At 54.3% G+C, this 57,671-nt stretch carries 48 protein-coding genes (1 of these 48 only partly in view); 23 read left to right on the top strand and 25 right to left on the bottom strand.

The window, feature by feature from the left end; all coding sequences use genetic code 11:
- Both CCY01nite_RS25690 and CCY01nite_RS25695 read right to left on the bottom strand, forming a co-directional pair.
- Positions 1-101, bottom strand: partial view of an agmatine deiminase family protein gene (locus tag CCY01nite_RS25690; RefSeq protein WP_146867435.1) — the beginning only. Its footprint begins 946 nt before the window's first position; 101 of the gene's 1,047 nt are visible here — the first part of the coding sequence; it begins with the start codon at positions 99-101; its stop codon lies off the left edge, out of view.
- The gene (locus CCY01nite_RS25695) at positions 98-976 is read right to left on the bottom strand and encodes a carbon-nitrogen hydrolase (RefSeq protein ID WP_146867436.1); all 879 of its coding nucleotides are present in this window, start codon (positions 974-976) and stop codon (positions 98-100) included. Before CCY01nite_RS25695 ends, CCY01nite_RS25690 begins: the two co-directional genes overlap by 4 nt.
- A 127-nt stretch (positions 977-1,103) precedes the next feature.
- On the opposite strand from CCY01nite_RS25695, the gene CCY01nite_RS25700 reads away from it, so the two are divergent.
- The 4 genes from CCY01nite_RS25700 (at position 1,104) to CCY01nite_RS25715 (ending at position 5,308) form a co-directional block, all read left to right on the top strand.
- Positions 1,104-2,615, top strand: a complete 1,512-nt coding sequence (locus CCY01nite_RS25700; RefSeq protein WP_246130054.1) for a sensor histidine kinase — start codon at positions 1,104-1,106, stop codon at positions 2,613-2,615.
- A gap of 131 nt (positions 2,616-2,746) precedes the next feature.
- The gene (locus tag CCY01nite_RS25705; protein WP_186831271.1) at positions 2,747-3,955 is read left to right on the top strand and encodes a DUF4407 domain-containing protein; all 1,209 of its coding nucleotides are present in this window, start codon (positions 2,747-2,749) and stop codon (positions 3,953-3,955) included.
- A 9-nt stretch (positions 3,956-3,964) separates the two neighbouring features.
- A complete protein-coding gene (locus CCY01nite_RS25710; RefSeq protein WP_246130055.1) occupies positions 3,965-4,672 on the top strand; it encodes a LytR/AlgR family response regulator transcription factor in 708 nt (235 codons plus the stop codon).
- A gap of 159 nt (positions 4,673-4,831) precedes the next feature.
- On the top strand, positions 4,832-5,308 hold the full coding sequence (locus tag CCY01nite_RS25715; protein WP_146867438.1) for a DUF4920 domain-containing protein: 477 nt from the start codon (positions 4,832-4,834) through the stop codon (positions 5,306-5,308).
- A 214-nt stretch (positions 5,309-5,522) separates the two neighbouring features.
- Here CCY01nite_RS25715 and CCY01nite_RS25720 read toward each other — a convergent pair whose 3' ends face one another.
- Positions 5,523-5,906, bottom strand: a complete 384-nt coding sequence (locus CCY01nite_RS25720) for a VOC family protein (RefSeq protein ID WP_146867439.1) — start codon at positions 5,904-5,906, stop codon at positions 5,523-5,525.
- Positions 5,907-6,031: 125 nt separating this feature from the next.
- Here CCY01nite_RS25720 and recQ point away from each other — a divergent pair, with 125 nt between their 5' ends.
- From recQ to CCY01nite_RS25735, 3 genes are all read left to right on the top strand, one after another.
- Positions 6,032-8,188, top strand: a complete 2,157-nt coding sequence (gene recQ / locus CCY01nite_RS25725; protein ID WP_146867440.1) for a DNA helicase RecQ — start codon at positions 6,032-6,034, stop codon at positions 8,186-8,188.
- 162 nt (positions 8,189-8,350) lie between these two features.
- Positions 8,351-9,379 (top strand): sugar phosphate isomerase/epimerase family protein, encoded by a 1,029-nt coding sequence (locus CCY01nite_RS25730; protein ID WP_146867441.1) that lies wholly within the window; start codon positions 8,351-8,353, stop codon positions 9,377-9,379.
- An 11-nt stretch (positions 9,380-9,390) separates the two neighbouring features.
- Positions 9,391-9,726 carry a hypothetical protein gene (locus tag CCY01nite_RS25735; RefSeq protein WP_146867442.1) on the top strand — a complete coding sequence of 112 codons (336 nt, stop codon included), beginning with the start codon at positions 9,391-9,393 and terminating at the stop codon, positions 9,724-9,726.
- 57 nt (positions 9,727-9,783) lie between these two features.
- On the opposite strand, the gene CCY01nite_RS25740 is transcribed toward CCY01nite_RS25735, so the two are convergent.
- Entirely contained in the window at positions 9,784-10,569 is a 786-nt protein-coding gene (locus CCY01nite_RS25740) for a FecR family protein (protein WP_186831272.1), read from the bottom strand.
- A gap of 201 nt (positions 10,570-10,770) precedes the next feature.
- Between CCY01nite_RS25740 and CCY01nite_RS25745 the strand changes: the two genes are divergently transcribed.
- The 3 genes from CCY01nite_RS25745 to CCY01nite_RS25755 all read left to right on the top strand — a co-directional run bounded on the left by CCY01nite_RS25745 (position 10,771) and on the right by CCY01nite_RS25755 (position 13,418).
- Positions 10,771-11,949: a proline dehydrogenase family protein gene (locus CCY01nite_RS25745; RefSeq protein ID WP_146867444.1), complete on the top strand. Its 1,179-nt coding sequence runs from the start codon at positions 10,771-10,773 to the stop codon at positions 11,947-11,949.
- A 186-nt stretch (positions 11,950-12,135) separates the two neighbouring features.
- Complete coding sequence (locus tag CCY01nite_RS25750; RefSeq protein WP_146867445.1) at positions 12,136-12,930, top strand: thymidylate synthase; 795 nt, start codon at positions 12,136-12,138, stop codon at positions 12,928-12,930.
- Complete coding sequence (locus tag CCY01nite_RS25755; protein ID WP_146867446.1) at positions 12,927-13,418, top strand: dihydrofolate reductase; 492 nt, start codon at positions 12,927-12,929, stop codon at positions 13,416-13,418. Before CCY01nite_RS25750 ends, CCY01nite_RS25755 begins: the two co-directional genes overlap by 4 nt.
- A 26-nt stretch (positions 13,419-13,444) precedes the next feature.
- Here CCY01nite_RS25755 and dnaG read toward each other — a convergent pair whose 3' ends face one another.
- The 8 genes from dnaG to CCY01nite_RS25795 form a co-directional block, all read right to left on the bottom strand.
- On the bottom strand, positions 13,445-15,421 hold the full coding sequence (gene dnaG / locus CCY01nite_RS25760) for a DNA primase (protein ID WP_146867447.1): 1,977 nt from the start codon (positions 15,419-15,421) through the stop codon (positions 13,445-13,447).
- Between the two features lie 165 nt (positions 15,422-15,586).
- Positions 15,587-16,651 (bottom strand): TlpA disulfide reductase family protein, encoded by a 1,065-nt coding sequence (locus CCY01nite_RS25765; RefSeq protein WP_146867448.1) that lies wholly within the window; start codon positions 16,649-16,651, stop codon positions 15,587-15,589.
- Positions 16,652-16,673: 22 nt separating this feature from the next.
- Positions 16,674-18,227, bottom strand: coding sequence for a PKD-like family lipoprotein (locus CCY01nite_RS25770; protein WP_146867449.1), 1,554 nt, complete (start codon positions 18,225-18,227; stop codon positions 16,674-16,676).
- A 34-nt stretch (positions 18,228-18,261) separates the two neighbouring features.
- On the bottom strand, positions 18,262-19,113 hold the full coding sequence (locus tag CCY01nite_RS25775; protein ID WP_146867450.1) for a DUF4843 domain-containing protein: 852 nt from the start codon (positions 19,111-19,113) through the stop codon (positions 18,262-18,264).
- Between the two features lie 24 nt (positions 19,114-19,137).
- The gene (locus CCY01nite_RS25780; RefSeq protein ID WP_146867451.1) at positions 19,138-20,604 is read right to left on the bottom strand and encodes a RagB/SusD family nutrient uptake outer membrane protein; all 1,467 of its coding nucleotides are present in this window, start codon (positions 20,602-20,604) and stop codon (positions 19,138-19,140) included.
- A gap of 55 nt (positions 20,605-20,659) precedes the next feature.
- Positions 20,660-23,986, bottom strand: a complete 3,327-nt coding sequence (locus tag CCY01nite_RS25785) for a SusC/RagA family TonB-linked outer membrane protein (RefSeq protein WP_146867452.1) — start codon at positions 23,984-23,986, stop codon at positions 20,660-20,662.
- A 238-nt stretch (positions 23,987-24,224) separates the two neighbouring features.
- The gene (locus CCY01nite_RS25790; protein WP_146867453.1) at positions 24,225-25,412 is read right to left on the bottom strand and encodes a FecR family protein; all 1,188 of its coding nucleotides are present in this window, start codon (positions 25,410-25,412) and stop codon (positions 24,225-24,227) included.
- A gap of 83 nt (positions 25,413-25,495) precedes the next feature.
- On the bottom strand, positions 25,496-26,083 hold the full coding sequence (locus CCY01nite_RS25795) for an RNA polymerase sigma factor (RefSeq protein ID WP_146867454.1): 588 nt from the start codon (positions 26,081-26,083) through the stop codon (positions 25,496-25,498).
- A gap of 139 nt (positions 26,084-26,222) precedes the next feature.
- On the opposite strand from CCY01nite_RS25795, the gene CCY01nite_RS25800 reads away from it, so the two are divergent.
- A complete protein-coding gene (locus tag CCY01nite_RS25800) occupies positions 26,223-27,395 on the top strand; it encodes an acetyl-CoA C-acyltransferase (protein ID WP_146867455.1) in 1,173 nt (390 codons plus the stop codon).
- 90 nt (positions 27,396-27,485) lie between these two features.
- Positions 27,486-28,469, top strand: coding sequence for a pyruvate dehydrogenase complex E1 component subunit beta (locus CCY01nite_RS25805; RefSeq protein WP_146867456.1), 984 nt, complete (start codon positions 27,486-27,488; stop codon positions 28,467-28,469).
- 164 nt (positions 28,470-28,633) lie between these two features.
- Here CCY01nite_RS25805 and CCY01nite_RS25810 read toward each other — a convergent pair whose 3' ends face one another.
- The 3 genes from CCY01nite_RS25810 to CCY01nite_RS25820 are packed head-to-tail and all read right to left on the bottom strand — an operon-like array spanning position 28,634 to position 31,886.
- Entirely contained in the window at positions 28,634-30,169 is a 1,536-nt protein-coding gene (locus CCY01nite_RS25810; protein WP_146867457.1) for a sulfatase family protein, read from the bottom strand.
- Positions 30,170-30,200: 31 nt separating this feature from the next.
- A complete protein-coding gene (cysM, locus tag CCY01nite_RS25815; protein ID WP_146867458.1) occupies positions 30,201-31,082 on the bottom strand; it encodes a cysteine synthase CysM in 882 nt (293 codons plus the stop codon).
- A 3-nt stretch (positions 31,083-31,085) separates the two neighbouring features.
- Positions 31,086-31,886: a serine O-acetyltransferase gene (locus CCY01nite_RS25820; protein ID WP_146867459.1), complete on the bottom strand. Its 801-nt coding sequence runs from the start codon at positions 31,884-31,886 to the stop codon at positions 31,086-31,088.
- A gap of 195 nt (positions 31,887-32,081) precedes the next feature.
- On the opposite strand from CCY01nite_RS25820, the gene CCY01nite_RS25825 reads away from it, so the two are divergent.
- The 3 genes from CCY01nite_RS25825 to CCY01nite_RS25835 are packed head-to-tail and all read left to right on the top strand — an operon-like array spanning position 32,082 to position 34,103.
- Complete coding sequence (locus CCY01nite_RS25825; protein ID WP_146867460.1) at positions 32,082-33,266, top strand: sigma-54-dependent transcriptional regulator; 1,185 nt, start codon at positions 32,082-32,084, stop codon at positions 33,264-33,266.
- 14 nt (positions 33,267-33,280) lie between these two features.
- The gene (locus CCY01nite_RS25830) at positions 33,281-33,457 is read left to right on the top strand and encodes a helix-turn-helix domain-containing protein (protein ID WP_146867461.1); all 177 of its coding nucleotides are present in this window, start codon (positions 33,281-33,283) and stop codon (positions 33,455-33,457) included.
- Positions 33,450-34,103, top strand: a complete 654-nt coding sequence (locus CCY01nite_RS25835) for an alpha/beta hydrolase (protein ID WP_186831273.1) — start codon at positions 33,450-33,452, stop codon at positions 34,101-34,103. Before CCY01nite_RS25830 ends, CCY01nite_RS25835 begins: the two co-directional genes overlap by 8 nt.
- On the opposite strand, the gene CCY01nite_RS25840 is transcribed toward CCY01nite_RS25835, so the two are convergent.
- Complete coding sequence (locus CCY01nite_RS25840; RefSeq protein ID WP_186831274.1) at positions 34,098-35,006, bottom strand: MerR family transcriptional regulator; 909 nt, start codon at positions 35,004-35,006, stop codon at positions 34,098-34,100. The genes CCY01nite_RS25835 and CCY01nite_RS25840 overlap by 6 nt on opposite strands.
- Positions 35,007-35,159: 153 nt before the next feature.
- Between CCY01nite_RS25840 and lepB the strand changes: the two genes are divergently transcribed.
- The 3 genes from lepB (at position 35,160) to CCY01nite_RS25855 (ending at position 38,174) form a co-directional block, all read left to right on the top strand.
- Complete coding sequence (gene lepB / locus CCY01nite_RS25845; RefSeq protein WP_146867464.1) at positions 35,160-36,335, top strand: signal peptidase I; 1,176 nt, start codon at positions 35,160-35,162, stop codon at positions 36,333-36,335.
- 31 nt (positions 36,336-36,366) lie between these two features.
- The gene (locus CCY01nite_RS25850; protein ID WP_146867465.1) at positions 36,367-36,852 is read left to right on the top strand and encodes a cytidine deaminase; all 486 of its coding nucleotides are present in this window, start codon (positions 36,367-36,369) and stop codon (positions 36,850-36,852) included.
- A gap of 353 nt (positions 36,853-37,205) precedes the next feature.
- Complete coding sequence (locus CCY01nite_RS25855) at positions 37,206-38,174, top strand: tetratricopeptide repeat protein (RefSeq protein WP_146867466.1); 969 nt, start codon at positions 37,206-37,208, stop codon at positions 38,172-38,174.
- Here CCY01nite_RS25855 and CCY01nite_RS25860 read toward each other — a convergent pair whose 3' ends face one another.
- Together CCY01nite_RS25860 and CCY01nite_RS25865 are read right to left on the bottom strand one after the other, a co-directional pair.
- The gene (locus CCY01nite_RS25860) at positions 38,175-40,106 is read right to left on the bottom strand and encodes an arginine--tRNA ligase (RefSeq protein WP_146867467.1); all 1,932 of its coding nucleotides are present in this window, start codon (positions 40,104-40,106) and stop codon (positions 38,175-38,177) included.
- Between the two features lie 150 nt (positions 40,107-40,256).
- A complete protein-coding gene (locus CCY01nite_RS25865) occupies positions 40,257-41,621 on the bottom strand; it encodes an OmpA family protein (RefSeq protein WP_146867468.1) in 1,365 nt (454 codons plus the stop codon).
- Between the two features lie 259 nt (positions 41,622-41,880).
- Between CCY01nite_RS25865 and dnaK the strand changes: the two genes are divergently transcribed.
- Entirely contained in the window at positions 41,881-43,743 is a 1,863-nt protein-coding gene (gene dnaK, locus CCY01nite_RS25870) for a molecular chaperone DnaK (RefSeq protein ID WP_443092687.1), read from the top strand.
- Positions 43,744-43,846: 103 nt separating this feature from the next.
- On the opposite strand, the gene CCY01nite_RS25875 is transcribed toward dnaK, so the two are convergent.
- Positions 43,847-45,130: an amidohydrolase gene (locus CCY01nite_RS25875; protein ID WP_146867470.1), complete on the bottom strand. Its 1,284-nt coding sequence runs from the start codon at positions 45,128-45,130 to the stop codon at positions 43,847-43,849.
- A gap of 115 nt (positions 45,131-45,245) precedes the next feature.
- On the opposite strand from CCY01nite_RS25875, the gene CCY01nite_RS25880 reads away from it, so the two are divergent.
- Both CCY01nite_RS25880 and CCY01nite_RS25885 read left to right on the top strand, forming a co-directional pair.
- Positions 45,246-47,447, top strand: coding sequence for a 4-alpha-glucanotransferase (locus CCY01nite_RS25880; RefSeq protein WP_146867471.1), 2,202 nt, complete (start codon positions 45,246-45,248; stop codon positions 47,445-47,447).
- A gap of 105 nt (positions 47,448-47,552) precedes the next feature.
- Positions 47,553-48,572: a dipeptide epimerase gene (locus CCY01nite_RS25885; protein ID WP_146867472.1), complete on the top strand. Its 1,020-nt coding sequence runs from the start codon at positions 47,553-47,555 to the stop codon at positions 48,570-48,572.
- Positions 48,573-48,578: 6 nt separating this feature from the next.
- Here CCY01nite_RS25885 and CCY01nite_RS25890 read toward each other — a convergent pair whose 3' ends face one another.
- The 3 genes from CCY01nite_RS25890 to CCY01nite_RS25900 form a co-directional block, all read right to left on the bottom strand.
- Positions 48,579-49,043, bottom strand: a complete 465-nt coding sequence (locus CCY01nite_RS25890; protein WP_146867473.1) for a hypothetical protein — start codon at positions 49,041-49,043, stop codon at positions 48,579-48,581.
- A gap of 191 nt (positions 49,044-49,234) precedes the next feature.
- Positions 49,235-49,507, bottom strand: a complete 273-nt coding sequence (locus CCY01nite_RS25895) for a hypothetical protein (RefSeq protein ID WP_186831275.1) — start codon at positions 49,505-49,507, stop codon at positions 49,235-49,237.
- The gene (locus CCY01nite_RS25900) at positions 49,494-51,056 is read right to left on the bottom strand and encodes a C25 family cysteine peptidase (protein WP_146867475.1); all 1,563 of its coding nucleotides are present in this window, start codon (positions 51,054-51,056) and stop codon (positions 49,494-49,496) included. Before CCY01nite_RS25900 ends, CCY01nite_RS25895 begins: the two co-directional genes overlap by 14 nt.
- A 109-nt stretch (positions 51,057-51,165) precedes the next feature.
- Here CCY01nite_RS25900 and CCY01nite_RS25905 point away from each other — a divergent pair, with 109 nt between their 5' ends.
- Positions 51,166-52,455 carry a DUF6807 domain-containing protein gene (locus tag CCY01nite_RS25905; protein WP_186831276.1) on the top strand — a complete coding sequence of 430 codons (1,290 nt, stop codon included), beginning with the start codon at positions 51,166-51,168 and terminating at the stop codon, positions 52,453-52,455.
- 43 nt (positions 52,456-52,498) lie between these two features.
- On the opposite strand, the gene CCY01nite_RS25910 is transcribed toward CCY01nite_RS25905, so the two are convergent.
- Positions 52,499-53,854, bottom strand: a complete 1,356-nt coding sequence (locus CCY01nite_RS25910; RefSeq protein ID WP_146867477.1) for an NAD-dependent succinate-semialdehyde dehydrogenase — start codon at positions 53,852-53,854, stop codon at positions 52,499-52,501.
- Positions 53,855-53,933: 79 nt separating this feature from the next.
- Here CCY01nite_RS25910 and CCY01nite_RS25915 point away from each other — a divergent pair, with 79 nt between their 5' ends.
- Positions 53,934-55,097, top strand: coding sequence for an MFS transporter (locus CCY01nite_RS25915; RefSeq protein ID WP_146867478.1), 1,164 nt, complete (start codon positions 53,934-53,936; stop codon positions 55,095-55,097).
- A gap of 55 nt (positions 55,098-55,152) precedes the next feature.
- Here the strand turns inward: CCY01nite_RS25915 and pyk are convergent, their stop codons facing one another.
- Together pyk and pfkA are read right to left on the bottom strand one after the other, a co-directional pair.
- Positions 55,153-56,640: a pyruvate kinase gene (gene pyk / locus CCY01nite_RS25920; protein ID WP_146867479.1), complete on the bottom strand. Its 1,488-nt coding sequence runs from the start codon at positions 56,638-56,640 to the stop codon at positions 55,153-55,155.
- Positions 56,641-56,650: 10 nt separating this feature from the next.
- Positions 56,651-57,631, bottom strand: a complete 981-nt coding sequence (pfkA, locus tag CCY01nite_RS25925) for a 6-phosphofructokinase (RefSeq protein WP_146867480.1) — start codon at positions 57,629-57,631, stop codon at positions 56,651-56,653.
- Positions 57,632-57,671: the final 40 nt, after the last annotated feature.

Here is a 57,671-nt window from a genome sequence, read left to right on the forward strand (position 1 = left end):
CAGCTGGCTTCTTTATGCGGCCAGCTCAGCCAGGTAGCTTCATGCGGATGAAATTCTGCGGGAAAATAATACCCCAGTTGCTGCGGTGTGGGATGCATCATGCTTCGTCGTCGATATATCTTTTGGTAATAGGTTGGTAGGAATCGATGCGCCTGTCGCGAAGGAAAGGCCAGTGCGTGCGGTAGCGGTCGGTTTTGGAAAGGTCCAGTTCCAGCACTACCACTTCTTCTGCATCATGCGGACTTTGATAGAGAACGGTGCCGAAGGGATTGGCGATGAAAGAGCCGCCCCAGAATTTCATCAGTCCGTCCTGCTCAAAACCCGTGCGGTTCACGCTCACCACGTGCACGCCGTTGGCTACGGCGTGGCTGCGCTGCATGGTCTGCCACGCATTATATTGTTCGGTGTTGGTGGCTTCATCCTGGCTGGTAGCCCATCCGATGGCGGTGGGGTAGAAGAGTATCTCCGCCCCCATGAGCGCCGTGATGCGCGCCGCTTCGGGGTACCACTGGTCCCAGCAGATCAGCACGCCGATGGTGGCGAATTTTGTTTTGAAGACTTTATAGCCCAGGTCGCCGGGCGTGAAGTAGAATTTCTCGTAGTAGGCCGGATCGTCCGGGATATGCATCTTGCGGTATTTGCCGAGGTAGGAGCCGTCAGCATCCAGCACAGCGGTGGTATTGTGGTACAGCCCTTCCGCTCTTTTCTCGAACAGGGAAGCGATGATCACCACGCCAAGCTCCGCCGCCACTTTGCCCAGGGCCTCGGTAGAAGGGCCGGGGATAGGTTCCGCCAGTTTGAAATTTTCATAATCCTCCACATCACAGAAATAAAGGGAGGTGAACAGCTCCTGCAGACAGATCACCTGCGCGCCTTTGGCCGCGGCCTCTCTTACCTTGCTGATGGCTTTCGCCAGGTTCTCCGCCTTGTTGGCCGAGCAGCTCATTTGTACGAATCCTGTTTTTACTTTTGCCATGAAATGCCCATTGTTAAACGGCTACAAAGGTATAAAAAACGCTATTCATCCCATCATCTTCTGTATTCATCCCATTTCGGGACCGCCTGCCGCGATGTTTGCTATTATTGCATTAAATATTCTCTGCATGGAAAGAATCAGGAAAATAGAATTCTGGATCGTAACGGGTATCTACCTGTTGTTTGTGTTCGCGTTGTTCTTCCCCTCCCTGTACCACGGCACATTTGCCATGCGTGTTGGTTACTGGCGCGCTTTTGACCGGAACGGGATGGAGTATGACCCGTTTGTCCATTATATGCTGCCGCGGCTGACGGTGGCTACTTTCGGATATGTGACCTTTTTGCTGATCAACCACTGGATCGTGCCGGTGTTCCTGGAGAAGAAACAGTTCTGGGCCGGTGTGCCGCTGGCGATCGCCACGTTTGTATTGTTCTTTCTGATGACGATGGTGGCGACCAGTTATTATTATGGTTTCATGCTCGGGTACCGGGATGTGTCTGATTTTCACGGGTATTGCGCCACGAGGGCGCTTGGTGCCACCATGCTCGGCGCGATATTGTACGGATTTTACTATGCCGTTAAATATATCTACTTCCGTTTTTTGCACGACAAGCTGGTGGAGAAGAAGGTCTGGAAGAAACTGCCGGCGGAAACGCCGGTGCTGGTGGGCGTATGGGTATGCGTGATGATTCTGCTGGAGCCGATATTTAACATGAGTAATGCGGAATGGTACCTGATCTTCTGGTCGGGCCCCACGTTCATTCCGGCCAATATATTATTACAGCTGTACGTGTACCCAAAGTTTATGTCCGACCGCAGAAAATGGCCGCTGACCATGCGGCTGCTGCTGGTCATCATGGGCACGGCGTTCGTGGCCGCTTTCTTTTTCGGCCTGGGCGAACGGCGCTCGCATATGATCATTTCAGCTTTTTTCTTGTATTGCCTGGGTGTAATGCTGGGCGTTATACCACTGGCCTGGTGGCTTTTTAAAATGCGGTTGTCCCGCAAGGATGAGGTGTTGAGCCTGGAGAAGGCGTTGGGTCGTTCTTCCGCCAATCTGGACTTTCTACGCTCCCAGATCAACCCTCATTTTCTTTTCAACGCCCTGAACACGCTGTACGGCACCGCCTTGCAGGAGAATGCGCCCCGCACCAGCGAAGGCGTGCAGCGCCTGGGCGACATGATGCGCTTCATGCTGCACGAGAATCACCTGGAAAAGATAGAGCTGAGCAAGGAGATCGCTTACCTGCAAAACTATGTTTCCCTGCAGCGGCTGCGTACGCAGGCTTCGGAGGATATCAAGATAGAAGTGAATGTAGAGGAGGATGATTGCGATCATACGATTGCGCCGATGCTGCTGATCCCGTTTGTGGAGAATGCTTTCAAGCATGGCATCAGCCTGCGGAAGCGCTCCTGGATAGTGGTATCGCTGTCCTGCGACAGAACGCATATTTATTTTGATGCTTATAACAGCGTACATCCAAAACCTGAAAATGATCCGGAGAAAGCCAGCCTGGGCATCGGCCTGAACAATGTGAAAAGAAGGCTCGCGCTGCTGTATCCGCGCAAGCACGAGCTGAGCATCCGGCAAACAGCGACGGAGTTTTTTGTGCACCTGACGATAGATACGACCAGATAAAGGCACGTGGATAACGGATACCAAAGATAAGCGACTTGTATGCTGCTGATGTCCTGATCGCCACCGTACAGCGAACCGGCCTGCCGTAGACACTGATGCCTGAAGTAAAACGAACCGACATATTCGACCTTATGAATGATAACAGACCAAAGCAAATCGATCAGGCGCCTACACCGCCCGCCGCACCCGACGGATTCTCGAAGTTCCTGTGGTGGCTCGCTACCGCGGATGCGGACATATTAAAAGATTGCCCGACAGACCGGGAGCGCTACCGCATTATCGGTATAGCCGTGCTCGTTACCTGGCTCTTCGCCACCCTGGCCTGGGGGTATTTTTTCTCTACAGTTGTGGAAGACGACCTGGTGATAGCGGGGCTGGCGCTGTTCTTCGGCTTCGCCATCCTCTCCATCGACCGCAGTCTTATTGCCGCGATGAGCCGCAACGGCGGCAAACCGCAGTTCCTGCCCGTAGCTTTTCGTTTAGTACTGGCCGTTACCATCGGCCTGTTCATTTCCCAACCGGTTGTGCTCATGCTCTTTAAAAAGGACATTGACGCGCAAATGGTGCTGGACCGGCAAAGCAAGCTCGATCATTTCCGGAAGGAACAGGCGGCGCTGAATGCATCCCGCACCCTGCCGCTTCAGAACGGCATCACCGCCATCAACGGCCAGCTGGCGGGGAAAGAAGAGCAGGTAAAAGATTATAAGGACAGCTACATCCGCGAAACAGACGGTACCGGCGGCTCCGGTAAGATCGGCGAATCATCCATCGCCAAAGTGAAAAAGAATGAATACCTGAAATCCGAAGAAGAGCTGCGCAAGCTGAAACGGGAGCTGGATGTGCAACGCCTGGAAAAAGAAGCGCAGCTGGCCGTCATCCGCACGGAAGACAGCCTGAAGGAACAAGCCTACGTTTCCACGCTCACAAATGGGTTCCTGTCACAGATAGAAGCCCTGCACACGCTCACGGATGAACATCCGCCTTTAAAACAACGCTACCGCCTCATCGTTTTTATCATCACCCTGATTGAGATCATGCCGCTGCTGACGAAGCTGCTGATGCCCAAAGGAGAGTATGATGAAAAGCTCGCGGCCATGACGGCCGGCAATGTGCAGGCCACGCAGCTTGGGCTCGAAAAAGGGCAGGAGCTGAATGCGCATTATTACGATGCGGCCACGGTGGCGGACAAAGAGGTGATGGACCATCTTTTCCGGCTGACCGAAACGCAGCGCCGCCGGGAAGCGGAGCAGGTGGTGAAAGACTGGGAGGCCGCGGGCGGAAAACGTTTCCGGCAGTTATGGAACGATGCCAAACGTTTGCTGTTACTGCATAAAGTGTAAATTTACGGTATGATGAAAATGACCGCCATAGCCATCGATGATGAGCCTGTTGCTTTGTCCGTCATACAGGCCCATGCAGCCAAAGTACCGTTCCTGGAGCTGCGCGGCATTTTTACGAATGCCTTTGATGCCATGGAGCTGCTGCGCAGCGAGAAAATAGATCTCCTGTTCCTGGACATCAAAATGCCGGACATCTCGGGGCTGGACTTCCTCACCAGCCTCCACGAGCCGCCCATGACCGTGTTCACCACCGCCTATTCCGAACATGCCGTGAAAAGCTTTGAGCTGGATGCGATCGATTATCTCCTGAAACCTTTTTCGCTGGCCCGTTTCCTGAAAGCCTGCAACAAAGCCCACAACCTTTTGCAGCTCAGGCAGGAGAAAGCTGCGGGCAGCAGCAACGCAACGCCAGATTATATCTTCGTCAAAAGCGGTTACGAGCAGCACAAGGTGAAGCTGGAAGAAGTGCTGTACCTGGAAAGCGCGGGCAATTACGTGAATTTTATGCTGGAAGACAGAAAAGTGCTCTCCCGGCTCTCCATGCAGGAAGCGCTGGCATTGCTGCCGGATGCCCGCTTCACCCGCGTGCACCGTTCCTACATCGTTGCCAATGATAAAGTAGACCGCATAGACCGGACCTGCCTGTATATCCGCCAGGCCATCATCCCTGTAGGCGCCGCGTTCGGAGAAGCCGTTACCCGCATCGGGGGAAAATAACAGGTGCCGCAAAGATGCAGCACCCGCTTCCTGTATGTGTATTCGGTTACACTATGTATCACAAAAGTATATTAAAATAAACAACAAATTAAAAATATATTAATGTGTTTAGCGTAATTCCCTGAATGGCCTATCTTTACATCCATCTAAACCAGACGTATGAAGAAGATATATTCCCTGTTGCTGGCCGGTTTATGTGTGGCAACGGCAGCTACGGCGCAAACTGCGATCGCCCCCGCCAAACCCGGCGTAACCTACGGCAAAGCCATCACGCCGGAGGAAGCCATCCCCATGAACGAACTCCATCAGAAACTGACAAACACCACGGCATATACCGGCAAGATCGAAGGAAAAGTAGTGGAAGTCTGCAAGAAGAAAGGCTGCTTCATGAAGCTGGAAAGGGCTTCCGGCGAGCCGGTGATGGTGAAGTTCACAGACTATGCGTTCTTTATGCCGCAGGACATTGTAGGTAAAACAGTGGTGGTGGAAGGTAATGCGAAAGTAAATGAAACCTCCGTGGAGCGTCTGCGCCACTATGCGGAAGACGCCGGCAAAAGCAAGGAAGAAATTGCGAAGATCACCGCTCCGAAAAAGGATATCGTGATCGTGGCGGATGGTGTGGTAGTAGTACGGTAACAGCTGTAGATATAAAAAAAAGATAACACTAATTGGTTATTTTGCCCTATATTTAGGACATCTTAGCGATGCCTGCAGCAACGCCTATCTCCCTGGATACACGCCTATCAAATTATTCCGATATAAACGCATTGTCCTCGAAAACCCTCAGGAGTAGCAGGAAAGTGAGTTAAAAAGGATAATATCCGCAGCGTGTTACGCTGCGGTTTTTTTATCAGGCAGATATCTGTTCTCCAAACTGAAGAAGATACCCGTTGTTATCGTAGATGCCGAATTCGCGCATCCCGTAATCAAAATTCTGGATCGGAAAACATACTTCCGCCTTGTCCTTTACTTTTTCCCACAGCTCGTCGATGCCGTCCATATGAATATAGATGGCGCCGGTGAATACAGGTTCATCAAACGGACCGGGGCTGTTGAAAGGAAATTTCGATTGTGGATGTACCAGTTGCATGTTCACGCTGTCTTTATTGATGGATGCGAACTTCCAGTCCTCGTCCATTGTTTTGCAGGTAAAGTCCAGCACGGACACATAAAAATCTACGGTTTCCTGTAATGAAGGTGTTGTTAACGTGGGGATGGGTGCCAGCAGTTTCATACGCAATCATGTTGGGTTCGGTGAATAACAGTTGTATTTAGACTCTCGTATCTAAATATACCGAAATAATTTTCTTCCTCAAGGTTGTTCCCGTATTAAATTTTCTCCTTCCCTTATATTTGCGCATGGACAAGTCATTGTTAACTCTTTTAAAACATCATTTCGGATACACGCAATTCCGGCATAACCAGCAGGCGATCATTGAAAACGTGCTGCAGGGAAAGGATACCATGGTTTTAATGCCCACCGGCGGCGGTAAATCCATTTGCTACCAGCTGCCCGCCCTGGTATTTGAAGGGGTAACGGTGGTGGTGTCGCCGCTTATTGCGCTGATGAAAGACCAGGTGGACGCGCTTCGCCAGAACGGCATTCCCGCCGCCTACCTGAATTCCACTTTATCCATGGCTGAGCAGCAGTCCGTTTTGCAAATGCTCCGCAACGGGGAGCTGAAGCTGCTCTATATGGCGCCGGAGAGGCTGATCGGCGAGGGGAATTTCATGCCTTTCCTGTCGGCACTCAACGTTTCGCTGTTCGCGATCGATGAAGCGCACTGTATCAGCCACTGGGGGCACGACTTCCGCCAGGAATACCTGTCACTCGGGCAGCTGAAGGACAAATTTCCGCATACCCCCGTCATCGCGCTCACCGCCACAGCGGACGGCGTCACGAAGCAGGACATCATCGAAAAGCTGCGGCTGCGCGATTATACGGTCTACGAAAACTCGTTCAACCGTCCCAATATCTATTACGGCATCCGCCCCAAGCGGAACCACTACGATCAGCTGATCTCCTACCTAGAAGAACACCGGGAAGACAGTGGCATTATCTATTGCCTTTCCCGCGCATCCACGGAATCCCTCGCGGAAGACCTGAAGGCGGAAGGTTTTTCCGCGGAAGCGTACCATGCGGGGCTGGAACGGAACATCCGCGAAGAGCGGCAGGAAAAGTTCCTGCGCGACGAAGTGCGGGTGATGGTGGCGACCATCGCTTTCGGCATGGGCATCAACAAAAGCAATGTGCGGTTTGTGGTGCATGTGGACCTGCCCAAGAACATCGAAGGATATTACCAGGAAACCGGCCGTGCCGGCCGGGACGGCCTTCCAAGTGAAGCCATCCTGTTTTACAGCGTGGGCGACGTGTTCAAGATGAAACGTTTCGCCAGCGTGGAAGGCAATGAAGCGCAAAGCGCCATCATGCTGAAAAAGCTGGAGCAGATGGCGGGCCTCTGCGAGGCGCCGCAATGCCGCCGCCAGTACCTCCTGCAATATTTCGGGGAAACGTCGCCGGACCATTGCGGCAACTGCGACGTGTGCCTGGGCAAATACGAGCGCAGCGACGGCACCATTGTGGCGCAGAAGCTGCTGAGCGCGGTATACCGCGTGGAAGAACGCTTCGGGCTGAATTACGTGGTAGACCTGCTGCGGGGCAGCAGCACCGTGCGGGAATCCCACAAGCAACTGAAAACGTTCGGCGTGGGAAAAGACATCAGCAAGGAGCAATGGAAACAATACGGCCGCGAGCTGATCCAGCTGGGCTACCTGAAGCAGTCTGACGGCGAATACCCCGTGCTGCGGCTGACGGATACCAGCTGGGGCGTACTGAAAGGGGAAGAGACGGTAATGCTCACCGCGCCGTCGAAAGAGCAGCCGGCAGCAGCGCCCACGAAACAGTCGGTGGAGATCGCGCATCCCGCGCTGTTCCAGGAGCTGAAGCAGCTTCGCCGCCAGCTGGCGGACCGGGAAAATGTGCCGCCGTACATCGTGTTCTCCGACGCCACCCTGGTGGAGCTGGTAGCTTACCTGCCGCTGACCACCAGCGACCTGTCCCGCATCTCCGGTTTCGGGGATGTGAAGCTCGCCAAATACGGCGATGCGTTCCTGGACGCGGTGCAATCTTACTGCATCCGCCAGCGCATCGGCACGCAGATGCACCTGAAAAGCCCGCGGCAGAAGCCGCGCCGCGCCAAGTCCGAAGCTGGCGGCAGCCAGCGGCAGAGCCTGCAGCTTTTCCTGAACGGGCATGCCGTGGAAGAGATCGCCGCGCAGCGCAACCTTGCCGTAAGCACGGTGGAAAGCCACCTCACGGAGTTCGTGCGGAAAGGGGAGCTGGACGTGCGCGACCTGGTGCCGGACGAAAACAAGTTCCGCAACATCCTCCGCGCCGTGGAAGAGGGCGGCGCCTACGCCACCGGCGCCGTGAAAGAAAAGCTCGGGGACCAGTATACCTACGGGGAAGTGCGCGCGGTGATGAACTATTACTTCTGGCTGCAGGAGCAATCGTAATACCACTTCGTGAAAAAAAAGCGCCGCCTCCGACGCGGCAGTCTTTTTTATTTTCATCTTGTTTCTTTTTTTCCTTAATTTGTTATGTACTTTCCACGTTATTTAAATTAAATCGTGTACGCATTTCTGTTAGAATTCATTACCCAATTCAAATTTTAAACAATGTCATCATCCACGAACCGCAGGAACTTTTTACGCCAGATCGGCCTCTTTACCGCCGGCGTAAGCCTGGGCCCTGCTTTCTTAACAGCCTGTAACAACGCAGGCACCACTTCCGGCGCAGATTCTGCCAACGCAGATTCAACAGGCATTGCCGATGTGCCGAAGGAATTGTTCTTCAAGATCTCGCTCGCGGAATGGTCTTTTCACGCCGCATTGTTCGCGGGGAAAATGACCAACCTGGACTTCCCGGCCAAAGCAAAGAACGATTTCGGCATTACAGGCGTGGAATACGTGAACCAGTTCTTTATGGACAAGGCGAAAGACAAAGCATATCTTGCCGACCTGAAGAAACGTGCGGACGACCTCGGCGTTACCAATGTACTCATCATGTGCGACGGCGAAGGCGAACTCGGCGACCTGGACCCGAAGCTGCGCACCAAAGCGGTAGAGAACCACTACAAATGGGTGGAAGCCGCGCAGTTCCTGGGCTGCCACTCTATCCGCGTGAACGCGGCCGGTCACGGCAAGGCGGAAGAAGTGGCGAAAGCCGCGGCGGACGGCCTAGGCAGGCTGACGGACTTTGCGAAGGACTTCAACATCGGCGTGATCGTAGAGAACCACGGCGGATTTTCCTCCAATGGCGAATGGCTGAGCGGTGTGATGAAAAGCGTGAACAAACCGGGCTGCGGCACGCTGCCGGACTTCGGGAACTTCTGCATCAACCGCAGCAAGCCGGAGAACGACACCCCCGAAGCATGGGCCAAGACCACCTGCCTGGAGGAATACGACCGGTACAAAGGCGTGGAGCTGCTGATGCCTTTTGCCAAAGGCGTAAGCGCCAAAACGCATAACTTTGACGAGCAGGGCAACGAAACCGAAACGGACTACCTGAAGATGATGCAGATCGTGAAGAATGCCGGCTACAAAGGATATGTAGGCATCGAGTACGAAGGCTCCAAATTGTCTGAAGACGAAGGCGTACGCAAAACGCTGGAACTGCTTAAAAGAGTAGGCGCGCAAATCAGCTAACACAACATCATATGGAAAACACTCCCGATGGAATGACCACACTGTCCGGCGTGCTGGACGTGCTGAAACAAAGAGGCTACGACCATGAATTCCGGCTGACCGAAGATGGCAAGCTGCAATATCTGGGCGACGACCGCATCTTTGAACCGAAAGATTTCAGGATCATCCGCACCTACCGCTTTGAAGGTGAATCCAATCCTTCAGATGCCGCCGTGCTGTATCTCCTGGAAAACCAGGACGGTTTTATCGGTCATATCATCAACGCATATGGCGCGTACGATGATTATGAGGGAGATGTTTTCGAGGAGTTCATAAGACAGCTGCCCGTTGAAGAACGGGACATCTGACAACAAAAAAAGCCGGCTACGCTCTACGCAGCCGGCTTTTTTAATCAGTTATAAGGATCAGAACCGGATCACTACCTTATCCCGCTTGATGCGGTAGGAAAACCCCACGCTGTCTCCCAGCACCGCCAGCAAGCCCTGCAGGGAACCGTTACGGAACTCGCCGGAGATACCTTCCGGCAGTTTGCCGCTGCTGCCGCGGAACTCCATTTCCACCCCGAACCAGTCTTCTATCTGCCGGAAGGCAGCCTGCACCGGGGTATTGTGGAACACCAGCTTTCCGTCCAGGCAATCCTGCTGCTCCGCCAGCGTAAAGGTTTCTTTTTCCATCAGGTCGATGTCTTTATTGGCCAGGATCATTTCGCCGGAGGCGAGATGTTCGGTGGCGTTATCCGTGGAGGAGTAATAGGATTTGGAAACGTCGGCTTTGCCGCTGAGCACATACAGGGTGGCGCCGGACTGGCATTCCAGGGAGCGGATGCGGAACATGCTGCCGGAAGTATGTGTCTTTAATTTGTCAGTTTTTACCACGAACTCGCGGGGCTCCTGCCTATGTACATTAAAGAACGCTTCCCCGTCCAGGATCACCTCCCGGCTGCTGTGCGGGAAGCCCGTGGGGATGTAAAGGGTGGAGCGGGAGTTCAGTAAGGCCAGCGTGCTGTCCGGCAGCGTTACCAGCTTGCGTTCGCCATAGGCGCACTGGTAGGTGGTGTAACGATGGCCGGAAGCCAGGATGGACGAGCGGGTATGGTGACGCCCGGCCACGTAATAAGAAATGCCGGAAGCGATCAGTATCAGCACAATGATCGTCAGCGCCACCGGTTGCCAGTTGCGTCGTTTTTTCATATACAGTGGAAAGCGCCGGCGGCGGCTGAATTGCGGTTGTCTTGCACTCATTGTTTGGAGTAAAGAGATTTGTGTAACACTGTCTGGCGATAAATATAATAAAAATTATTCCGCAATGCATGCTAATTGCATGTCAGAAAACTATCATGAGTGAACAGGCATTTTTGTTAAACCAGTTCCGTCCCCTTAACTTTGCCGGGCATGAAACAGCAGTTATCATTGTCGTTCGAGGATACAGCTATCGCTTTCGAGCACAAGTCCACCAAAGCATTAAAAAAAGCCAATTTTCTTTTCAGCAATATCGGTAAGCCCTGGCTGGTGAAGCTCGGCGCTTTTGTTACGCCGCTCGCCTTTAAACTGCATCTGCCCATCAAAGGACTGATCCGGTCTACCATTTTTGACCAGTTCTGCGGCGGGGAAACGCTGGAGGAAGCGGTGCATGCCGCGGAAGAGCTTGGCAAATTCGGGGTGGGCGTGGCGCTGGACTATGGCGTGGAAGCGGTGGAAGGGGAGGAGAATTACGACAATGCTGTACCGGAGTTTCTGCGCGCCATCCGCTTTGCAAGCGGCAAGCGGCACATTCCTTTCATCGCCGTTAAAGTAACCGGCTTTGCGCGCTTTGGCCTGCTGGAAAAGATCCATGCGGGAGAAACGCTGGAACAGGAAGCGCAAAAAGAATTTGAAAGGGTAAAGGAACGCATCCGCACCATTTGTTCCGCCGCCGCGGAGGGAAAAGTGGGCGTGCTGATAGATGCGGAGGAATCCTGGGTGCAGCAGCCGGTGGACGATCTGGCTGATGAAATGATGGCGCTGTTTAATAAAGAAGAAGTGATCGTGTACAATACGTTCCAGCTATACCGCCACGACCGGCTGGCATACCTGCAAACGTCCTTCCGGAAAGCACAGCAAAAGGGCTACCTGTTAGGGGCAAAGCTGGTACGGGGCGCTTATATGGAAAAGGAGCGGAAACGCGCCGAAGAAGAATCCTATCCTTCCCCCATCCAACCCAATAAAGAGGCTACAGACAAGGATTACGACGAAGCGATCCGCTTCTGCATGGAGCGGCTGGACCACCTGGCGGTTTTCATCGGCACCCACAACGAGGACAGCTGCATGCTGGCGGCGGAGCTGCTGCATGAAAAGGGACTGCCGCACGATCATCCCCGTGTGAGCTTCTCACAGCTCTACGGCATGAGCGATAACATCACGTTCAACCTGGCGCATGCCGGTTACCGTGTTTCCAAATATTTACCTTATGGTCCCGTGAAAGACGTGATGCCTTACCTGATCCGCCGCGCGCAGGAGAATACTTCCATTGCCGGCCAGATGGGGCGGGAGCTGGGCCTGATCCGTGAAGAAATGAAGCGGAGGAAAGCCTGACCTGTAACTTTTTCCCGAAAACGCCGTTTTACGGGAGAAGAATACAAGTCATTATATCCGGAACCATGTTAATCATTTGCAATGTCAAAAAGCCGTCTCAGGTATTGAGGCGGCTTTTTTCACCCGATATCCACATTCCTCCTTCCCCTCCGCGCTTTCCGCTTTTATTTGTTAATTTGCGGGGTCATGCAACAATATCTTCAGTTACTACAACATATTCTCGATAACGGTAACGACAAAACGGACCGCACCGGCACCGGTACGCGCAGCTGTTTTGGTTACCAGATGCGTTTTGACCTGCAGGAAGGTTTTCCGCTCGTCACCACCAAAAAGCTGCACGTAAAATCGATCATCTACGAACTGCTCTGGTTCCTCAACGGCGATACCAATGTAAAATACCTGCAGGAGCATGGCGTGAAAATATGGGATGAATGGGCCAGTGCGGAAGGCGACCTCGGCCCGGTGTACGGCAAGCAATGGCGCAGCTGGGAAGGCGCCAGTGGCAAGACTTTCGACCAGATCACCGATGTGGTGAACCAAATCAGAAAGAACCCCGATTCCCGCCGCCTGATCGTCAGCGCCTGGAACGTGGCGGACCTGGCGGACATGGCGCTGAGCCCCTGCCACTGCCTCTTCCAGTTTTATGTGGCGGACGGCAAATTAAGCTGCCAGCTTTACCAGCGCAGCGCGGACGTTTTTCTCGGCGTACCGTTCAACATCGCTTCCTATGCTTTGCTGACGCTGATGATCGCACAGGTATGCGATTTGCAGCCGGGCGAGTTCGTGCACAGCTTTGGCGACGTGCATTTGTATAACAACCACTTCGAGCAGGCGAAGCTGCAGCTGACAAGGACACCTTATCCCTTGCCGGTGATGAAGCTGAACCCCGCTGTGAAAGATATCTTCAGCTTCCGTTATGAGGACTTCACGCTGGAGCATTACGAATTTCATCCGCACATCAAAGCCCCCGTAGCTGTATGATCTCCATTATCGTCGCCGCTTCAGAGAATAATGTGATTGGTATTGAGAACCGTCTGCCCTGGCATCTGCCCGGCGATCTGCAGTTCTTCAAGAACACCACCTGGGGCTTCCCGGTGATCATGGGCCGCAAGACCTTTGAATCGATGGGCAAACCCCTGAAAGGCCGGCAGAACATCGTGATCACCCGTCAAGCCGGTTACAGCCACCCCGGCATCACCGTTGTGTCTTCCATCTCCGAAGCCGTCCAGGCCGCGGAGGAGCAGGATGCGAAGGAGATCTTCATTACCGGCGGCACGGAAATATTCCTGCAATCTTTCCCGCTGGTGGACCGCATTTACCGGACGCGCGTGCATACCACGGTGGAAGGCGATGCTTTTTTCCCGGAGATCAGTGAAAAAGAATGGGCGCTGACGTTCAGCGAGGCGCATGCCGCGGATGAGAAAAATCCTTTTGCCTATACGTTTGAAACCTGGGAGCGGAAGCAGTAAGGCAACCGTGAGTGTTACGAAACATATCATTTAAAGATGACCGTTCCGATCTCCTGCGTCAGCGCAACTTCCAGCTGCTTGAGGTGCTGATGCATTTCCACACATTTTAATTGTGCGTCGAGGTCTTCCGCTTTTTCCATTTCCTGCTGGTTTTCCACGATCAGTTTTTTGATCTTGCGCAGCATGAGGTAGTTGGTGGTGGAGATGGTGTCTTTGAGGTAGGCGTTATCGCCGTAAACGGTGCTGATCTCGAACCGTTCCTTCCAGTTGGCGCTCAGGTCCGCTTCCTTGTCTTCCAGTATCTGCGCTACGTTGCGGGCGATGTCGTCATCCTGGTGGTAGAGGAACCATTTTTTGTCCAGCAGCTGGCCTTCATCATATTTGACTTTGTATTCGCGCAATATTTTCTTGACGATCTCGCTGTCCGCCAGTGATTCGAAGTCGTAGGGGAGGTGGAAGATGTAATCCGCCACGGTGTTGTTCTCTTCTTCGCTGAAAGGCTTGTCGCCAAAGCGCAGCAGTATTTTCACCAGTTCCCTTTCCTGCTTTTCATCGCGGTTGAAAAGGTTGTCGCCGCTGTCTATAGGGCTGCCGTCCTCGAAATATTCGGGGTACATTTCCTCCGGGGAAGGGCCTTCTTCGGAGGATTGTTCCTGCTGCTTTTTGTTTTGCTGCTGCTGTTGCTTGATGAGCCGGTCGCGGATGTATTTGTTCACCAGCGTCACCATGCCCTGCTCGTCTATCTTCAGCAGCTGGCTGCACTGGCGGATATAATCCTGCTGTTTGGTGAAGTCCTCTACTTTATCTATCCGGGAGATCGTTTCCGCGATCTCGTTCACCAGCTGTGATTTTTTGGTAGGGTCGTTGCCGGCTTCGCGCAGGGACACCTGCAGCTTGAAGAGGATAAAGTCCTGTTTGTTCTCCGCAATAAAATTCCGGAAAGCTTCCGCGCCGATCTTCCGCACATAGCTGTCCGGGTCCTCCTTATCCGGGATGAGGGCCAGCTTTACGTTGAGCCCTTCTTCGATGGCCATGTCCAGCCCCCGGAGCGCGGCTTTCACGCCCGCGTTATCGCCATCATAGAGGATGGTGAGGTTGTTCGTATATTTTTTGATGAGCCGGAGCTGGTCGGTGGTCAGCGACGTGCCGCTGGAAGCCACCACGTTCTCAATGCCCGCCTGGTGCAGGGAGATCACATCGGTATAACCCTCCACCAGCAAACATTCATCCAGCCGGTCTATCGAATGCCTTGCAAAGTAGGTGCCGTACAGCACTTTACTTTTGACGTAGATGTCGTTTTCCGGGGAGTTGATGTATTTGGGCGCACGGTCTGATTTCACGAGGATGCGCGCGCCGAAGCCGAGCACTTTGCCGCTCTGGTTGTGGATGGGGAAGATCACGCGCCCGCGGTAGTTGTCCTGCGGCAGCTCATTGCGGATGGCGATGAGGCCCGTCTTCAACAGGTATTCCTGGTTGTATCCCTTAGCCTGCGCGGCTTTGACGAATGCGTCCCTTTTGTCGAGCGAATAGCCGAGCTGGAACTTGCGGACGATCTCTTCGGAGAAACCTCTTTCCTCGAAGTAGCTCAGGCCCACGTTCTGCCCTTCCTCCGTATCGAACATCGTTTGCACGAAATAGTCGCGCGCGAAGTTGTTGATGATGAAAAGGCTGTCCGCCAGCTGCTGCTGGGCTTTTACTTCGGGGCTGACCTCTCTTTCCTCTATTTCCACGCCATATTTCTGGGCGAGCCATCGCAGGGCTTCCACATAGGAGTATTTTTCATGCTCCATGAGGAAGTTGATGGTATTGCCGCTTTTACCGCAACCGAAACATTTGTAGATCTCCTTGCTGCCGGAAACGGTGAAGGAGGGGGATTTCTCGTTGTGGAACGGGCAAAGGCCGAGGTAGTTGGCGCCGCGTTTTTTCAGTTTCACGAAGGAGCCGACGATCTCGACGATATCTATCCGGTTGAGGATCTGCTGTATGGTATTTTGAGAGATCAAGAGATTGGGAATGGTTAGGCAAACCACAAATCTACAAAAAAAACGCATGCCGGAGAACCGGCGGGCAGGCATAAAAAAACACCAGCGGGGGAACCGGCGGCCCGCAAAAAAAAGAGTGCTCCGCGGGTTTACGGAGCACTCTTTCAATCTTTTATGTAATTGCGCTTACTGCAATATTTCCTCCAGCTTTTCGCCCAGAGCGTTGCCACGGAGCGCAACGCCGATGATCTTGCCCTGGGGATCTATCAGGTAGTTCATCGGGATGCTTCGCACCTCGTAGGCCCTTGCGGCGGCATTGTCCCATCCCTTCAGATCGGAGAGGTGCGTCCACGTGAGGTCGTCCATATGGATAGCATTGATCCATTTTTGTTTGTCTGATTCTTTGTCCAGCGAAACGCCGATCACGGTGAAGTTCCTGTCTTTATATTTTTGCCAGGCTTTCACCACATTGGGATTTTCGCCCCGGCAGGGAACGCACCAGGATGCCCAGAAGTCCAGCAGCACGTACTTCCCACGGAAGTCTGCCAGGCGTACCGGCTTGCCAAGCGTATCGTTCATGGTAAAATCGATGGCGGGCATGCCTACGCCGAGCTTTTTCGCGGTTTCCAGCAATCCGGCGATCTTTTTGCCGTTTTTGGATGCACGCCATTCGCTGTCCATCTTTTCATAAACCGGCGCCACTTTTTCGCGGTTTTCACCAATGAAGCTGGCCGTTGCCAGGTCTTCCATCAACCAGAACGACACCGGGGAGCTGGGATAGGATTTCAAAAAGGCGAGGCTTACGCTGTCTTTTTTCATTTTTACGCTTTTGCTTTTTTCCGAAGTGCTGAGTGGTTCCCAGCCGACATTTTTCCACTGGTCCAGCAAAAGATTGTATTCGCTTTGCGCTTTTCCGCCCTCTATTTCAGAGCTGCCCACGCGCTTGCCCTTAACGGAAGTGGTGCCGCCGGTAAGAAAGAAGTACTGGGCTTCGTCCTGCTTTGTGATGTGTTCAATGTACAGCATCGATCTTCCGGGCTGTAAAATTTTGCCGGTGAGGGAAAAAGAATGATTCCTCACCCGGGTGGTATCATAGCGAAACCGGGTACCGTCATTATAGCTGAGCATCACCATTCCGTTCTCTTTGGCCTCTGTGACAGTGCCTTTTAATTCGAAAGATTCCTGCGCTGTGGCAGCGATGGAAAACGTCAACATTGAAAAAACGCCAATCGTTCTGATTTTTGTCATCATTATTCAGTTTTTAATAGTTTGATTAATTAACTGCGCGCCAGTTCATATTCTTCACTTTGATCAGGTTGTCCCAGCGGCCATGCTCCACCTGCGTTATTTCCACCACGTTGGGATTGCTGCCTACCGCGAAGCGGCGCAGGGTGCCTTTTGTGGTGGCGTTATAGGTAGCGATGTAGAGTGAATTGCTGAGGTAGTCCATTTGTGTATCGAACTTCAGCATCGTGATCGGATCATTGCCGATGGCGGGATATTCGTAGAATTTCTCGTTGCCGGGATTGTAATCATACGCATACAGTTTGGCGCCAACGGAATAGAACACTACGGTGCGGTTCGATGAAAATGCATAGAAATCCGCTTTGTCGAAATTCACCGCCATGGGCAGTACGGTATATGCGGCCCGTTTGGGCGGCGTGGAGCCGTATGCGTAGAACTTGTACAGGTAGCAGGTATTGCCGGCGTCCTTCATCACGGCAAAGGAGTTGCCGTGTGTGGAGCTGCCGTCCGTGTTGCGGGTGTTTTCCGCGTACACCAGCGTTCTGCCGGTGCCCGCCTGGTTCCAGGGAAAGGGATCTCCATCTTTGTCCGTCAATACATTGGAAGCCGTGCTCAGCCCGATATTGGTGATGTTCAGGAAGCGCTGGTTTTCCGTATCGTACCAGACGATAGCATTCATGTTATTGATGGAGTACAGCAGGTATGGCGCGGCTTTCAGCAGCTTCTGGGGATCGGCGGCTATGCGGTTCATGGGATTGGTATAGAAATCGCCCCCGTTCAGCAGCAGGTAAGAAACAAAGATGCTGCCGTCGTTGCAGAGCATGGCGCGGAGATAATCGGTGCCTGTTGCGCCGGCAGCGGTCTTTACCTGCGGCGCCAGCGCCACCGGTATGAGTGTTTTCGTGTCGATGGGATCGGAGGTGTAGACCTGTTTGCCGAAAGTATTATCCTCCGAGCCTTCCATGGACAGGCGGTCCAGGTGGTAAGAGCCGGATTTGCTGAATACCCAGATCTTTTTATAGGCTTCCCATCCGCTGGTATGGAGGAAGCTCACGGGGTCTTTCAGCACGGGCAGGCCGCTGTTGGAAAGGATGTTGCGCACCAGCACCGTGTCCGCGATCATGGACAGCATTTCCGCTTCCGCATTGCCCTGCTCGTTTTCTCCTATCAGCAGGATGCCGCGCGTGTATACGGTGCCTACCACCAGCTCGAATTTTTTCCACCAGGATACGCCGGTTACTTCGTCTACCGTGCGGAACTCCATGTTGTAGGTTTCCGGTGCGAGCAGTACCGGGTATTCGAGTGTTTCTTCGAATCCAAGGGTGTCCAGAAACTTGTTGCTGCCCCTGATGATCCAGTAGTACTTATAGCGGTCTTTTCCGCTGCCGGCCTCGGTGGCGGTCACTTCCGGCGAAATGCGGAGCGTATCCACCGCGGTGGTCACCGAGTATTTGTCGGCCACGCCTTTGATGGCCAGCTCATTGATATCGTCATAGGAATAGTTTCCCAGATCCTTGCTGCAGGCTGCCGCCAGTGCGCCCAGCACGATGAATATTGCAGTATGAACAGAATATCTTCTCATAATAGATAACGTAATGGTTGATTAGATAGATGAATTAGCCGCCGGGCACATAGGGAACGCCGATGTAGGAAGTCCAGGGCACGGAGCCGACCCACATCAGGCGGCCGTCGTCTTCCAGCACCGGATCTTTTGCATTGTACCGTTCTATCAGGTATTCCTGCACTATGTTGGTCAGGAGCATGGACTTCACGAGGGGCATGGTTTCCTCACTGGCGAAGTCGGCATAGGTGACGCCCATCAGCTCGGCCATCAGTTCCAGCTTTTTGCGGGTGAAGGCGCCCCAGAGGCCGGATTCCCTGTTGCCATTCTGGATGGAACCGCGCCATACCACGGGCTGCACCATGAAATCGCTGACGTACAGGGTATGCATGCTGGCGTCGAATTCCTTCACAAGGGGGCCGCTTTCATAGCCGGGGATGGCATCCCATTCCGGGAAAGAAAGGCCGAAGTATTCATTCGCCACGAGCCGCAGCCCGAGCTTTACTTCTTTTTCCTGGAGGTCCGCCGTCCGTTTCAGTTTTACGGGCACGTAGGCAACGAGTGAATTGGCGGGCATGATCACTTCTTCCGGCAGCGCTTCATAATGTACGCCCAATGTAGCCGTGGTGGAGTCCGGGTTTACTTCAACCCTGAAAGGCCGGTCGAAGTCTTTCAGCGGGCCGGTGATCATCACTTTTACGGGGTAGGTGATCTCGTCGCTGCCATAGCTGACGAACGACACCGGGGTGGTGGGCTGGTAGGGCCAGTAGTTTTCGCTCAGCGACGCCTGGCCGTATTGTACGGCGAAGTACACCCCTTCGGTTCCCTCATAGCCGGGCATCTCCTTTTTACATCCGGCGGAAAGGAGCAGGGCGGCCGGCAGGAAAAGCTGCATTATTCTTTTCATCTGTAAGATTTTAAGTGTTCATGTTTAATCGTTCCGCTGCGATGTTTCACTGTCCGGCAGGGGGATCACGTAGTTGTTCAGCTCCATGGTCTGTGTGCCCGTGAGGGCGCCGCTGTTGGGCACTACCTGCATCGCGTTGCGTTTGAAATAAAAGAATGCCTGGCCTTCGCCGATCGTTTCTTTTCTGAACTCGCGGGTGATGGCCGCTTTCAGCGCTGTTTCATCTGCCGGGTAAAGGCTGACGGCGGCGCGGCTTGTGCGTACCTCGTTGAGGTACCGGGTGCCTTCGTTCAGGTCCGGGCTGCATTCCGCCGCAATGAGCAGTACTTCGCTCAGGCGTATCAGCGGGATCATATAGCGGCCGGGCGCATTGGTGATGTCCTGGTATTTCAGGTTGGTGAGCAGGGTGGTGGTGCCGGAAGTTACCTCCTGCCAGATGCGCAGGCGGTAGTCGTTTGCTTCGTCGTAAAGCTCGTCTACCCTTGCTTTTCCAACATCAACGCTGTTGAAGGAGAGCCTGCCGTCAGGCTTTAATGCGGCGGAAAAGAGGGCGTTGAACATATTTACCCGGTTGATATTGTACACGGCAAACATCACCTCCGGCGAGAACACGCGGTCGGGCGTTTCCGCATGTGTGGCGCTGAGCGGGGCTACATAAGGGAACGTATTCCGGGCCGGGTCCTGCACTTCCTGCAGCAGCTCGCTGGCGGTGCTGAAGGCGGCCTGTTTGTCGTTTTTCCAGAGGTAGGTGCGGGCCATCAGGGCTTTTACCGCGTAGTAGTTAAGGCGGTACTGCCGGTAATAAAGATCATTGGACCCTGTGGGATTGTCGGCATTGCGGACGCCTTCGGTACGCACCGGGTCCGTATTTTCGAGCAGCGCGAGCGCGGCTTCCAGGTCGCTGATCACATGCTCCACCGCTTCGCTGTTCGGCAGGATGGGAGATACTTCAAAACCGCTTTTGGAGACATACGGAATGCTGGGGAGGGACTTGTTCTCATCCGTCCACAGGGGGCCGAACAAACGCAGCATATCCAGGTGCAGCATGGCACGCAGGGCCAGCGCTTCGCCTTTCACAATACTGAAGTACGGCTCCGGCAACAGCCCGGCAGACGCCTTGTCGCACTCCTCAATGAGCACGTTGCAGTTGGCGATCAGCTGGTAGGCTTTCTTCCAGGTATCGTCGAACGTGGTCTTGACATCCTCCTGTGTGTAGACAAAATTCGTATAATAGTAAAACCTGTGCAGGGACGAGGGCAGGTAGTAATAATGCGCCAGCACGTCCAGCACGCCGGCAGTCATATCCTGCCCGTACAGCGAAGCGTTCGCCATTTCCACATATACCCCGTTCAACGCTTTCAGGTATCCCTCCCGGTCCTGGAAAAGCATCTCTTCGGAAAGCCTGTCCGCCGGCTTTACATCGATCCATTTACTGCAAGACGCCAGCATGCAGCAAACGATCAGGGGAAAAAATATTTTCATTGCGTTCATCCTTCAATAATTTTTATGATAATTTTCATTTGATCATTCCGCGTTGTCATGCTCCTTAAAAACGAATGGAGGCAGATAAGGAAACCGAACGCGCGAATGGATAGTCTATCCCTCTTTCGTTGGTGACGCTGGCTATATAGAATATGTCATTCATATAGGCGCGCACGGTGAAGGAAGATGCGCCGACCGTACGCAGGAACGATGCGGTGGTGGTTTCATAACCTACGGAGAAGGATTCTCCTGACAGCACATTGTTGTCCGCTACGAAGCGCGACGACATCGGCGTGTAGCTGGTATTGTTGATGGATTTGAATTTGGCGGCGTCTCCCGGTTTCTGCCAGCGTTCGTACAGCGCACGTTTGTCCTGGTTCAGCGTTACGTTGGTGATGGAGATGTTTTCCACTTTGTCGTAAAGCGTTTGCATGAAGATCTGCCCGCCCAGGCGGTAGCGGAGGTTCACGGAAGCGGAGAAGCCTTTGTAGTAAAAGTTGGTGCCGATGATGCCTTCCATGCTGGGCTCGCTGTTGCCCACCACCACTTCGTCCTGATAGTCATGCACGAAGGTCTGGTTCCCGTTTTTATTCAGGAATACTTCGCGCCCGGTTGCCGGATCGATGCCCACGGAGCGCACGGCCCAGAGGTCTGAGGGGCTTCCGCCGTCGTAATAGCGTACCAGGTTGCGGCTTTGATTGGCATCATTGAAATTCTTCAGCTTGTCGCCCATGCCCTGGTACTGTGATTTCAGCTGGCGCATGTTCAGGTTAACGCGCCAGTTGAAGCTCCGCTGGCGGACCAGCGTATAATCCACCATGGCGGTGAAGCCGCGGGTCAGCTGTTCGCCGATGTTCTGCGCCGCTTTATCCAGCCCTGCGGAAGAGGGCAGCGTTACGAACACCAGCAGGGGATTGGTGTTTTTATAGAAGTAATCCAGGTTCACGCGCAACCGCTCGTTCAGCACAAGCGCGTCCAGGCCGATATTGCGGTCCAGCGTTTTCTGCCATTGCAGGCCGCTGTTGCCGAAGTTCGTAATGATCACACTGGTGCCGAAAGGGTTACGGTTTTCGTTATTGTAACCGTATATGCGCATGGAAATGTAGTCGTCGAAGTTCTGGTTGCCCGGGTTGCCGATGGAGCCGCGCAGGCGGAGCTGGTTTAGCCAGGACTGGCCGCTGTTCCTGAAGAACGCTTCTTTATGGATGTTCCAGCCCAGGCCAACAGACCAGATGGTGGTGAACTGGCGCTGAGCGCCGTAGATAGAAGATCCGTCTGAGCGCACGGTGGCGTCCAGCAGGTACCGCTGATCGAAGGAATAGCCGGTGTTCAGATAGAAACCGGCGCCGCGGCGGATGGATTCCTGGTAGCTTGCCCGGCTGCCTTCAGGATAGCCAAAGGCAAAGTTCGGATTCGCGAAATCATCATCCACAAACCCCTCTACCTGGTAACTGCTCATTTTCGACGCGGACTGTTCCAGCCGCATACCGGCAACGGCATTCACCTGGTGTTTGCCGCCGAACAGTTTGCCGTAAGTAAGGCTCACATCTCCGTCATAATTCAGTGTTTGCCCGTTGCTTTCCGTATAGTTCCCTTTCCGGAGCGTTTCTATGCCTTCGAATTCAGAATTAAAGGGCGACCTGAAAATCTGGCTACCGGTATTGAGCTTGCGGAGGCCGGCCCGCGCGCGGAAGCGCATGGCATTTGTCAGGAACCAGTTCAGTTCAAAATTGTTGGTAAATCCCTGCGACTGATCACGGTTCATATTATTGTTGCTCATGTCGTACAGCGGGTTGTATACGTTCACGGTCCTGGGAACCAGCCCGTCGTCCATATACCTGTAGGATTCCAGCAATTTATCGATGGTGCCGTCTGCATTGTACTTGCGGTAATAGGGATTGGCGCGGGAGAATCGTGAGAACGCGACGGTTTCATGGTTGGCCTTCACGTAGTCTATGCTTAACGAGTTGCTGACGGAGAGGCGGCCTTTGCGGTAGGTGAGGTAAACGTTGCCCCCGGTGGTTTGCCGGTTGGAGCCTTTCATCACGCCTTCGTTGTTGCCGTAGTTGAGCGATGCACGGTAACGCAAATTGGCGTCACCGCCTTCCGCCGCGATGGTATGGCGCTGGAAAACGCCTGTGCGCAGGGGCTCGTTTGCCCAGTAGGTATTTACGCCGCGGCGCACTTCCTTCAGGCGGTCGAAGTAAGTTGCTTCTTTTTCATTGCCGTTGATGATGTTGTTGTTCTCGTCAATTAAGCCATAAAAGTGGGAAAGCAGCTCGAATTGCAGCTTTTCTTCCGAGTTCATCAGGTTGTAATCCGTGAGGTCAGCGAAGTTGACCGCGGTGTTGAGGTTGTAGCTCACCCGTAACTGGCCCGGCAGCGGTTTTTTGGTTTCTATTACTACGATGCCGTTGGCGGCTTTGGAACCGTAAATAGCGGTGGCGGCGGCGTCTTTCAACAGCGTGATGCTGGCAACGCGGTCCATGCTCAGGTCACTGATAATGGCCAGCGTGCTTTCAAAGCCGTCCAGGATGAACAGCGGCTGGTTGGGATTGGAGCCGTACTCGTCCGTCAGCCCGATGATGCTGCTCTTGCCCCTGATCTCGATATCCGGCAGGCGGTTGGGATCGGAGCCGAACTGGTTGTTGGTTACGATGGCGAACGAAGGGTCGAGGGTTTTCAGGCTTTGCAGCACGTTCTGGTTGCTCACCATGCTGAGTTCCCTGGCGGTGAAAGTGGAAGACGAACCGGTGAAGCTGTTCCTGTCACGCTGATAAATGCCGGTAGAAACCACCTGCACACCCTCGAGGTTGTTTTCATCCGGTTTCAATACAACAGTCAGCGTGGCGCGGGCCAGCATTTCCTTCGTAACCGGGACGGTGCGGGATTGCATGCCCAGGTAGGAAAATACCAGCACATCTCCGTCCGACACATTCAGGTGAAGGATGCCGCTTGCGTCCGTAGAGCCGCCGCGTGTGGTGCCTTTGATCAGTACGGTAACACCCGGGATGGCGGTGCCGGTAGAGTCTGTTACCGCGATGCGGAGCGCCTGTGCGGGAACGGGCGTGGAGGCGGCCGGAGCGCGTTTTTCAACTGTTTTCTCCTTCAGGATGATGGTATTGTCCACCACCTCATAGGTAAAAGGCTGGCTGCGGAAACACGCTGCCAGCGCCTGTTCCAGCGGAACATTTTTAAGATCGATCGTTACCGGAAGCGCATCTTTCAGTATCCCTTCATTGTAAAAGAAAACGTAGCTGGACTGCCTTTCAATTGCTGTAAAGACCTTTTCCAGCGGTAATTCTTTCGCGGATAGTGTGATCGCCTGGGAAAAACCCTTTGCGCTGACCTGGAGAAGGGCAGCCAATAGCAATACAACTGTAAGTCTCATAGTACGAATGAATGTACGCCTGTGAATAAACCAAATGGCGGTAAGCCTGTCCTTTCTTTTGCAGGAGGATTGGATGCAAAAGTCATAGATTTGCATAGTTTTGCTAATGTTTGGGTTGGTTAATGGAAAGTGCCGTAAACGTTTTTCTGGCCTCCCGAATTTGCGCCGCTCCGGATCCGACCCCGGGGCGGTTTTCTGGCCTTCTGTCAGGAAATTCTTTCTACATAATGCTGATTTTTTATTCTGTTATCAATTCTGGTTGTTTTGTTACGATGATCTTTCTGTCCTGTATCTTAAAGAAGATGCCGCTCTTTTGCAGGATGGTCAACACCACCGAAGCCTTCGTGTTCCGGCTGATCTTTCCCCCAAAGAACATTTCAGGCATGTCACCCGCATATACCACTTCCACATCATACCACCGGGAAAGCTGTTTCATCACCTCTTCGAGGGGAGTATGACGGAAGCTGAACAATCCGTTTTTCCAGGCCAGCACCTGGCTGGTGTCTACTCCTGATACTTTCAGTTTTCCATTGGCGGCGATGGCCTGCTGGCCGGGTTTTAATATGGTTCCGCCGATCTTCACGGCGCCTTCCGTGAGGGTGGTTTTTACGGCATGATCGTCCGGATAGGCATTTACATTGAATGCGGTGCCCATGTCCTCAATTATTTGTCCACCCGCCTTTACGATAAAAGGCTGCTTGTCATTGTGTGTTACTTCAAAATACACTTCCCCGCTCACCTCCACCAGGCGCTGATCGCCGGTGAACGCTACGGGGTATTTGATGGCCGTGGCGGCGTTGAGCCATGCTTTTGTGCCGTCCGGCAGCACCAGGCGGTACTGATTGCCTTTGGCCGTGGTCAGTGTGTTGTACACCAGCATGCCGGACGGTTGCTGCGTTTGATAGCTAAGCTGTCCGCCCGAATTGATCACCGCGGTGTTGCCTTGCGTGCTCAACACGCCGCTGGCGTTACTGTCCAGCGGGATCTGTTCGCCGCTGGATAAAGTAAGCACGGCGGCATTCCGGCCCGGCTGCAGGTCCGTTTGTTCCTGCACCAGCTCCGGGCCTGCGGCTCCGGGCCGGCTTTGGTTAAAATACCAGTACCCGGCGCCCAGCATGACCACCGCGGCGGCCCACCAGCCCCACTGGCGGGACTTCCTGGCCGGATGCTCTATAACCACCGGCTCGCTGGCGTCAATGGTGGCGAGGATATTGTCCAGCCGGGCTTGCAGGCGGTTTTGCAGCTGGGGATCGCTGCTGCCGGTCTGGTCAGGTACAGGGATATTGAACTGCTCGTGGACGAGCTTGCGGGCGAGCTCCTGGCGGCCGGGCTCGGCAAGCGCGTCCAGCAGTGTGCGCAGTTCATCAGGACTACAACGGTTTTGCAGGTATTTTTGAAACAGGGATGTGAATTGTTCTTTCTCCAAAAGATGGCGTTTTGATGATAGACGCAGGAACCTGCGTTTTCATCTGCTCTGTTTGGAAATTTTTTTGAGGGGGGAAGGAAAAATCAGCGGATACCGGTTAACAGCATGCAGACCGCTATGCTTACGATGCGGCCGGAGATATTTTTCTGCAGGGTTTTCGTGGCCTTTACAATATGGTCGTTCACGGTGGATACGGAAATGCCCAGCAGCAGGCTCACCTGCTGGTAGCTTTGCCCTTCGAGCTTGCAAAGACGGAACACCTGCCGGCGTTGCGGGGGAAGCTCCTCTATGGCTTTATTCAACAGGTCTTCACCACCATCCACGGGAGCGGCGGCCGGCTCGGTGACCCGTTCCATATAATTTTCCAGCTGGGCATACAGTGACCTGTCCCGCGCGGCCTTGCGGAAAAAATCATATACAATGTTCTCGCCGATCTTGTTCAGGTATGCCCCCAGGCTGCTTTGTACGTTGATGGTTGCCCGCTTTTCCCAAATCCTGATGAATACATCCTGTAATAATTCTTCCGCAATATCCGGTGATTTCACCATTCTGAGCAGAATGTGATAAAGCCGTTCGCTATAGGTAGCGTATAATTGTGTAAAAGCCTCCTTGCTACCGTTTCGAAGTAATTCCAGTAATTCACTATCAGAGTATGCGGTGACAGTGCGCATTAGCAATTTTGGTTGAATATGGCGTAAAGTTAACAGGAATTTGCAGAAGGCGTTAAAATAATTTGCGCTGCGGCCGGTTTTTGGCGCGCGCCCGTCAATTCCCTAAATTTGGGTCCACCAAAACAAAAACCACGCAGCGATGAAAGAAGTATTTATCATATCAGTAGCCAGAACGCCGATCGGCAGTTTCAACGGCGCTTTGTCCGCCGTTCCCGCCACGCAGTTGGGCGCTACGGTTATAAAAGCGGCACTGGAAAGGGCAAAGGTATCGCCGGACCAGGTGCAGGAAGTGTACATGGGAAATGTGATCAGCGCCAACATCGGGCAGGCGCCCGCCAACCAGGCGAGCCTGTATGCCGGTTTGCCCAACACGGTGCCCTGCACAACGGTGAACAAAGTCTGCGCTTCCGGCATGAAAGCGATTATGCTGGGCGCGCAAAGCATCCTGCTGGGCGATAATGACATTGTGGTGGCCGGCGGCATGGAAAGCATGAGCAACATCCCGTATTATCTCGATAAAGCCCGGAACGGCTACCGCCTGGGGCATGGCGCTGTGATCGACGGCATTCTGCGCGACGGGCTGTGGGACCCTTACAAGGATTTTCACATGGGCAACGCGGCGGAGATTTGCGCCGCGGAGTACAAGATCAGCCGTGAAGACCAGGACGCCTATGCCGCGCAAAGCTACCGCAGAACAGCGGCGGCATATGAAAAAGGATATTTCAAAGACGAGATCGTACCGGTGGAAGTGCCCGGCAAGCAGCCTGTCACCGTGAGCGAGGACGAAGAATATAAAAAAGTGAACTTTGAAAAGATGGCTGCCCTGAAGCCCGCGTTCCAGAAGGAAGGCACGGTAACAGCGGCCAACGCTTCCAAGATCAACGACGGCGCGGCGGCGGTAGTGCTGGCGAGCGGAGAAAAAGTAAAGGAACTCGGCCTGCGGCCGCTGGCGAAGATCATCAGCTTTGCCGATGCTTCGCAGGCGCCGGAATGGTTCACCACCACGCCGGTAAAAGCCATTAACAGGGCGCTGGCGAAAGCCGGGCTGACGGTGAAGGACATGGACTTTACGGAGATCAACGAGGCGTTCTCCTGCGTGGCGCTGGCCAATGAGCGGGACCTGGACCTCCGGCCGGAAACGCTGAATGTGTGGGGAGGGGCCGTGGCACTGGGGCATCCGATCGGTTGCAGCGGCGCGCGTATTGTGATCACGCTGAATTCCATCCTGCATAAAGAGAACGGCCGTTACGGTGTGGCCGGCATCTGCAACGGCGGCGGCGGTGCGAGTGCGATGGTGATCGAAAAAATGTAAATGCTTTGCTTTTTGGCAAACAAACGATATTTTTGCCCTGCCTTTTTTTAAAAGAGGTGTGTATAATATTCAAATAATATTCAAGAATCAATGCGTCAGATAGCCTTCAGACAAGCCTTACGAGAAGCCCTCCAGGAAGAAATGCGCGCCGATGAGCGGGTGTTCCTGATGGGAGAGGAAGTGGCAGAGTACAACGGAGCTTACAAAGTTAGCCAGGGGATGCTCGATGAGTTCGGCCCCCGCCGGGTAATTGATACACCCATTGCCGAGCTTGGCTTTGCAGCGATCGGGGTGGGAGCGGCACAGAACGGCCTTCGCCCGGTGGTGGAGTTCATGACCTGGAACTTTGCCGTGCTGGCGCTGGACCAGATACTCAACACCGCTTCCAAAATGCTCGCCATGAGCGGCGGACAGGTAGGTTGTCCCATTGTATTCCGCGGCCCGGGTGGCTCGGCGGGACAGCTGGGTGCGCAGCACTCCACCGCTTTTGAAAGCTATTACGCCAATATCCCCGGCCTGAAAGTAGTATCCGTTTCCAATCCATATGATGCAAAAGGGCTGCTGAAAGCCGCTATCCGCGATAACGACCCGGTTGTTTTCATGGAAAGCGAACAGATGTACGGCGATATGGGAGAAGTTCCGGAAGAAGAATATATCATCCCCCTCGGTAAAGCTGATATCAAACGCGCCGGCAAGGACGTGACCATCGTTTCTTTCAACAAAATGATGAAAGTAGCGCTGGGCGCCGCCGAAGAACTGGCAAAAGAAGGTATCGAGGCGGAAGTGATCGACCTGCGTACGATCCGGCCGCTGGACTGGTTCACCATCCTGGAGTCTGTTAAAAAGACCAACCGCCTGGTGATCGTGGAAGAGCAATGGCCCTTCTCCAGCGTTTCCTCCGAGATCTCTTACCGTATCCAGAAAGAAGGTTTCGACTACCTGGATGCGCCGATCCGCCGCATCACCGCTGTAGATGCCCCCATGCACTACGCGCCGAACCTGGTGAAGCTGTACCTCCCCGACGTGGAAAGGACGGTGAAGCTGGTGAAGGAGGTGATGTACCTGAAGAAATAGTATTCCGTCAATAGATATTGAGGGCGATCAAAAAAATAGAATTACTTTGTTGATCGCTCTTTTTTTGTGCAAAAGAAAACGGGGCTGGCTGTGTGGCCGGCCCCGTTTCCATGAAACTGGAAAGGTTACTTTCATAAAGTATTTAAAGATATTCTCTCATTTTTTTATCTGCTACGCTCGTCCGTCTTCACTTTTTCAAGTAGCGCAGCCAGTTCCTTCACCTTGTCCGGATGTTCCTCCGCGAGGTTCGTCCGCTCGTTGATATCGTTTTTCAGATTGTACAGCTGTGGCGCTTGATCCCTGCCGGTTTCTATGCCCACTCTTGGCATCATCTTCGGGCCGTTGGCGGGTGTAATGTATTTCCAGCCGCCGGCAATAATGGATAGCGGGCCGCCTTGTTCTACGAGATATTGCCGGTCCTTCTGGCTGTTGCCCAGCAATTGCGCCAGCATATCAAAGCTGTCCGGCGCCTCGTCTGGTTGCAGCTTTTGTCCGGTGAGCTTTGCGAGGGAAGCAAAGAGGTCCACCTGGCTGAAAAGCACATCGGTCTGCCTGCCGCCTTTAACACCTGCGGGCCATTGTACAATGAAAGGCACCCTGGTACCCGCTTCAAAAGCGCTGTATTTACCGCCGCGGAGCGGCCCCGCCGGTTTGTGATCGCCTACCAGTTCCACCGCTTTATCGAGGTAGCCGTCGTTCAGTACAGGGCCGTTGTCGCTGCTGAAGATGATCATGGTATTTTTTGTCAGCCCCAGGCTGTCCAGCGCGCGCATGATCTGCCCCACCGTCCAGTCCAGCTGCAGGATCGCGTCGCCTCTCAGGCCCATGCCGCTTTTGCCTCTGAACATGCTGTGCGGGTAGCGCGGCACGTGGATGTCGCCGGTGGCGAAATAGATAAAGAACGGTTGTTTCGCGCTGCGGCCGATGAAATCGATGGTTTTGCGGGTGATGTCGCCGGCGATGTCCGCATCTTTCCAGTGTGCCTGGTGGCCGCCGCTCATCCAGCCGATGCGGCTGATGCTGTCTACAATAGTCTGGTTATGCCCGTGGCCGGGGTCGGGGTGGAGCTTCAGCTTTTCAGGATTTTCCTCGCCGGTGGGCTCGTTGCCCACCTTTTGCTGGTAGCTTATCTGGATGGGATCGCCGGCATCGAGGTTCACCACGTGGCGGTCTTCCATATACACGCAGGGAACGCGGTCCAGTGTGGCGGGCATGATAAAGGAATAGGTGAATCCGACCTCGAGGGGGCCGGGTTTGATCTCTTTGTTCCAGTTGATGGCGCTGTCGCCATTGCCCAGGCCAAGGTGCCATTTACCGATGACGGCCGTCTGGTACCCCGCGTCCTGTAGCATTCCCGGGAGCGTACGTTTATCCGTTGGAATGATCAGTGAGGCGTCGCCGGGGGCGATGCCGGTGTTCTTTTGTTTCCAGGGATATTTTCCGGTGAGGATGCCGAACCGTGAAGGGGTGCAGGTGGCGGAAGTAGTATGGGCGTTGGTGAAGCGGAGGCCGTTTTTCGCCAGCTGGTCGATGTGCGGCGTTTGAATCCGGTTCATGCCGTAGCAGCTTACGTCGCCATAACCCAGGTCATCCGCATAGATGACGATAATGTTCGGTTGTTGTTGTGCCTGTGAGGGGAGGCTGAGCATGCAGGTAAGGGTTCCTGCCAGCAGATGGTGGAATTTTAATTTGCTTATCATGCAATAAATCTATGAAGTTTTGGATGAATTTTTATCCAAAAAGATCACTGCTCAGGTACCGGTCTCCGCGGTCGCAAATAATACAAACGATCACGCCGCTTTCCAGCTCGCGGGAGAGCCGTACCGCCGCCGCCACCGCGCCGCCGCTGCTCATGCCGCAGAAGATCGCTTCTTCGCGGGCAAGCCTTTTCGTCATCCTGCGGGCTTCGTCTTCAGAAATATCCATGATGCGGTCTACCCGTTCTTTTTCAAATATTTTCGGGAGATAGGCTTCCTGCCATTTGCGGATGCCGGGTATCCTCGATCCGTCCGTCGGCTGGCAGCCAACGATCTGTACATCGGGGTTGACTTCTTTCAGGAAGCGGGATACGCCCATGATAGTGCCGGTAGTGCCCATGGCGGACACAAAATGGGTCACACGGTGTTCCGTATCGCGCCATATTTCCGGGCCGGTGGTGCGGTAGTGCATGCCGTAATTATCCGGGTTGGCGAACTGGTTGAGCATGTAGTAGCCGCCTTTGGCAACCTGGGCATGGGCATAGTCGATCGCGCCTTCCATGCTTTGTTCTTTCGGGGTGAGCACCACTTTGGCGCCGAAGGCTTCCATCGTTAATACCCGCTCGCGCGTAGCGTCTTCCGGCATTACGATCTCTATTTCCACGTTAAAAAGATTGGCGATCATGGCCAGCGCAATGCCGGTGTTGCCGCTGGTGGCTTCAATGAGCCTGATGCCGGGCTTGATCTCGCCGCGGTCCACCGCGCCTTTGATCATGCCGTATGCGGCCCTGTCTTTTACGCTGCCGCCGGGATTGCTGCCTTCCAGCTTGGCATAGATCGTTACGTTCGGGTTTTCGGGAATGCGTTGCAAGGCCACCATCGGGGTGTTGCCTACTAAATCCAGTACTGATCTCATAAATTAAACTACTTTAATGCTGCCGTCGGCTTTATAATAGATGCGTGAATAAGGGTCTGTGGATTTGATCAGCCATACGTTCCCGCCGATGATGCTGTGGTGGCCGATGATCGTGTCGCCGCCGAGAATGGTGGCGCCGGCATAGATCACCACATGTTCTTCTATGGTAGGGTGGCGTTTGTTCATCGCCATGGATTTGTCGATGCTTAACGCGCCGAGTGTCACGCCCTGGTACAGCTTCACATGCGGGCCTATCACCGTGGTTTCGCCGATCACGATGCCGGTGCCATGGTCGATACAGAAGTAAGGCGATATCTGCGCGGCGGGGTGAATGTCGATGCCCGTGCGGGCGTGCGCGAACTCCGTGATCACGCGCGGCAGCAGCGGCACTTCGAGGCTGTGCAGGCCGTGGGCAATGCGGTAGGCGGCAATGGCGTAAAACCCGGGATAGGCGCGGATCACTTCGTAGAGGCAGGTAGCAGCAGGGTCCCCCTGCAGGATCGCCTCCGCATCCTTCGTCAGATCTTCATAAATACCCGGTATCAGTTCCATGAACAACCGGCTGGTAGCGGCGGCGTTACGCGGCAGCCGCCCTTCCATCGATCCCAGCAACTCCGTCAGCTGCAGTTCCAGCTTCGCCGCATATGCTTCCAGTTGTTCCGAATCCATCACCCTGCCGTTATGCTCGGGGAACAGCCAGTTCACCACGTTGCTGTAGAAAGCGCACACTTTATCCGAAGAAGGATAGGCGTTTGCTGCCGCAGCGGCATGCCGCAATTTGAGTTGCTCCAATAATTTCTTCATAAATGTGAATAGTTACCTGCTTGCCGGTAAAATTACTGATAAACCTGTAAAGTTAGTAGACTTTATGCGCTAAAACCCTTTACTGTGCAAGAATTATTTTTCAGACTGCGACAGGATGAGAGTATTTTGTTGTATCCTGAACATCCGTTGCATCTTTTTCTTAATTTTGGCACTGTTTAAAATAATAGACAACCAATGGCCAACATCCTGATTATTGACGACGAAAAGAGTATCCGTAAAACGCTTTCGGAGATCCTGACTTACGAAGGGTATAAGATCGACGAAGCGGCCGATGGGGCCGAGGGTTTTAAAATGTACCAGGCGAAAGCTTACGATGCCGTGCTGTGCGACATCAAAATGCCGAAAATGGACGGCCTGGAATTTCTCGAAAAAGCAAAAGAGACCAACCCGGATGTGCCCATCATCATGGTATCCGGTCACGGTAATATAGACACGGCGGTGGAAGCAGTGAAGAAAGGCGCATACGATTACATCTCCAAACCGCCGGACCTGAACCGCCTGCTGATCACGCTGCGCAATGCGCTGGACAAGACCACCCTCGTGGCCGAAACCAAAACGCTCCGCAAGAAGGTGAACAAAACGCCGGAGATGATCGGTGAATCCGCTCCCATCCTCAAGATCAAGGATACCATCAGCAAAGTAGCGCCCACGGACGCGCGCGTGCTGGTAACGGGTGATAACGGCGCCGGCAAGGAGCTGGTCGCCCGCTGGATTCACGAATACAGCAACCGCGCCAGCGGCCCCCTCGTGGAAGTGAACTGCGCAGCCATCCCCAGCGAACTGATCGAAAGCGAGCTGTTCGGCCATGAAAAAGGCTCCTTCACCTCCGCGGTGAAACAGCGCATCGGCAAGTTCGAGCAGGCTAACGGCGGCACCCTCTTCCTGGATGAGATCGGCGACATGAGCCTCAGCGCACAGGCAAAAGTGCTGCGCGCCCTGCAGGAAGGCAAGATCACCCGCGTGGGCGGCGACAAAGAGATCAGCGTGGACGTGCGCGTGGTGGCGGCAACGAATAAAGACCTCCTCAAGGAAGTGGAAGACAAGAACTTCCGCCTCGACCTATACCATCGCCTCAGCGTGATCCTCATTCACGTTCCTTCCCTGAATGACCGCAAGGATGATATTCCTTTACTGGTAGATCATTTCCTGGACGGCGTTTGCGCCGAATACGGCATTGCCCGGAAAGCAGCTGACAAAGACGCGATGAAAGCCCTGCAGCAGCATCAGTGGACCGGCAACATCCGCGAGCTGCGCAACGTGGTGGAAAGACTGGTGATCCTCTCCGGCAAAACCATCACCGCTGACGACGTGGAGAATTATGTTGTGCCCAACCACGACAAAAAAAAAGCCACTACCTGAATGATGAGCTGCTCGTGCTGACGCGCCTGCACTCATTCCGCGATGAGGTCGAAAAGATCTTCATCGAATTCATGCTGAACAAGAACGGCTGGAATGTTTCCAGAACGGCGCAGGAGCTGGACATCCAGCGCAGCCACCTCTATAATAAAATGGAACGGTACGGCATTCGCAAAAACGGGGAAGATGAGTAAAAAGCACATTTACCTGATCAGCGGACTGGGAGCGGACGAAAGGGTGTTCCGGAACCTCGTGTTCCCGGAAGGCTATGAAGCGCACTATCTTTCCTGGATCAGACCGCTTAGTCCGGATGAGCCCATCAGCGAGTACGCCTCGCGGATGGCGCGGCGCATCGTGCATCCCGATCCTGTGCTGCTCGGCCTGTCTTTCGGCGGCATGATGTGCATCGAGATCGCGCGGCAGATGCCCGTGGAAAAAGTGATCCTGCTGTCTTCCGTTAAACATAAAGGAGAATTGCCGCCCTGGTACAACGGGCTGGCGCGGCTGGTGCTGCGCAGGCTGCCGGACCGGCTGCTGTTCCACCGCAGGCGCTTTGTGGTAAAGCTTTTTATGCAGGCCAGCGCGGAAGATGAAAAGCAGTTGCTGAACGATTATCTTTCCCGCAACGATTACAGTTACACCCGTTGGGCGCTCAATGCCGTGCTGCACTGGCAGAACGAGTGGATACCCCCCGGCTGCGTGCACATCCACGGCAGCAGCGACCGTCCTTTCCCGCGGCGGTACGTCCATCCCACCCATACCATCCTCAAAGGCGGACACTTTATGGTGATGAACCGCGCGGCGGAGATCAACCGCATCCTGGAAAGAGAGTTGTTATGACGGCTGTTCCACGGCCGCTCTGTTCCCGCGGGCGAACGCCAGCATTTCCTCCTGCGAAAGGATTGTATGCACGTTCGGCGGCAAAGGAGTCGTGAAACGGGCCACCTGCGGGCCTGAAATGGTCACCGGGATGTCCGGGAACAGCGTCCCCAGATTGCCCGCCAGCCTGTCCAGCGCCCTTTGCGGGAAATTGGTGATGAGATGTGTGTAGATGTGGTCCACCGGTTTGCGGTCGGTATAAAAACGGATATCTTCCAGCGGGATGTTGCAGCCGAAATTCACCACGGTGCAGCCGTGTTTTTTCAGCAGGTAGTGCACGAACAATACCGGTATTTCATGAAATTCTCCCTGCGGGAGGAAGACGAGGAAACGTTCATGGCCTTCGGTGGGGAAGTCCAGCCCGTCAATCGCCACCATCAGTTTTTTACGGATGATGCTGGCGGCGAAATGCTCCTGTGCGGGAATCACGCAATCCACCAGCCAGAGCAGCCCCACACGTTCCAGGTAGGGGTAGATCACTTTCAGCATGCATTGCTCGAAGCCCATGCGCAGGAGAACGTTGTGGAATATCTTTTCGAAGCGGTGCTGGTCAAAATCGATCATAGCTTCCACCAGCTGGTTGATATAAGCCTGGTGCAGCTGTGATCCCTTCTTGCCGCTTTCTTCCAGGGAAAGCTGTTTTACCTCCTCGTCCGTCATCCCCGCGATCCTCGATATCTTGTAGCCGTGATGGTACAGATAAGCGATGCGCATGATATGCTTGAGATCGCCATTATCGTAAATGCGGTGGTTCGTATCTTTCCTTTTGGGCCGCAGCAGGTTGTACCGCTGTTCCCAGATGCGGATCGTATGCGCTTTGATGCCGGTGAGGCTTTCTATATCTTTTATGGTAAAACTGTTCAAGGCTAGGTATATGTCTATTAAACAAAATTGGATCAAAGAAGTTTACCAAGGTAGCCAATATAGCCGTATTTTATGAAAACTTTTGCGAATGAAAACTAGCTTACAATTGGCAGAATATTATATTTGTTCTTTAAACTACCTAAACAAAAGAGCATGAACCTTGCATTCTGGCGTAAGAAGGGGGACCAGCCGAAGAAAAAGAAATCCGCTGTACGGGAGTGGCTGGATGCAGCCATCTTCGCCGTAATAGCGGCTACGCTGATCCGTACCTTCATTTTTGAAGCATACACCATCCCTACACCTTCCATGGAAAAAACCTTGCTGGTAAATGACTTCCTGTTTGTCAGCAAAGTGAGCTACGGCCCCCGCGTACCCATGACGCCGCTGGCCGTACCCTTTACGCATCATACCTTACCGCTTACAAAATATACCAAAGCCTATTCAGAAGCCGTGCAATGGAAATACCGCCGCATTCCGGGCTTCGGGGACATTCACCGTAACGACGTGGTGGTGTTCAACTTCCCGGAAGGAGACACCGTGGCGCTGGAACGGCAGGATGAAAGCTATTACGATCTCGTGCGCCGCAACGGCAGGGACCGCGTGTGGAGCGAATATCATGTGATATCCCGTCCCGTGGACAAACGGGAGAACTATATCAAACGCTGCGTGGGCATCGCGGGCGACACCCTGTCCGTCGTGAACGGCATCGTGGTGGTGAACGGCCAGCCGGAAAATCCGCCACCGCATAGCGAGCGCCTGTATCATGTGCAGACAACGAACGGGGACCATCTGAATCCCGTGCGCCTGGAAGAAATGGGCATCGCCGGTAATTACGAGATCATGGAACAGGGTAAGACCAGCTATAACCTGACGCCCGAAGAATCCAAAGCCATCGGCGCCTTCCCGATCGTGAACGGCAACATCCAGCCGTTTATCAGTCCGTATGAAGACGGCGTATGGCCGCAGGATACCGCGCATTTCAAATTCACTGTTGATAATTTCGGACCGATTTATATTCCGAAGAAAGGCGCGACCGTGAAGCTGGACAGCAGCAATATAGAGCTGTACAGGAGGATCATTGAAGTGTATGAGGACAATACGCTGGAAAATAAGAACGGACAATGGGTGATCAACGGAACGCCTACTGACCTGTATACGTTCAAAATGAATTATTACTGGATGATGGGGGATAACCGTCATCATTCGCTGGACTCGCGGTATTGGGGTTTTGTGCCGGAAGACCATGTGGTAGGAAAAGCCTGGCTGATCTGGATGAGTTACGGTAAAGGAGGCATCCGCTGGAGCCGGTTGTTCAGAACGATTAAATAAACGCATTTTTATAGGTTGACAGGGGAACTTTATGGCGAAGAAGACCGCACAGATCACCTACGAAGAGCATGATGATGAAACCACCCTGCGCCCGGAAGACGCATCGCTACTGCGCGCCGCGCGGGAGGCCGTGCGGGATGCCTATGCGCCGTACTCCCGCTTCCGGGTGGGCGCCATGCTGCTGATGGAAAATGGCGAAATGGTGAGCGGCACCAACCAGGAAAATGCTTCCTATCCCGTGGGTATCTGCGCGGAAAGGGTGGGGCTGTCCGCCGCATCGTCCCGCTACCCCGGCATGCCGGTCAAAGCCATTGCCGTCAGCTATGATAATGAACTCGGCGCCAGCGACCGCCCAATCACGCCCTGCGGCATCTGCCGGCAAACGCTGGCGGAGTACCAGCAGCGGTTTTCCGCACCCATCCGGCTCATCCTGGCCGGGCGCACCGGCAAGATCTGGGTGATCCCTGACAGTGTGGGCCTGCTGCCGCTGTCTTTTTCGGCGGAGGATATGCGATAAGGGAGATATAAACCTGTAGCTGGACAGACCATTTCTGATAGGATATTCGCAAAATTAACGGCAGATCAAGTCCACATCATGTCCACCTCACCTCCACCTGACCCGGCCTGTTCCTTCGGTTACCACAGGCGTTTCCCGGCTGTATTCGGTATCATTCCGACTGCGAAGGCAGAATACTATCAGTGTCGGTCGCTCAGCCCTTTAAAGCCTAGGCCTTCTTCATGCCGATGCATGTTTCTCCACCCGCGAGGCTTTTCCGTTCGCATGGTGAGCAATGAAATACCCCCATCGAAATAAATTTCTTTTATAAATTATTATTTAATTATATTTGACAAGGCGATTTGCCTTTGTATATGATCCTGTACCGTATCCTGTTCCTATGCCTTCTTTCTGCGGGCGCGCCAACCGGCGACCGCGCAAAGCAACTTTATAAAGAGGGACTGCACATGAAGCGGGATGGCCGCCTCGAAGAAGCACAGCAGTGCTTTACCGCCGCTATCCGCGCAGATGGCGGGTATGTTGACGCATACCTGGAGCTGGCCGCCATATTCCGCCTGCAACAGCAGCCGGAGCCCGCGAAACAGCAGCTGCTGGCTTTGCTCGCCAACGCGCCGGAACACCCGGGGGCGTTGCGGTCACTGGCGGAGATATTCTTTGAACAGGCGGCGTATGAAGATGCGCTGGCGTATGCTTTCAGGGCGCAGGAGCAGGGCTGCCGCGGCATGAACCGGATCATCGGCGGCAGCTATGCGAAGCTGGACCACGCCGCGGAAGCGATTGCGGCGCTCGAAAAGGCACGAAAGGAAGGGGATGATGTGCTTTGCCAGCTCGCCCGGCTGTATGCGCAGCAGGAGGATTATCCGCAAAGCATCCGGTGTTATGAAGAAGCGTTGAAAACGGACAGCACGTCCGCCACACTATACTATGAACTCGGAATGATGCATTTTAATATGGAAAACTATCAGAAAGCCACCGTTGCATTTGAACAGGCTGGTCAGTCAGGCAAGTCCGTTGATGCAGATCTTTATTTGAACCTGGGGATGGCATACCTTAAACAGGCCAATTATTTCGATGCTATCCGCCATCTGAAAACCGCGCAGGCCCTGCGCCCGAAAGACATCCAGGTGATGCTCAACCTCGCCAACGCCTGCTACAAGCAGCAGGATTTCGCGCAGGCCATTACGCAATGGAACAACATTCTCATGCTGCAGCCACTGAACGCATTTGCCATGTTCATGCTTGGAAAATCGTATATCTGTTCAGGTGAGGTCGCCAAAGGCCAGGCCATCTGCGACCAGGCCATGGCATTGGGCGCAAAATGATCACATCCTTTCCGGAACATTGATCCCTAACAGCTTCATGCCCTGCCGGATGGTATTGGCGGTCAGCGAGGCGATCTGCAGGCGCAGCTTCTTCCTGTCCGCCGTTTCCGCATCTCTTACGGAATAAATATACTTGCCCTGTTCTTTCTTCGCATAGAAGGAGTTGAACGTCTGGGCCAGCAGGAATGCGTAGTTGGCGATCACCGAAGGGCTCATTTCTTTTTGCGCATCTTCCAGGATGCCGTCGAATTGCTCGCAGAGCATGATCAGCTCCTTTTCCATCGGCAACAGCTCGCCGGCGTAAGTGTAGCTTTCCAGGTCAGCCAGCTCTTCTTCGGAAAATTCACGCATGATGGACCGGATACGGGCATGGCTATACTGGATAAAGGGACCGGTAAAGCCGTGCAGGTCGATGGATTCTTCGGGGTTGAAGATCATTTTCTTTTTAGGGTCCACTTTCAGCAGGAAGAACTTCATCGCGCCGAGGCCGATGGTATTGTGCAGTTCGCGCAGCTCTTCATCGGAGAAGCCTTTCACTTTGCCCAGCTCTTCCGTATGCGTGGCGGCGGTATTCACCATTTCATCCACCATATCGTCCGCATCCACTACCGTGCCTTCGCGGCTTTTCATCCGGCCATGCGGCAGTTCCACCATGCCGTAGGAGAGATGGTAGATGCCCTCCGCACAAGGCTCCCCAAGCTTTTCAAGGATCAGCTTCAGCACCTTGAAGTGGTAGTTCTGCTCATCCGCCACCACATAAATGCTTTGCTCCATCTGGTAGTCGTCATACTTCAGCCGCGCCGTGCCCAGGTCCTGCGTCATATACACGGAAGTGCCGTCGCCGCGCAGCAGGAGCTTTTCATCCAGCCCGTCCGCGGTGAGGTCTATCCACACGGAGTTATCTTCTTTACGGAACAGCACGCCCTTGCGCAGCCCTTCTTCCACGAGGTCTTTCCCTAGCAGGTACGTGTTGCTTTCATAATACATTTTATCGAAATCGATGCCCAGGCGTTTGTAGGTGGCGTCAAAGCCTTCGTACACCCAGCCGTTCATCGTTTGCCAGAGCGCCCTTACTTCCGGGTTGCCCGCTTCCCACTGCTGCAGCATGATCTTCGCCTGCTGCATGATCTCCGTTTTGTTACGGCTCAGCTCCTTGATCTCGTCGGTGATCTTGGCGGACTTTTCCTTGTCGTTATGCACTTCCGGTTTTTGCAGGGCGGCGAAGAGCTTTTGCACCCGTTCTTTTTCAGCATCTTCAAAATCATGAAAATCACCTTCCAGCACGCGGGAGATGATCGGCTCCGCCTGCTCGCGCAGGATGGTCTCGAATTTCACGTAGTAGTCGCCAACGAGGTGATCGCCTTTGATGCCGGTGCTTTCAGGCGTATCGCCATGCGCGAAGAGCTGCCATGCCAGCATGGATTTGCAGATATGGATGCCGCGGTCGTTCACCAGGTTCGCCTTGATCACTTCAAAGCCGTTGGCCTTGTAGATCTCCGCCACCGAGTACCCGAGGAAGTTGTTCCGGAGATGCCCGAGGTGAAGCGGTTTGTTGGTGTTGGGGGATGAATATTCGATCATCACCTTGCGGCCGTTGGCGGGCTTTTGCCCCGGCGTTTTGTTGGCGAATGCCGTATGCAGGTATTGCGTCCAGTATTGATGATGTATTTGCAGGTTGAGGAAGCCCTTCACCACGTTGAACCCCGCGATCAGCTCCGGGTGATTTTCGAGGAGGTATTGCCCGAGCGTTTGCCCCGTAGCTTCCGCGCTCTGACGGCTGAACTTCGTAAATGGAAATACAACGATGGTATATTCTCCCTCAAATTCGGGCTTGGTTGTGTTAACGGCAATGTCCGCAGCAGTGAAAGCTTGCTGGTACAGGGCCTGTACAGCCGCTGCCGCGGCATTTTTAATAGCAGGAACTACACTCATTCTATAATTTGTTAAAGCAAAAACCGGGCGGTAAAGGTAACCCCGATTTTCTTAAAAAGAAAACGACGGAGCAAACACCCCGTCGTTTCCCTTTATCAGCGTAAGAATGCTACAATCTGTAGAATCCCCGCTTTGTCATGTTGTCAGCTATCAGTAGATCGTGAATTCCACGCGGCGGTTCTGCTGCCGTCCCGCGGCCGTTTTGTTGGTCGCGATCGGCTGCGTTTCACCGTAACCGGTAGCTTCTATCCGGCTCGGGTTCACGCCTTTACCCGTCAGGTAGGATTTCACGGATTCCGCTCTTTGTTTGGACAGGATCATGTTGTTGTTATTGGAGCCCACATTGTCCGTATGACCGGCCAGCTTCAGGCTCAGGTTCTTCCGTTTCAGGAGGTCCGCTACTTTATCCAGTGAAGGATAGGAGCTTGGCTTGATGTCTGACTTGCCCGTTGCAAATTCCAGGTTGGCGATCGCATCGCGCACCAGCCGGCGATCTTCGTCGGTGATGATCACCTGCACGGGTTTCACGGTATCCGGTTTGGGCAGCGGGCAGCCGGAGCCGTCCACTTTATCGCCTTTGGCCGTACCGGGACATTTATCGAAGAGGTCGGATACGCCGTCATCATCGCTGTCAGCCTGCAGCTTCGCCACGCTGGCCGCCAGCTTCGCGTTGTTTTCCTTCTCCGCGTCCAGCTCCAGCCTCAGCTGATCGCGCTGCGCCACCAGGTCGTCATACATGACCGCGGGCGGGTTGTGCCAGGCCAGCTGCGGCTTCGCTTTACTGCCAAGCGGAAATTCCAGCCCGGCATAACCGTAGGCGTATTTGTCCTTCGACGGCGCTTTGTTGTAGCCGTCGAGGTTATCGCCGTCCAGATAGTGCATGGTATAACCGAGGTCCAGGTTCAGGCTTTCTGACAGCTTGAACTTCACGCCCGCGCCGATGGGCACATAAAATTCCTTGATCACGCCGGAAGGCTTGTATTCTGTGGTGATGCCGCCCGCCGTTGTTATTTCCGGGCTATATCCCGCCAGGCCGCCGCCGAGGGACACATACAGCTGCGCCATGCTCTTTTTGTGCAGCCAGTTGATGGTGGCAAGATTGAACACGGCGTTCAGGCTGCCGGACCATTTGAGGCTGGTCTCGAATGAAGAATAAGGGCTGTTGGGCGCTTCTCCGTTGCCCAGCTCACGGCTGTTGTCCGCCTTGAGCTTGCCGCCCACATAATCCGCGCGGAGGCTCATGAAATGTAATAACTGCCATTTTACATAAGCGCCGTAACCGTAGTTGAGCTGCCATTTGGAGAAATCGTTGCTGCCGCCGGCAAAGACCGAAGGCACCAGCACCCCGCCGTTCACGCCGATAGACCAGGTGCGGAAGTTCTTGCTGCCGCCGAAGAGGCCGCCTGATGATGTGGAAGGGGCTGCGGTTTCCGTGTCTGGCTGGGTCTGCGCCAGGGCTGCGATGGGGAGTGTGGTCAACATGCAAATGACCCATCTGATCGTGGTTCTTTTCATATGAAAGGTTGTTAGGTGTACACTTGTTGAAACAAATTATACGCCATTGTGTTGGCTGATCAGACATCTTTTTTATTCATATACAAGCATATGCGTATTAAAACTGACATATTTTCATACATGTCAGCCTTGGCATAATCATTGACAATCCATGGGCATACCGCTTTCGGGCGGACACTGTTTCAAAAAGGAGAACATTTTAATTATGGGAAAAATCATAGGTATTGACTTAGGAACTACCAACTCTTGCGTTGCCGTCATGGAAGGTAACGAACCGGTAGTGATCGCCAACGATGAAGGCCGCCGCACTACGCCTTCCGTTGTGGCTTTTTTAAAGAACGGCGAAAGGAAGGTAGGTGACCCCGCCAAGCGTCAGGCTATCACCAACCCCCAGAACACCATTATGTCGGTAAAACGTTTCATGGGCCGCCATTATGATGAATTATCCAACGAAATCCCTCACTGGAGCTACAAAGTAGCCAAGGGTGACAATAATACGACCCGCATCGACATAGATGGCAGATTATATACTCCGCAGGAAATCTCTGCCATGGTCCTGCAGAAAATGAAAAAAACGGCGGAAGACTACCTGGGCCAGGAAGTAACCGAAGCGGTGATCACCGTTCCGGCCTACTTCAATGACGCACAGCGCCAGGCTACCAAGGAAGCCGGCGAGATCGCCGGTCTCACCGTTCGCCGTATCATCAACGAGCCTACCGCCGCGGCGCTGGCTTACGGGATGGACAAAAAGCATCACGACAGCATGATCGCCGTGTTTGACCTCGGCGGTGGTACTTTCGATATCTCCATCCTCGAACTGGGCGATGGCGTATTTGAAGTGAAAGCGACCAATGGTGACACGCACCTCGGTGGCGATGACTTCGACAAAGTGATCATGGACTGGCTGGCGGAAGAATTCAAGAAAGACGAAGCGGTAGACCTGCATAAAGATCCGATGGCATGGCAGCGCCTGAAAGAAGCATCCGAGAAAGCAAAGATCGAGCTGTCTTCCTCCCAGGAAACCGAGATCAACCTGCCTTACATCACTGCGGTAGACGGCGTGCCCAAGCACCTCGTGAAGAAGCTCACCCGCGCGAAATTCGAGCAGCTGAGCGACCGCCTCGTGGAAAGAACGCTGGAACCCTGCCGCAAAGCGCTCGCAGATTCCGGCCTGGACGTATCAAAGATCGATGAAGTGATCCTCGTAGGTGGTTCTACCCGTATCCCCCGCATCCAGGAAGTAGTGGAAAAATTCTTCGGCAAGAAACCCAACAAGGGCGTAAACCCGGATGAAGTAGTAGCGATCGGCGCAGCCATCCAGGGCGGCGTACTCACCGGTGAGGTGAAAGACGTACTGCTGCTGGACGTAACACCGCTCTCCCTCGGTATCGAAACCATGGGCGGCGTGTTCACCAAGCTCATCGAATCCAACACCACCATCCCCACCAAGAAAAGCGAAGTATTCTCTACCGCAGCAGATAACCAGCCAAGTGTGGAAATTCACGTACTGCAGGGCGAAAGACCCATGGCAGCACAGAACAGAACGCTCGGCCGCTTTATCCTCAACGATCTGCCGCCCGCACAGCGTGGCGTGCCCAAGATCGAAGTGGTATTCGATATAGACGCCAACGGCATCCTGCACGTAACCGCAAAAGACCAGGGCACCGGCAAGTCGCAGAACATCCGCATCGAAGCGGGCAGCGGCCTGAATAAGGACGAGATCGAAAAGATGAAGGCAGAAGCCAAGGCGAATGAAGCGGAAGACAAGGCAGCACGCGAGAAAGTGGAAAAGATCAACCAGGCAGACAGCCTCGTGTTCCAGACAGAAAAACAACTGAAAGAATACGGCGACAAGATCCCGGCTGATAAAAAAGCCCCGATCGAAGCAGCGCTGGAAAAACTGAAAACCGCGCAGCAGTCACAAGACCTCGCACAGATCGAAGCAGCCACCACAGAACTGAACACTGCATGGACCGCCGCATCTGAAGAGATCTACAAAGCGTCACAGGCACAGGGCCAACCCGGTCCCGATGCAGGCGCGCAAGCCGGCGGCCAGCAGCAACAAGGCGGGCAGCAGGGCAGCGACCAGGTGACAGACGCCGAGTTTGAAGAAGTGAAGTAATTATTTTTCGAGTAATAGCTACAGAGGGTGTATCAAATAAGATACACCCTCTTTTTTTGGGTACCGGGTGGCGCCCGGTCAGTCGTTTAAGCGATTTCCCTTTTTATTTCCTGCCGTAGTCAAATACAAGATGGCAGAAAGCCTTCACGCCCACGTCCAGCATGCTGTCGTCAATAAAGAAAGACGGCGTGTGATGGCTCGGCGCTTTATCCGGATCATCGCCCTTTGGCATGCCGCCGAGATAAAAGAACAGTGCCGGTGCCTTGGTGCCGTAGTAAGAAAAATCTTCCGCGCCCGTTACCCATGACATGATGCCCGTTTTATCCGCCCCCGCGGCCTTTTGCAGGGACGGCAGCATGCGCGCCGTCAACGCCGAATCGTTGAACGTAACGAGCGTTTTCGTATCGATATCCACTTTCACCTCCGCGCCCATAGACTCCGCGATCTTCTGCGCCGTGAGCCGTATCCGCCGGTGCACATCTTTTTGCATATCGCTGTCCAGCGTGCGGATGGTGCCTTCCAGCAAAGCCTCCTCGGGAATGATGTTATTGCGCACGCCGCTGTGGAACTTGGCTACCGTGATCACCACGGGTGCGGTTACGATGTCCGACTGCCGGCTGACGATCGTTTGCAGCCCGTTCATGATCTGCGTGCCCACCACGATCGGGTCAATGCTTTTCCAGGGCGTAGAACCGTGTGCCGGCTTGCCTTTGATGGCGATCGAGAACCAGTCCGCCGAAGCCATCATAGCGCCCGGCCGGTACCGGATATTCCCCACTTCAATGGAAGAGCTGATATGCAACCCGAATATCGCATCCACGCCATCCATCACCCCTTCTTTGACCATCAGTGAAGCGCCGCCTTCCTCATCACCCGGAGGGCCTTCTTCCGCCGGCTGAAAGATGAACTTCACCGTACCGCGTATATCTTTTTTCATCGATGCCAATACCTCCGCCGTACCCATCAGGATCGCCACATGGCTGTCGTGCCCGCAGGCATGCATCACAGGAACGGTCTGGCCTAAATACTCCGCTGTGACGGAGGATTTGAACGGAACGTCCACTTTTTCCAGCACCGGCAGTGCGTCCATGTCCGCCCGCAATGCCACTACGGGCCCGGGTTTCCCGCCTTTCAGGATGGCGGTCACACCGGTTTTGGCGATGCCGGTCTGCACGTCCAGCCCCAGCGCGCGCAGGTGCGCGGCGATGTACTCCGCTGTTTTGAACTCACGGTTGGATAATTCAGGATGCTGATGGATGTATCTTCTCCATTCGATGACCTTTGGCAGGATGCCCGCGGCTTTCTGTCCGATCTGCTGCCGGAAGTCCTGCGCCTGTGATACAATGGCCGGTATTACGGCCAGCAGGAAGAAGGGGAGTTTTTTCATAAGATTTTGATTGATCCCATAATTTAAGGATTCTTCCGTTATTTTCAACACGCCGCCGGAGGCCGCTGTGCAGCCGGGCATAGCGGACAAGGTAATTAATTTGTAATTTCCCGTCATGAGGGTTCAGTTTTACGTCCGGTTTTCGTCCGTGTGGGGCCAGCAGCTTTATCTTTCTACCGGCAAAGGAGATCTTCTGCCGATGCAGTACCATAATGAACAGTACTGGCAGCTGGCCGCAGACATCGAAGCTGGTACATTTACCTACCGTTACGTGCTGAACGGGCTGCCCGAAAAGGAAAGCCGCACCATCACGATCGAACCTGATCTAACGGTGATGGACATATGGATATCACCTTCCGCACCGGAAACGGTCTGGTTAACGGCGCCCTTTACACAAGTGTTCTTCAGGCAGGAAACAACCGTGGCGGATGCTTCCGGCTCCTGTACATTCAAGGTGCGGGCGCCTTTGCTGCCGGCCGGAGAAAGTGTATATCTCACAGGAAATGTTCCAGCGCTGGGTGGTTGGGATACGCAGAAGGCTATACGAATGTCGTTCGGAGCGGATGGATATTTTACCGCCTACGTTGATATTCCACCCTTCACCGCGCTGGAATACAAGTATCTTCATCAACAGCATTACGAAGCAGGCGGCAACCGCCGCATGGATGTTCCTGCCGGCAAAACGGTCATCCACGACGATTTTACCCGCTTTCTCCGTACGCCCTGGAAAGGCGCGGGCGTTGCCGTACCCGTATTCTCCCTGCGCTCGGAACGGGGATTCGGAACGGGAGAGTTTGCGGATATTCCGTTGCTGGCGGACTGGGCGGCATCCACCGGGCAATGCCTCGTGCAATTGCTGCCGGTGAACGATACCATCATTGACTACAGCTGGAAAGATTCCTATCCGTATGCCGCTATCTCCGCGTACGCGCTGCATCCGCTGTACATGCACCTGCCGGCCGTGGGCGCATTGCCGGATGCTTATGAGGCACAGCGGGTGGAACTGAACAAGGCCCCGCAGCTGGATTATGAAACCGTGATCCGCTGGAAGATGCATTACCTGCGGCTGTTGTTTGAAGATTTCAAACCGGATGCGGCATTCCAGGCATGGGCGCAGGAACAGGCGCACTGGCTGGAACCCTACGCGGCCTTCTGTGCGGAACGGGATAAAGCCGGCCAGCCGCTTTTCTATGCATTCACCCAATACCATCTTCATCTGCAACTATCAGCCGCCGTGAAATATGCGCATGCCAAAGGCGTTGCTATCAAGGGTGATCTGCCGATCGGCGTATATCGTCATGGTGTGGATGCGCTCACCTCGCCGGAGCTTTTTAACATGAGCGCGCAGGCCGGCGCGCCGCCGGATGATTTTGCGGAGAAAGGCCAGAACTGGAGCTTCCCCACTTACAACTGGCAGCAAATGGAAGCCTCCGGGTACACCTGGTGGACGCACCGGCTGCGGCATATGGCGCAATATTTCTCCGCTTACCGCATCGATCATATCCTGGGCCTGTTCCGCATCTGGCAGATACCTTTACAGCAGCAGGAGGGCATTTTCGGATATTTTGAGCCCGCTATTCCCTTCAGTGAAGAAGAGCTGCGGCAATGGGGAATTCCCTTTTCCCGGCAACGCTACTGCCAGCCTTATACCGCGGATGATCCGGCCGATGTGCTGTTCTTTGAACCGGCGCCCGATACCTTCCACCCGCGTTTCGGCATGCAGCACACCCGCTCGTTCAAAGCGCTGGAACCCGCTGTGCAGGAACGGCTGCTGATGCTCTGCGATCATTTTTTCTATCACCGCCATAACAACCTCTGGGAGCAGGAAGCGCTGCGCAAGCTGCCGGCCCTGCTGCAGGCGACGGACATGCTGGTATGCGGCGAAGACCTCGGCATGGTGCCCCATTGCGTGCCCGGGGTGATGCAGCAGCTGGGGATACTCAGCCTGGAAATAGCGAGGATGCCCAAGCAAGCCGGGCAAACGCTGGCGGACATTCCTTACCTCTCCGTCACCAGCGCTTCCACGCACGATATGAGCACCTTGCGCGAATGGTTTAAAGGCGATGCGGCCATCGTGCTCCGGCAGCATTTGTTATCGCCGGCGATGCTTTGCATTTTCCAGCTGCAGGACTGGCTGGCGCTGGACAGCGGCCTCCCGCACCTGCGCCCGGAAGACGAGCGCATCAACGATCCCGCCGTTACGCCCTGGTACTGGCGCTACCGTATGCCGCTCACGCTGGAAGCGCTGAACAGCCGGGAGGGGCTGAGGAAGAAGATCCGGTCGTTGATTGACGAAAGTGGGAGGTTAGTGAACTAACCGCAATCGGGAAACCTGCTTCTTGCAAACGCCGCTTGCCCCGCCGGGCCAGCCGCATGAATGCACCATTGACAGAAATCCAATTTCCCGCAGTATATTTATTTTATGGAGCTGACACTATATCCATTCGCCTTAAAATTCCGTCACACATTTACGATATCGAGAAAAAGCAAGGACGTGCAGCCTTTACTGGTAGCGGAACTGCGGCAGGACGGCCTGAGCGGGCTGGGAGAAACGGCGGACAACGCCTATTACAACATCACCGTGCCCATGCTGATGCAGGCGATCAATGCGCACCGCGGCTTCATCGAGGCTTACCGCCTGGATACGCCGGAAGCCTTCTGGGAAGAGATGTACCCGCGGCTGAAAGATAACCTGTTCGCCCTCTGCGCGCTGGACCTTGCGGCGCATGACCTCTACGCAAAGCGCCTCGGCAAAAAGCTCTACGAGGTCTGGGACCTCGACCCTTCGCATAACCCGATGACGGACTACACCATCGGCATAGATACCGTGGAGAACATGGTGAAAAAGCTGCGGGAATTTCCCTGGCCCATCTACAAGATCAAGCTCGGCACGAAAGATGATATCGCCATCATCACCGAACTGCGAAAGCATACCAGCGCCGTATTCCGCGTAGACGCGAACTGTGCCTGGGGGGTGGATGAAACGCTCCGCAATGCGGCCGCTTTCCAATCCCTCGGCGTGGAGTTCATTGAACAGCCGATGCCCGCGGCGGATTGGGAAGGGATGAAAAAAGTATATGAGCAATCCCCGCTGCCGTTGTTCGCGGATGAAAGCTGCATTGTGGAAAGCGACGTACAGCAATGCCACGGTTACTTCCACGGCATCAATATAAAACTCACCAAATGCGGCGGCATCACGCCTGCCCGCAGGATGATCCTCGAAGCCAAACGCCTGGGCATGCAGGTCATGACCGGCAGCATGAACGAAAGCACCGTAGGCACTTCCGCCGTAGCGCATTTGCTCCCTTACCTCGATCATGTGGACATGGACGGCCCGCTCCTCCTGGCGGAGGATATTGCGGACGGTGTTCAGATCAAAGATGGTGTGATCATCTATGCGGACAGGAATGGTACCGGCGCGGAACTGCACCGCGCTTTCTGACGCTGCTTATTCCATCGGGCCGAACTTCCGGCCCGCGATGGGACGGTCTCCGGCGAGGCTGTCCGCCGCAATATCCGGCGGCAGCTCATGCTTCATGCCGGAAAACTTGTAGGGCGGCGAAGCGGAATCGTTCTGCACGATCATGTAACCGCTGATGATGTTCTCTTCCTTGAAGGAAAAATACACCTTGTTGTTCAGCAGCCACTCATGCGGCAGGCACGGCAGCGTGTAAGGATGGTCGCGGTCCATCCACGGCTTCATCACAAAGTCATACTTGCCGCGCTCGGCCAGAATGCCTTTGATGTAACAACGGTCATCCCGTTTGGGATGATAATGCTTGTCGTTTTCCAGCCTGCCGTAAAAGAACATGCCCTGCACACTGTCAATATGCAGGATGTAACGGAGGATGCCGTTGGTGGACCGGAAAGAAACCTTGTAATCTCCGAGGAGCGCAGCGGTTTTTTGCTGCATGATGCGGGAGTGTTGCTGACTGGATGCCTGCAGGGGTATACTGCACAGATAAAATGCTGCAAGTACAATCACAGTCAGCCGCATGATAGAATGGCGGATTATCATTTGGCAGACGTTTTTGTGTACTTAAATTTACGTGGAATCCGGTGGTATTCCGGCGGATAAGTATGGGCGGGCGGGACTTGATTAGTTTACCGGGCCTCGTCTTCCGGTATTTCCTTCCAGCTGTCGGCAAAGAAAACGTAGTCGCTTTTCCTGCCGGTGGCTTCAATGAACTTGCCGGCGAGCGCCGCCAGAGGGTTGTCCATAAAGGGATTGCCCGCCGCGGGGCGGATGAGGAAACTTTCTTCCGCTGTTTGCAGGTATACTCCCAGGCTCTCGCTTTTTGTGGTGCGCGCGAAAGTCTTCAGCACCAGCTGGCCTTTTACGGTACGTTTGGTTTTCTTCTTTTTATCGCCTGACATATTCTCTGTGACCAAGGATGACACCATTCTTTTCTTTTACCACCAGCACTTTGGTTTCTTTAAACCTGCCGGTGAATGATGATTCCGAATATACATGAAATTTTACAGGTGCGGGGAATGATTTTGCACTCCTGGTGAGGGGGGATGGAGCGCTGGTGAATGTTTTTTTGTTTGTTTTTCCGTGGAAGGATTTGAGGAGGGATTTCAGCTGGTCAGTCAGTTGCAGGAGTTCTCCGGTAACCTGAACATCCCCGGCGGCCGTGCGCGTTTTCATTTTTGCGCTCGTTTTTGCTTTTGCGGCTTTTGCCGCTGCGGTGTTTTTTATCTCCTTCGGCACAGCAATAAACCCTTTCAACGCCAGCCCTTTTGCCATAAGGTTATCCCGCCTGTTTTGCCGCGGATCGATGGAACGGGCCACCGGCGCGCTGTTCACGATCACCAGCGAGGGATCGCCGAGCAGGTAGAACTGTGCGATGGTCTTTAGCTCATAAGGGTCCAGCGAAGGGCCCGTTTCATCCAGAAAACGCTGCCTTGCTTCCAGCAGCGCGCGGCCGGTGGAAGCGCCTTTGAGCGTGTTGATAAGAAAGTATTGTGTAAGCAAATCAGCCAGCCCCTGGCCTTTGGCAGGGCCGTAAGCGATGGTGGAGCTGCCGGTGAAGGCCAGCGCGTGATGCAACAGGTAGCTTTGCGCCATGCTCATCTGCGCTGTTCCCGCAACGGAAGGATCATAAAGCTGTGCGCCGTAACAGCATTCCGCGGCCACAATGGTGCCCGGACTGATCTTTTCGGCAAGTCCCGCGGATTGCAGTGCTTCAGGGAACTTTTTGCCTTTCTGCCCGTAGTAGGACGGGTCTTCCAGCGAGCCATGGCAGTTCAGGAAATGTGTTTTTGCTTTCAGCTGCGTTTTCGTCCACTTCGGTCCCATAGCGGGCGACAGCTGCAACGCGCCGTTGTGACCGAAGATGTTTTGCAGGCTTTCGCGGGTGGACAGGCGCCAGTCGTGCACACTCACCGCGAAGTATGACTGGTAATCCTTTACTTTCGCGGGTTTGCTGGATGCCGCGTCTTTCACCAGCGAGCGGAAATACGCCGCATCCCGGCTGCCCGGAATGTCCGGCAGCCGCCCCACGACGCGCACCGGCGCAATGAACTTACCGGGGTCTGTATGGAAAGGCGCATCACAGGCGTACGGCAGATCGCTGGGGATGATCCGGTCTTCGTCATCTTCACTGAAAAGCAGGTTGTTGAGCGGCTGAAAAGGGATCACGTCCTGCGCGCCCGCGATCAGCAGGTAGTCCGGCTCAAAACAGCGGTACAGCGCATCGATGGCATTCTTGTTCTGGCGGGCATCGCCGGGATCTTTAACAGCCGCGCCTTTGCAGGCTTTCATCGTTTTAACATCATCTACAAAAACGACCAGCGTATCAAGGTTGCGTTTTTTATCAGCCTGTTGGAGCGTGTTCAGTGCGGTGAGGAAAGTCTTGTGTTTGCTGCCGTATTTTTTGATCAATGCAGCACGGTTGGATACGATGAGCTTATCCTTTTTCATCGGGGTGATTTTTGGGGTGGAATAACGATCCGAATGTAAGCATTAACTTGTAAAAGTTGAGGGGAATCTATAATTTGTTTGCATGAAGATGCAATATCCGCGTTATGTTATGTTGATAGTCTTGTTGGGCTGGGCCGCCGCTTCACAGGCGCAGCTGATTGCCCGTGTTACTGTTCAGACCGGTGCGTATGCGCGGCAGCGTACGCCCGTCAGCCTCGATCTTTCCCGCCTGCCGAAAGGCCCGTATGAATTGTTTGCGGTAGATGGCGGCCGGCGCACGAAGGTACCCTGCCAATATGAGCCCGGTATAGTGCCGCGCCTCTGGTGGCAACTGGGGGAGAAGGTGCCGGCGGGCGTTGTGAGGACTTACGAGCTGCATGCCGTTCCGCAAAAGGGTGGTGCTGCTGATGCGGTGCAACGGAATAATGCTTCCCCTGTACCATCTGCCGCGGCAGTCAGCGACGGACAGAATAGCCCTTCCCCGATGCCTGCCGCCGTTACACTGAAAGACGAACAAGGCGCCCTCACCATCCGCAACCACGATCATCCTGTACTGCAATACAACTACGCCACCGTTTACCCGCCCGCGGGCGTGGACACGGTTTTCCGCCGCAGCGGTTTCATCCATCCCGCCTGGTCCCCCGCAGGCAAGGTGCTGACCGGCATCCACCCGAAAGACCACTATCATCATTTCGGTATCTGGAACCCCTGGACCGACACCGAGTTCGAAGGAAAGACCGTTGATTTCTGGAACATCGCGAAGAAAACCGGTACGGTAAGATTTGTGCATTTCATCAGCCGCACGCAGGGCGCCGTCTGGGGCGGCTTTAAAACCTTGCAGGCGCATGTGGTGCTTGGCGCCACGGAAAAGGACGCGTTGGATGAAGTGTGGGATATCCGGGCGTATAACGGCAAAGGGATGCAGGTATGGGACTTTGTGTCCGTATTAAGCTGTGGTACCACGTCCCCCATTACGTTGAAGCATTACCGTTATGGCGGCGGCTTCGGGTTCCGGGGGCACCCGGACTGGAACAATAAGAACAGCGCGGTCCTTACGTCCGCCGGTAAAACCCGCAGGAACGCGGATTCCACTTACATGCGCTGGTTCAAGGTGGCCGGTACTTCCGGGGAAGGGAAAGCGGGCATGCTGGTGCTGGTGGCGCCGGATAACTTCAACTTTCCCCAGCCTATAAGGGTATGGCCGGAAAAAGACCTGGGTGGACAGGTGTTCATCAATATATCACCCACCAAAGACCGCCCCTGGACGCTCTCTTACGGTAATGAATATACGCAGAAGTACCGTGTGGTCACGTTTGACGGAGATATCAGCGCGGAAGAAGCGGAGGCGTTGTGGAATGATTATGCGCATCCGCCGGAGGTAACGGTGTCAGCTGAATGAAACTCCGGTGCATCGCATCAGAAACATGCCGGGGTGATGATCGCTACTGTACATAAACTGTCTTGATATTCAAAAACTCATGCACCCCCTCAAGCGACAGCTCCCTGCCGTAACCGGATTGCTTCACACCGCCGAAAGGCAGCCTTGCGTCCGACCGTACCATGGCGTTGATGAACACATTCCCGCTGTCGATCAGCGTAGCGAGCCTTGTGGCTTTTTCCAGGTCCCGCGTCCACAATGAAGAGCCGAGGCCGAACGCAGTCTGGTTAGCCAGCCGGATAGCGGCGCCCTCGTCATCTGCGATAGTTACGGCGGCAAGGGGGCCGAAAGTTTCTTCTTCAAAAGCGGTCATCCCCGGCTTTACACCCGTCAGCAGCGCAGGCGTGAAATTACATCCGTTCCTTTCACCGCCCGCCAGCAATTGCGCGCCCTGCCCGATGCTTTTTTCCATTTGCTTTTCCAGCTCTTCCGCCAGGTCCGGCCGCGCCATGGGACCGGTATCCGTGTCGGCGGCGAAAGGATCGCCCTGTTTGAGGGAGGTGATGATGGACTGCACCTGCTGGATGAAATCATCCGCCACCGCTTTCTCCACGATCCACCGCTTGGCGGCGATGCAGGATTGTCCCGCGTTTTGCATGCGCGCTTTCACCGCCGTTTTAGCCGCTTCAATGAGGTCGGCGTCCCTTAATACAACGAAGGGATCGCTGCCGCCGAGTTCCAGTACGGACTTCTTGATATATTTCCCCGCGAGCTGCCCCACGCTTTTCCCCGCGGGTGTGCTGCCCGTTAAAGTAACGCCCTGCACGCGCGCGTCCGCGATCAGCGGCTCCATTTCTTTGGAAGATACCAGCACCGCCTGGAATACGCCCTCCGGGAAGCCCGCTTCCCGGAACAGCTTTTCAATGGCCAGTCCGCACCCGCTCACATTGCTGGCATGTTTCAGGATAACGGTGTTGCCCGCGAGTATGTTGGGGATGGCGAAGCGGAACACCTGCCAGTACGGGAAATTCCAGGGCATGATCGCCAGCACAATGCCTTTGGCTTCGAACGCCGCGTAGCTTTTTCTGCCGTCCGATGCTATGAGGCGCGGTTCCAGCATGGGTTGGATATGCTCCGCATAATACTCCGCCGTCGCCGCGCATTTCAGCACTTCCGCTTTCGCTTCTTTAAGCGTTTTGCCCATCTCGCGGCTGATCAGCGAGCCGTGTTCCGTGGCATTGTTCTTCAGCAGGGCAGCGGCCTGCAGCATCCAGGCGGCGCGTTGCTCCACGGCGGTCTGCCGCAGCGAGGCAAAGGCTTTCCAGCCGTCCTGCATCTTCTTTTCGATCTCTGCCGCGGTGTGGGCGGGATATTCGGCGATGGTTTCCTGTGTATACGGGTTGATGCTTTTGAATGTCATGTTATAAAGTTAACGATTTTGCATCGCCCGTACACTTGTTCAAAAGCAGTAACTTTGCCCCTCTAATCTGACCGGAAACATGTCGTTAAGCAAATGGAACATCGCCATCATGGCCCTTTGTACGGGGCTGATCGTTGCCAATATTTATTACAGCCAGCCTTTGCTGGTACTGATCAGCAGGGAGTTTGACGTTTCGGAAAGCAATGCCGGGCAGGTCACTTTCTTTACGCAGATCGGGTATGCGTTGGGGTTACTGTTCTGCGTGCCGCTGGGGGACAAGCTGGAACGCAGGGGGCAGATCGTGGTCATGACCGGATGTGCGGTAGCAGCGTTGATCGGTGCGGCGTTATCCACGAATATTACCATGCTGAAGATCATGGGCCTGATCATCGGCTTTACTTCTATCGTACCGCAGCTGATATTGCCGTTAAGCGCTGCCCTGGCCGCTCCGGAGCGGAGGGGCAAAGTGATCGGCGCGATCATGAGCGGTCTGCTGATCGGTATCCTGTTGTCGAGAACAGTGAGCGGCGTGGTGGGGGAGCACCTCGGCTGGCGGGCCATGTTCTGGATCGCGGGCGCGCTGTCTTTTATAATGATGGTGACGATGATCTTTTCCTTTCCGCAAAGCAGGCCGGCATTCAGCGGCAGCTATGGTGCGCTGATGCGTTCGTTGCTGACGCTGGTAAAGGAGCAGCCTTTGCTGCGGGAGGCGTCGCTGATCAATGCCTGTGGCTTCGCTGTTTTCGGGTTGTTCTGGACCACCTCCGTGTTTTTATTATCCAACCCGCCTTACAGCTTCGGCAGCGATGTGATCGGGCTGATGGGGCTTGCCGCGGCCACCGGCGCACTGGGCGCCCCGCTCATCGGGCGTATCGCGGATAAAAAGAACCCGCGCATCGCCATCGGGTACGGGCTCACCTGCATCCTGGCGGCCTTTATTATTTTCTGGATCTTCCGGAACAGCCTTGTCGGCATCGTCGCCGGCATCGTGCTACTGGACCTGGGTTTGCAGGGCGTACACGTTTCCAACCAGACGCGCATCTACGCCTTGCTGCCGGAAGCGCGCAACCGGATGAACACCGTGTTCATGACGGTGAGCTTTATCGGTACTTCGCTGGGCTCGGGCATCGGGCTGTGGGTGTGGGACCTGGGGAAATGGACAGGGGTTTGCGCGGCGGGCGTGGGGATCACGCTGCTGGCGATCCTGATCTATAGCGTGACCTACAAGAAAGACAAAGTATAAAAAAGGCCGTTTCCCTGTAAAAGAAAACGGCCTCCATATTTATTCATTGCCTGCTTTAAGACACTCTCGTGATCTTCAGCATATTTGTCGGTGCGTGTTCCGCAATCGGCGTACTGCCGGTGTTCACCACCACGTCGTTCGCTTTCACAAAACCTCTTTCTTTCAGGATGTTGATCTGGTCCTGGATGATATCGTCCAGGCTTTCTTCTTCGCCATAGTAGAATGCGCGCACGCCCCAGCTAAGGCTCAGCTGGTTCACCAGTGTTTTTTCCTTTGTGAAGATGAACAGCGGTGATTTCGGGCGGTAGCTGGAAAGCATGAAGCCGGTGTAACCGGATTGGGTCATGCCGATGAGCGCGTCGGATTCCAGGTCTTCCGCGATCTTACAGGCATTGTAGCACAGTGCGTCGCTGAGGAAGGAGGGGGAGTGCCGGTGCGGGATCAGGTTGCGGTTGTAGATGATGTCTTCTTTTTCTACTTCACCGATGATCTTGCGCATGGTCTGGATAACGAGCGTAGGATGCATGCCGGTGGCAGTTTCGCCGCTCAGCATCACCGCGTCGGCGCCTTCGAGCACGGCGTTGGCTACGTCCGTGATCTCGCTGCGGTTCGGGCGGCTGCGGTCTATCATGCTTTCCATCATCTGCGTAGCCACGATCACGGGCTTCGCGCGGTGGATACATTTGCGGATGATATCTTTCTGGATCATCGGGATCTGCTCTACAGGCAGCTCCACGCCGAGGTCGCCACGCGCGATCATCACGCCGTCGCTTTCCCAGATGATCTCTTTCAGGTTCTGGATGGCTTCGGGTTTCTCGATCTTGGAGATGATCTTCATTTTGGAATTGCGTTCTTTCAGACGCTTGCGCAGCAGACCGAGGTCTTTTACGTTGCGTACAAAAGACAGGGCTACCCAGTCGCATTCATGATCGATGATGAACTCCAGGTCCACTACGTCCTTTTCCGTCAGCGCGGGCAGCGATACTTTCGTGTCGGGGAGGTTAAAGCCTTTCTTGGAAGAAAGGATACCGCCGAGCAATACTTCCGCTTTGATCAGCTGATCGGGTGTTACTTCCTTTACGATCGTTTCGATCTTGCCGTCGTCCAGCAGAATCTTCTGACCGGGACGAACATCTTTATGCAGGTCGTGGTAAGACACATAGATCTTCTCCATGGTGCCCACGCATTTTTCCTGGGTAAAGGTGAGGATATCGCCTGCTTTCAGGGGCAGCGCGTTGTTGGCGATCTCGCCCACACGCAGCTTGGGGCCCTGCAGGTCCGCCAGGATGGCGACGTTGTAAGGTTCTGTTTTGTTGATCTCGCGGATGTAACCGATGATCCGCAGTTTGTCCTCATGGCTGCCATGGGAGAAGTTCAGCCGGAATACGTTCACGCCGGCCCTTACGAGCTCCAGTAACTTCTCATAGGTATCACAGGCTGGCCCTACTGTTGCCACGATCTTCGTTTTCTGCTTTGCATGCGCCGCGCCGGCTTGATTGTCCATGTCTTTGTAAAAGTATTTGGACAGGTCTTTTGTACTCATAGACGTTTATTTAACTCGCAAGGATTTTGACAATCTTGAACCATTCCGGGTCGATCTTCTGTTTGGCTTTAACGGCCTTATCGAGCGGAGTATACTGTATTTTGTTATTAACGATGCCGATCATCACGTTGCTGGTGCCGCCGATCAGGGCGTCAACAGCCGCATAGCCCATCCTGCTGGCGATCACGCGGTCGTTGCAGGTAGGAGCGCCGCCGCGCTGAATGTGGCCGAGGATGCATACGCGGGTGTCCAGGTGAGGCATTCTTTCCTTCACGTGACGCGCTACTTCGTTGGCGCCGCCGAACTCATCGCCTTCGGCCACCACAATGAGGTTCACCATTTTCTGCCGGCGTTCGTTCGCCATCAGGTCATCGATCACATCATCGATATTGGTCTTGCGCTCGGGAATGAGAATGTGTTCCGCTCCGGTGGCGATGCCGCTGTGCAGGCCAATGTAACCGGCATCCCGGCCCATTACTTCAATAATGAAAAGACGGTCATGCGCATCCGCCGTATCACGAATCTTGTCGATCGCTTCCACCGCGGTATTCACGGCAGTGTCGAACCCGATCGTGGAGTCGGTGCCGGCAATGTCTTTGTCGATCGTGCCGGGGAGGCCGATGCAGGGAATATCAAATTCCTGGCTGAACTTCTGCGCTCCTTTAAAAGAACCGTCACCACCGATCACCACCAGTCCGTCTATCCCGAATTTCTTCAGGTTTTCATAAGCTTTTTTCCTGCCTTCCGGCTCGTAAAATTCTTTGCAACGCGCGGTCTTCAGTACCGTGCCCCCGCGCTGGATGATGTTGGCAACGGATTTGGATTCCATAGGAAAGATATCGCCTGTGAGCATCCCCCGGTAACCATACATGACGCCGAAAACATTCAGATGATGGTAAATGCCCGTTCTTACTACCGCTCTGACAGCTGCGTTCATCCCCGGAGCGTCGCCTCCCGAAGTAAGAACTGCGATGTTATTGACCTTTTTCATAGTAAATTGCTAAAAATCCGCCCTTTTAAAGGGCGCACAA

It is taken from the genome of Chitinophaga cymbidii, assembly GCF_007992715.1.
In the GTDB taxonomy this organism is placed as follows: Bacteria; Bacteroidota; Bacteroidia; order Chitinophagales; family Chitinophagaceae; genus Chitinophaga; species Chitinophaga cymbidii.

Coding starts and splice junctions, on each gene's coding strand:
- CCY01nite_RS25740 (WP_186831272.1), bottom strand. CDS start 10,569: ATGAAAAAACGACGCAACTGGCAACCGGTGGCGCTGACGATCATTGTG.
- cysM (WP_146867458.1), bottom strand. CDS start 31,082: ATGAGATCAGTACTGGATTTAGTAGGCAACACCCCGATGGTGGCCTTG.
- CCY01nite_RS25895 (WP_186831275.1), bottom strand. CDS start 49,507: ATGTCAGGCGATAAAAAGAAGAAAACCAAACGTACCGTAAAAGGCCAG.
- CCY01nite_RS25730 (WP_146867441.1), top strand. CDS start 8,351: ATGTCATCATCCACGAACCGCAGGAACTTTTTACGCCAGATCGGCCTC.
- CCY01nite_RS25820 (WP_146867459.1), bottom strand. CDS start 31,886: ATGAAGAAATTATTGGAGCAACTCAAATTGCGGCATGCCGCTGCGGCA.
- CCY01nite_RS25710 (WP_246130055.1), top strand. CDS start 3,965: ATGATGAAAATGACCGCCATAGCCATCGATGATGAGCCTGTTGCTTTG.
- CCY01nite_RS25720 (WP_146867439.1), bottom strand. CDS start 5,906: ATGAAACTGCTGGCACCCATCCCCACGTTAACAACACCTTCATTACAG.
- CCY01nite_RS25750 (WP_146867445.1), top strand. CDS start 12,136: ATGCAACAATATCTTCAGTTACTACAACATATTCTCGATAACGGTAAC.
- CCY01nite_RS25885 (WP_146867472.1), top strand. CDS start 47,553: ATGGAGCTGACACTATATCCATTCGCCTTAAAATTCCGTCACACATTT.
- CCY01nite_RS25755 (WP_146867446.1), top strand. CDS start 12,927: ATGATCTCCATTATCGTCGCCGCTTCAGAGAATAATGTGATTGGTATT.
- CCY01nite_RS25795 (WP_146867454.1), bottom strand. CDS start 26,083: ATGCGCACTGTCACCGCATACTCTGATAGTGAATTACTGGAATTACTT.
- CCY01nite_RS25745 (WP_146867444.1), top strand. CDS start 10,771: ATGAAACAGCAGTTATCATTGTCGTTCGAGGATACAGCTATCGCTTTC.
- CCY01nite_RS25735 (WP_146867442.1), top strand. CDS start 9,391: ATGGAAAACACTCCCGATGGAATGACCACACTGTCCGGCGTGCTGGAC.
- CCY01nite_RS25785 (WP_146867452.1), bottom strand. CDS start 23,986: ATGAGACTTACAGTTGTATTGCTATTGGCTGCCCTTCTCCAGGTCAGC.
- CCY01nite_RS25805 (WP_146867456.1), top strand. CDS start 27,486: ATGCGTCAGATAGCCTTCAGACAAGCCTTACGAGAAGCCCTCCAGGAA.
- CCY01nite_RS25880 (WP_146867471.1), top strand. CDS start 45,246: ATGAGGGTTCAGTTTTACGTCCGGTTTTCGTCCGTGTGGGGCCAGCAG.
- CCY01nite_RS25865 (WP_146867468.1), bottom strand. CDS start 41,621: ATGAAAAGAACCACGATCAGATGGGTCATTTGCATGTTGACCACACTC.
- CCY01nite_RS25855 (WP_146867466.1), top strand. CDS start 37,206: ATGATCCTGTACCGTATCCTGTTCCTATGCCTTCTTTCTGCGGGCGCG.
- dnaK (WP_443092687.1), top strand. CDS start 41,881: ATGGAAGGTAACGAACCGGTAGTGATCGCCAACGATGAAGGCCGCCGC.
- lepB (WP_146867464.1), top strand. CDS start 35,160: ATGAACCTTGCATTCTGGCGTAAGAAGGGGGACCAGCCGAAGAAAAAG.
- CCY01nite_RS25810 (WP_146867457.1), bottom strand. CDS start 30,169: ATGATAAGCAAATTAAAATTCCACCATCTGCTGGCAGGAACCCTTACC.
- CCY01nite_RS25915 (WP_146867478.1), top strand. CDS start 53,934: ATGTCGTTAAGCAAATGGAACATCGCCATCATGGCCCTTTGTACGGGG.
- CCY01nite_RS25835 (WP_186831273.1), top strand. CDS start 33,450: ATGAGTAAAAAGCACATTTACCTGATCAGCGGACTGGGAGCGGACGAA.
- CCY01nite_RS25705 (WP_186831271.1), top strand. CDS start 2,747: ATGAATGATAACAGACCAAAGCAAATCGATCAGGCGCCTACACCGCCC.
- CCY01nite_RS25700 (WP_246130054.1), top strand. CDS start 1,104: ATGGAAAGAATCAGGAAAATAGAATTCTGGATCGTAACGGGTATCTAC.
- CCY01nite_RS25905 (WP_186831276.1), top strand. CDS start 51,166: ATGTTGATAGTCTTGTTGGGCTGGGCCGCCGCTTCACAGGCGCAGCTG.
- CCY01nite_RS25775 (WP_146867450.1), bottom strand. CDS start 19,113: ATGAAAAGAATAATGCAGCTTTTCCTGCCGGCCGCCCTGCTCCTTTCC.
- CCY01nite_RS25765 (WP_146867448.1), bottom strand. CDS start 16,651: ATGATGACAAAAATCAGAACGATTGGCGTTTTTTCAATGTTGACGTTT.
- CCY01nite_RS25715 (WP_146867438.1), top strand. CDS start 4,832: ATGAAGAAGATATATTCCCTGTTGCTGGCCGGTTTATGTGTGGCAACG.
- CCY01nite_RS25800 (WP_146867455.1), top strand. CDS start 26,223: ATGAAAGAAGTATTTATCATATCAGTAGCCAGAACGCCGATCGGCAGT.
- pyk (WP_146867479.1), bottom strand. CDS start 56,640: ATGAGTACAAAAGACCTGTCCAAATACTTTTACAAAGACATGGACAAT.
- CCY01nite_RS25825 (WP_146867460.1), top strand. CDS start 32,082: ATGGCCAACATCCTGATTATTGACGACGAAAAGAGTATCCGTAAAACG.
- CCY01nite_RS25850 (WP_146867465.1), top strand. CDS start 36,367: ATGGCGAAGAAGACCGCACAGATCACCTACGAAGAGCATGATGATGAA.
- CCY01nite_RS25910 (WP_146867477.1), bottom strand. CDS start 53,854: ATGACATTCAAAAGCATCAACCCGTATACACAGGAAACCATCGCCGAA.
- CCY01nite_RS25875 (WP_146867470.1), bottom strand. CDS start 45,130: ATGAAAAAACTCCCCTTCTTCCTGCTGGCCGTAATACCGGCCATTGTA.
- recQ (WP_146867440.1), top strand. CDS start 6,032: ATGGACAAGTCATTGTTAACTCTTTTAAAACATCATTTCGGATACACG.
- CCY01nite_RS25695 (WP_146867436.1), bottom strand. CDS start 976: ATGGCAAAAGTAAAAACAGGATTCGTACAAATGAGCTGCTCGGCCAAC.
- CCY01nite_RS25900 (WP_146867475.1), bottom strand. CDS start 51,056: ATGAAAAAGGATAAGCTCATCGTATCCAACCGTGCTGCATTGATCAAA.
- CCY01nite_RS25780 (WP_146867451.1), bottom strand. CDS start 20,604: ATGAACGCAATGAAAATATTTTTTCCCCTGATCGTTTGCTGCATGCTG.
- CCY01nite_RS25860 (WP_146867467.1), bottom strand. CDS start 40,106: ATGAGTGTAGTTCCTGCTATTAAAAATGCCGCGGCAGCGGCTGTACAG.
- CCY01nite_RS25770 (WP_146867449.1), bottom strand. CDS start 18,227: ATGAGAAGATATTCTGTTCATACTGCAATATTCATCGTGCTGGGCGCA.
- CCY01nite_RS25890 (WP_146867473.1), bottom strand. CDS start 49,043: ATGCAGCAAAAAACCGCTGCGCTCCTCGGAGATTACAAGGTTTCTTTC.
- pfkA (WP_146867480.1), bottom strand. CDS start 57,631: ATGAAAAAGGTCAATAACATCGCAGTTCTTACTTCGGGAGGCGACGCT.